A 57,671-nucleotide genomic window follows, 5' to 3' on the forward strand; every position below is an offset into this window, starting at 1 on the left:
TCGGTTAAACTCCATGTTCTTGTGATTACTTGTTCTCCTTCACAGCTTCCTGCTGCTACTGAATCACTAAAAGTAGCCTCTAAACTTGTATCACAATTATCTGATTCATCTGTTACATCTCCTGTTACTCCTACACTTGCATCATATGTACAATCCGCTGCTGCATATATTGTTGTGTTTGATGGAACTGTAAAGTCTGGTGCCGTGTTATCTTCTACCGTGATGGTTTGTACTTTACTTGTGGTATTTCCACAATCATCGGTTAAGCTCCATGTTCTTGTGATTACTTGTTCTCCTTCACAACTTCCTGCTGCTACTGAATCACTAAAAGTAGCCTCTAAACTTGTATCACAATTATCTGACTCATCGGTTACATCTCCTGTTACTCCTACACTGGCATCATATGTACAATCGGCTGCGGCATAAATCGTTGTATTTGCTGGAACTGTAAAGTCTGGTGCCGTGTTATCTTCTACCGTAATTGTTTGTGTAAATGTTCCACTTACTCTTCCACAAGCGTCAGTAAACGTCCAAGTATTTGTATATGTTCCATTTGTACTACAATCAACTGAAGGAACAAAACTCCCTGATGTTTTTACTGTTGCTAAATTACAATTTAACTCAGGTATTAGTTGCTGCGCTGCTTGTAGAGCTACTGAATCTTCACATGAAACAGTTCTATCTAGTGAATTTACTACTGTTGTCCAGCTAGCCTCACTTGGCTGATTAATATTTATAGTGTTTGGTTGTTCATCTCCAATACCACAACTATCTACTGAATTAGAACTTACTGTTGTCTGTGAATTCATATTTTCTTCACCAATATAATTTGCAGTCATTTGCATTTGAAACTTATCTGAACAAGTATTTTCTAGAAAGTAACATTGCCCTTTTACCACTACCTGATAATTTAGGGTATATGCTGAATCTCCCACATCTGTTATTCCATTTACAGCATTGAATGTTAATTTTCTCGTTCCACTATTATAAGTATAAGTTACACCAGAAGGTAAACCTGTTATAGGTTGTGTTAACTCTACTTCTTGTGGTATATCTACTTCTATACTTAAATTTCTTACATCATCATTTCCATTGTTCTCTACATCTACAGAAAAGTCAACTGTATCTCCTACATTTACAGAAGAACCTGTTGTTGGTGAACTTGTAAGAATTAATGGCGCTAAGTCTGGCTTCCATACATCTACCGATAATCCTATTAAAAATAAACCATAGGTTTCTTGATTAGATGTTAATCTAATTGTTGCTGATGTTTGATCATTATCAATAATTGAATTTCCTGAATTATTTAATGGAAATACATCCGCATCAAACCCTAATGTATTAGTACTTGCTGGATTTCTATTAGTAAAATCGGTTCCATCTTTTCCTATTCTACTATTAAAAAAGTTATTAGCACTACGTAAACTATACGATATATCTACCCAGTTATTACTAACATTTCTTATTTGTAATTTATCTCCTGATAAATCTCTATCCCCTTCTAATGCACCTATTACAATATCTGCATTTACATTACCCGATGGTACAGTTTGAAAACCACTAAATCCGATTTCAAACTCATTTACACTACTTGTTACATGTGCATAACCATCAAATAATGATATATTTTTCGCTGGCATTGTTGGACTTTCATATACAAATACTATTTGCCAACCTCCTGATGTACCTGTATTTCCTCCTCCATGAGATTCTAGTTCTCCTTCTTTTGCCCTAACATTTGCTATTTGGTATGTTCCGTATGGTGATGATAATCCTTTTACATCGTTTGTTATGTCTTTAAAACAGATATATGGATCATTTACAAAATGTCCTATTTCATCTCTTCCTCTGTAAAGAACCTGATCTGCTGTTATAGTTTGATATGTTGAACTTCCTGGAAGTTGTAATTTTACTTTATTATAATCCCAATCTGGTTCATCATCTGGATCATCTTCTTCTAAATCTGCTGCTGCCCAGTATAAATATGCTTTTTTAATACTTAAACAACTAATTGATGGTTCTGGATTTACAAAGTTTGCATTACTTGAATTGAATGTAGTATTATCATTATCAATATCTACAAATACATTGTTTGTAAAATCATGATTTCCATCATTTCCGTTATAGTTATTGCTTTCATGTCTAGATAAAACATTGTTAGCTATTAATGTTACGTTTCCATTTACTGCTTCTGAAAATCTAGGTTGAAAACTCTGCTTTACCTGAGCTTTCAATTCTTCTGAACCAAGTAAAAAGACCAGCCCAAAAAACAATAAAATTATGTGAGTAATTTTTTTCATAAGTAAACAGTTTTATAGCAAAAACTTATTAGTTATCGCTACTTGGGTTTGGTATATATGATTTTAAGGTAATTTTATCTAAGGCGGTTGCCCTTCTAAATGCGTTTGGATTTGATACTTCAGATATTTCTAATTGCGTACAACTCCACTTACCAAGATTTAAGTTATTTGGCTTGGTTATTTTTAAATAAAATGTTTTTATTTCATTTATATCTACTGTTATCTCATTACGAATTGGATTCATATTTTCATCATACAATGAGTAATCAAATTCTGTAATTACAGTATTCTTCTTTTTACAAAGAACATTGGTTAAGTTAACTTGATAACTAGCTTTAGTTAAGCCATTATTTTTTATTTGCAACTTATGTATATGTTCTTTTTCGTAATCTGCTTTTTGACTATATTCTTTTACAGATAACTCTACTAAATTTTGAGATATCCCTTGAAATATTGTTGTTATTAATAAGCATATTGTTAACGTAATTTTATAAACCATACATTCTTTTTTATGTTATAATATTGTACAACACACTAATTCTAACTATTTAGAAATAGGTATTAATTAGGGTAAAAAGAGGGTGTAAAAGGGTATACGTATTGCACGTAAACAACGTATTACTGTTTTTGAGTAATAGTAAAATAAATTCTTAAAATTATATAGGGAGGAAAAACTAATACTAATTGGGTAATAGTATTAATTTTGAGAGGTTAACGTTTTCGTAAGTTTTTAAAAACGATTATATCAAATATAGGATATCTTTTTGTTAAAAAAAACGATGTATGAAAAAAAAGGGGTTTTCCCCCTCTCCTTTTTTAAATAGAAAAATTCATTAAAGATTTTATATTTTTTGCTTCTTAATAGGTAATTTTGCATTATGATTCAAAACGATACTATTATTGCTATGGCTACGCCATCTGGGGTTGGAGCTATTGCCGTTATAAGACTTTCTGGTGAAAAATCTATTGAAATTGTAGATGCTTTTTTTCAATCTGTAAAAAAGAATAAATCTCTACTTTCTCAAAAATCTCATACTTTACATTTAGGTCATATTGTAAATAATGGAGTTATTCTTGACCAAGTTTTAGTATCTATTTTTAAGAATCCTAACTCTTACACTGGTGAAAATGTCGTTGAAATTTCATGTCATGGCTCTAGTTTTATTCAGCAAGAAATTATACAATTATTCCTAAAAAATGGTTGTAGAATGGCTGATAATGGTGAGTTTACCATGCGTGCCTTTTTAAACGGTAAAATGGATTTGAGTCAGGCTGAAGCTGTTGCTGATGTAATTGCTTCTAATTCGGCTGCTAGTCATCAAATGGCTATTCAGCAAATGCGTGGTGGAATTACGAATGAACTAAAAGATTTACGTGCCAAATTATTAGATTTTGCTGCTTTAATTGAATTAGAACTTGATTTTTCTGGTGAAGATGTAGAGTTTGCTGACAGAACCAAATTTAAAGAATTGGTTTCAAAAATCACCTTTGTTTTAAAGCGTCTTATTGATTCTTTTGCCTTTGGTAATGCTATGAAAAATGGAATTCCTGTTGCTATCATTGGTGAACCTAATGTAGGTAAATCTACCTTATTAAATTCTTTATTAAACGAAGAGAAAGCTATTGTTTCTGATATTGCAGGAACTACTCGTGATGCAATTGAAGATGAAATGATTATTAATGGTGTTGCTTTCCGTTTTATTGATACTGCTGGAATTAGAGAAACAGAAGATGTTGTTGAAAATATTGGTATTAAAAAAGCTTATGAAAAAGCCGAAAATGCTCAATTAATTATTTTCTTAATTGATTCTAATAAATACATACATTCAAGTGATTTATTCTTAGAAGAAATTGAAGCTATTAAAGAGCGTTTTCCAAACAAACGTTTGTTAGTTATTGCTAATAAAATTGATACTCTTTCATGTCATGATTCTGCTGTTTTAGCATCTGAAATTGAAAATGTGATTTTACTTTCTGCTAAACAAAAAACTGGTATTAATGAGCTCACTGCCGAACTAACTTCTTTAGTAAATACTGGTGCTTTAAGTAATAACGAAACTATTGTTACCAACTCTCGTCACTTTGAAGCGCTTACCTTAGCTTTAGAGAGTATTGAATCTGTTAAAAATGGTATCGAATTAGATATTTCTTCTGATTTATTTGCTATAGATATTCGTGAGTGTCTTCGTCATTTAGGTAACATTACCGGTGAATATGATGTTGATAAAGACATTCTTGGACATATTTTTGGTAATTTCTGTATCGGGAAATAAATGCTTTTTGCTAATTTTAGTGATTCTACAATATTATTTAATATTCGAACTAATTAATAAAGTTTAGGAAACCATTGTAATAAATACTAATTTTTGATAATTAAGATTTCATCTAACATCTTTAATCAGTTAATTTTATATGTCAATGTTTTAAGAATTGATAAAGGAATATCTCCATTTTTAATGATTTCTTTGTGAAACTTTTTGAAGTTAAAATTTTTATCTCTTTTAGCTTTTTCAAGAAATTCTAAAAATAAACTGGCTCCATACTTATATGTAATTACTTGAGCTGGCCAACGTTTCATTCTATTAATTTCTCGTATTCCAATATCATCTTGATCCTTGATGTGTTGTTTCCAAAATTCTAAAGCTTTTTGATCGGACCATCCATAATAATTAATGGCTATGTCTAAAGCTACTCTAACTGAACGAATTAAATCCCACTCCCATTTACCATATTCGTCATATATAGTTTCGTATACTCCTAATTCATTACCTAAATATTCTACATATGCTCCCCAACCTTCAGCAAAACCTGGATACCAAAACAGATTTTGAATTTCTGTTCTTTTAACAATATTATTAACCATAAACTGATAATGATGACCTGGAATTGCTTCATGAATATAAAACCAACCTAATTGTCTTTTATTAAATGATTCTTCAAAAAAATTGAAATAAAATGTACTATTGTTATAGTATGCTGGAACTTGCGATAGTGAAGTATTGGTGCCTCTTTCAATTCTTACGTCTGAAATGTCATTTATATAAGGAAACATTTTATCAACCTTTACAGCAACCTTCTTTTTAATATTAACAAAAGCAGTTTTTACATCATCTGGATTTTTAAAAAAGAACTCATCATTGCTTAAGTATGTCTTGAAATTTGATTTTGATAAACCCGATGCTTCTTGTAGCCTTTTCATATGTAACTTGACCTTTTCTATTTCGGCTAAACCAAACTTATATAACTCTTCTGTAGACACTTCTTTATCTACCCAACGCTTTAATAAATATGCATACCATTGCTTTCCATCTTGTACTGTAAAAATACTTTTAGAATCATCCAGTCTTGAGTTATAATTCCATTGTTTTTCAAGTTCAATTCTTTCTAAGTTTAATTCAGTTTCATAGCTAAGTATATTATAGTCGACTTTTTGATTATCGGTTAGTTTAGACTCATCTATTTCTTTTAATTTCTCTTTCAGTTTAGTGAAAAATAGTTTTTGAATCGCAATGCTGTCTTTACTCTTTATGCTATTTAATGTATTCACATAGTTAATTTGCAAGTTTGGAATTCTTAATAAGGGATATTGCTTTAAAAAATCGTTTTTAACCCTGTTAAATTGTTGACGTTGTGAAAAACCAATTGTTGATTCATTTATAAAACCTCCATCAGACACAGTAAACTTTTTAATTACTGAACCAGTTTTTTGATTTTTGGTATAGTATAGTTCATTCGTAGAAGACACAAATACACTGTTCCATTCCAAAAAGTCGGTAGAGAGGCTTCTTTTTACTAAAACCTGTGGAGTAGTAGTTTTTTCAAATTGTAAAAATGAGAAATTATTGTTTGTACATCCTGTAAAAGAAATTAGTACTATTAAGGATAAGAATATACTTTTTATAGAATTTAGTTTTTTATCCTTCTTTGAAATTATAAAAAGCTTTTCTTTTTGACTTATTAAAAATTTCATATTGATGATTTATTTGTTGTTATTAATTACATTTTTGAAATAACTCAAAGAAGCTGGTTCAAAAACATATTTCTGTTTCTTTTGATTAAAATACCCCATTGAAACAATACCAACCAATTTACCATGTGTATCTAAAACAGGTCCACCACTACACCCTCCATAATTACCTTTTGGTACATTTAAACTTAAACTACCTTCTTTAGTGTAATTAATAAATGTTCCTTTTACTCTAATTGGTTTTTCTTTATCATATGAATAGCCTAAAAAATAAAGCTTCTCTCCTTTTTTTATAGGTGAATCTCGAAGTGTATATACTGCTATATTTTTTGGTATTACACTGTTAACTCCAAAGATTAACCAATCTCCTTTAGGTGGCATTGTAATAGCTTCATCCGTATTTTCATTAATAAGCTTTCCGACTGTAATTTTATTTTTACTTTCTTTAGAATAGAGCGTCCAAGCTTTTAGTTCGTTACCAAAACTGATGTTTTTCATACGATTTGTTTTTGCAAAGAACAATACGTGTTTTGCAGTTATGGCATAGATTTTACTTTTGTAACGAAGTAAAAAACCACTTCCTGCATGAGCGTTATCAAACTTTGAATTTTTAAATTCAGCTTTACAGACTAGAACAGAATCTATTTGAGCAAAAACATTTGTAAATGTTATTAGTGTACAAACAAAAAATATTTTTTTTAAAGACTTCATAATATTAATATAAATAATTATTCAACTTTTAGATTTAAGTTATTCCATTTTATAGTTTCAATTTTTATCTTTCCTGAGGAATTTTTACTGTATTTAAGAAAAACATTTTCAATATCTGTAGAAAGAATGCCTTCTGACTGATAATATAATTCAGTACTGATTTCAAAAAAACTTCTTATTCGTCTAGACATTTTTAAATACAATTTTCCGTCTGTCTCTCTAATACGTAGTTTTCTTTTTTCAACTTTATATTTACCTTCAAGTTGCTTTCTTAATTCTTTAGGAATAGGTTTCTTCTTAGCCTCTATTGAATAAGCTTCTGTTGCCTTAATCCAAGGGTCAATGTTTGCTTTTTTGTCAGTAAAAGAATAATTAACTTTTAAATGTGGCAGCAATGTTTTATTAGAATCCTGTTTCCAACTAGTCGCCCACAATGTATGAGTAATCGATACTTTTAAACCAGAGTTTGGTAAAGTAATGTATTTAATGTCTCCAACGGTATTTACGCCTTCTGCTGTTGGTTCTCCTACAAGAATTGCCTTAGTATTTAGATTTAAAATTGATACCAATTCTAATAGAGCTCCTCTTGTTGCTTTACTTGTTAATACAAATAAATGACCTTCTTTATTAATCGCTTTGGAAACTCTTAATAAATCTGTTAATCGTTTTAATTTAAAGCCGTTTCCACCTCCCCCATATCTAACATCAATAATAATTTTATCAGTTTTATTGGAAGTTATATTTTCTTCTATTTTATCGATAAAATTAGAAAACGAATATTCTTCTTTATTATTTACAACTGCTTGTAGCTGTACAAATAGGGTTTTAGTATTTGGTATAAAATCCAACCAATAGTTCTTTCCTTTATAATTTTTATTAGTGTAACTAAAAAACTCATCGTTTGGTAATTTTCTATTTAATTTTACATATTCATTAATTGATTCACTTTTTATAAGTGTTGTTTTCCCTGATGCAAACTCTAGTTTTACTTCGTTGTCGTTAATTCCTAAACCTACTGTCTTAAGTATAGAGGGCATAAATCCATACACCTGAAAAAGGTGTTTTTTATAATATAGACTATCAGCATTTAGGAAAATTTTTAGCTTTTCAAACACTTTTTCAATAGGAGTATTATTGATTTTAATTACTTGTTTATCAATAATTTCCTTATAATTATTTGTAGCATCTAAAACATACAAACCATTTGAAAACCAATAAGTTTTAATAGGTAAAACTTGTAATTCAAGCCCTTTTTGAAATAGTGGCACATTACAACCTTCGTCATTTAGAGTGTTCATTAATTTTTGAATACTAAACATTGCTTCATAACCATTAAAATCTAAAGTCAATAGGTCGTTATGAACTGAATTGAAGTTTTTTTTGACTGCTTCATATTGATACATAGGTGCGATTTTCTCAACTCTTTGTTTTAAATATTTAAAGTCTTCTTGCCATAACTTTTTTTCAATTTGTAGGTTTATCTCTTGTGAATTTCCAGAGTAAGAAAATAGTAAGTAACAGGTAAATAGTAATATTTTTCTCATTAATCTACTTTTCGAGTTTAGATTTCATCCACTTTACAGTTTCTTTTCCTAAATCTGTACTGTAATTATTTATGGCGTGGCTTAAATAGTTACCACTACCAAGAGTTTCAACATTATGCTGCATCGAATTGAAGTTTACAAAGCCATGGTCTGCTTTATTAATCAAAATAAAATCCCCTTTACCCCCATTGCTATTTACTATTTCTGCTATTCTTTTGGCTCCTTTTGGACTTATAGCCTGAATATCAAATTCACCATGCATTGCTAAAACTTTGGTTTTTACTTTTGACCATGCTCTAGGAATATCTACATCAGATAAGTTTTGCCAAAAATCGAAATGACGACCTATGTATTGATTTTGTTTAAAATTAGTGATGTTTGCACTGAAAAAGTCTGCATAAGATTTGTTAGCCAATATTTCTTCACCTGATAGTTTATTGATTAAAAAGTCCTTGTTAAATTTTAAGTTAATTTTGTTATCTTCCTTGATCTGTTCATCAGATACTCCAAAATGCTTAGGTTGAATAGTATATAAATCTACCATATAATCATACCAATTTTGAGCAATACTTCCGTAGGTTACAATACCACGTGGTGATTTAAGTTCGTTTAAAAGTGGTGCGATGACACCTCCCATAGAATGCCCAAACATAAAGATGTTATTAGTATCAATAGATTTTTGTTTTAGCAAATCTTTATAACCTTCTTGAAACGCCTTTAATTCTTCATTAAAACTTATTTGCATACAATGTTTTTTACTTTTACTATCTCCAACTCCAGGCTTTTCAATACGGTAAATAGCAAACCCTGCTTCTAACCAATCATTCATTAATTTTTTCATAGGGTACTGGTCCGAAACTGTCTCTACAGAGCCACATGTGTAGCCTTGTAAAAAATATACAACTGGTGGATTTTTTATAATTTTTGGAGTAACCAAAATGGTTCTTAGCGCATTGTCTTGATATACAACCTCACTATATTTAACATTAGCATTTTTAAAGACTTCAATTGGTTTACCTAATAAAGATGTAGTCTTTTTCTTTCTTTTATTTTCTGAATAATAATCAGCTTCGATTTTATCACCCTCATAAAGCAATCTAGTAATTGCTAAAACATCTTGAACGGTTGTTACTGATACTCCATTTAACTTAGAAAGTACATCACCTTCCTTGACTCCTAAATTAAAGAAGGTTGAGTTCGGCATTACAGTATTAATTAGTACTCCAGAGTTGATTTTTAAATTTTCTTGTTTAACTATACTATCATTTAATGTTTGCATAGTGATACCTAGAAGACCTTTTCTTTTTAAGGTTTGTGCTTCTAAAATATTCTGTACCAATAACATTATAATTATTAGACTTATGTATCTTGTTTTCATTTTTTACTTTGGTTTTATTAAATATTAAAAAATGAGAAAATGAGAAGGAACTCAAACTATTAAATGAAGAAAACATCAACCTTCTCTATTTTAGTCACTTCCGATTTAATTTTGAATAACTATATTAATTTCTGGGTAATTTGTATGTTCCCGTTTCAACCTCTTTTATAATTTCGTTCAATCTGGATTGAAATTGTTCTGGTGCTATTTTTAGTACTTTTCTGATATCTTTTAACGCTGCTTTCTTATTATTCAAAAAATATTGGCTTATACCTCTATTCAACTCTAAAAACCATGTATTAGGGTTTAATTCAAGTAAGTTATTGCAGTACTCTAATGCATCCTGATATAAACCATTTTGAATTAAAAACCTACTAAAACCATTTGCCTCATATAAATTCGCGTTTATTTCCTTTGCTTCTGCAATGGTAGTTTTAGCTTCTTCAGTTTTATTTAGTTTTCTTAACAATCTTATCTTAGTTGACATATTCGTTAAATTCTTATCAGCCGCGAAACCACCATATCCACCATTTATGGAACGGTTTGCCCATTGTAAAGCTTCTTCTAAATTGGTATTGTGATTTAAACACCATAAAGCAGCATCATTCCATGCTTGCCAATGGTAAGTATTAATACCTCGTAGTTCATTTCTAAAGCTTTCTACAACAGTTTTATTTAAATCAACTTCAACTTTAAATGGAATTCGTTTTTCACCCCATTCTAATCCAATAACCAATGAGTTTTCAGTTCTGTTTAAGAATTCATAATCTAGCTGTTCTGACTTTGCGCAAGACTCAGGTTTTACAGTTACTTTTAAGCTTACATCCTTATCTTTATCTAAGTAATAACTACCCCATTGATTGTGATTATGAGCAAATAATAAAGTATATGTGTCATTATCAGGAATAATATGAACCCCATAAATGCCTGCTTTTAACGACTGCCCTTCAACTAACACATCAGTTGTGAATTCAATAGTTGTAGCCATATTGGCTCCAGCTCTCCAAGCTATAGGGTTTCCTCCTTGTGGTATAATATTAGGATTGTTCCAAACATCCCTATTACGTAATGCAGGACTTCCATAATCTAATGTAATCTCGGTTATTCCTAATTTTTGGGTTTCTTTAACTCTCGGACTCCCTTGCGGCATATTTAAGGTGTGAAATTGTGCCATTAAATTCTGCATTAAAAATGCTGCAAATAGTAAAGCTATGAACTTTTTCATTTCTTTTGTGTATTTAACTTTATTTATAATTAATTTTAAAATTGAGAAGAACTATTCAAGGCTTTCTATGTTAGATAGAATGAAATAGTAAATCTTGTACAAACCTAATTTTTAAAGCGTGTTGAGTCGTCCTAATACCTGTAAAAACAGAAATTAGTACTTACTTTTAAGAGTGATTTAACAAAAATTATCTACATCAGCAGAAAGGAAAGTTATAAGTAGTGAAGATTATCCGTACATAGTAGAAATATAATTCTTTCTGTAATTAGATGGTGTTTGACCAACAGTCTTTTTAAAAACAGAATTAAAAACAGACTTACTATTAAATCCAGATTCATATAAAATGGTTAGGATTGTCATTTCTTCGTCTCCATTTTTTAAAAGAGATTTTGCTTCTTCTATTCTATAGAAATTAATAAAGTCGTAAAAATTACCTTTATAAAATGTGTTTATTAAAATTGAAATGTTTCGCGCAGATTCTCCTAAAGCATCTGATAAATCACCGATCTTTAAATCGGATTTTTTATAGAGTTTTTCCTCTACCAACAAATCACAAAGCTTGTTATAGTTTTCCTTATTGATTTTAGAATTGACAGTTTCCTTTCGGAGTTTTACCATTAGGTTGTTATAGAAAAACTCTGGATGATTTAATAGTTGAAATAAAGTAATATTAGACAATCCCAACAATAGTAATATTCCTATAAATGTAAAGGTATAAGAAATTTTCGGTAAGCTTTCCATTAACGAACCGATAAGAAACATCAACCAAATCATAATAAAGAAAACTAAAGTTTGTTTTAGCCATTTGGAAATTTTTACAAACCTTAGGTTGTCGCTCTTATGCTTGTATATCACCCAAAAAGAAATAAACGTATAGGCAATAACTTGCACGAAATACAGTTTGTCAAAAGAATTTCTAAGCCATAAAATGCTTGAAGTTACTTCACTATCCCGTTTCAAAAGAAACAGAAGAACCAGTAATATATTCAATACCAAAAATATTGCAAAAGGTATAAAATGAATGACATGTTTTTTTATTGAGATACTTCCTTTAATAATACTTAAAGCAAAAAGATATAAAATGGGGGCATAAAAAAACAGAAATGAATTAAGAAAGATACCTGCTAGAAAAACAACTTTACTTTCTGGAAAAATTGTTCTTGTAATAATTAGATTACTCAGTAAGGTTATTCCTTTTCCTAACAAAAAGAATGAAAAAACATAAACCGAAATGTCTAACTTTTTTCTAAAATACCATATGATAATTGAAAAAAGTAAAAAATTAAATACCGTTATTCCTTGTAAAAACTCTATGTTTCTCTGTTTTTTTTGGTAAATATCGTGAATTCAAAGCTTAAAATAAAGTTAATTGTTCTTAATAAAATATTCATTAACCAAAACCTTATCCTCCATAGTTACATGTAAACGGATAAGAAATATGATATAAAAAAGAGATGTCATTTGGACTAATAATATTTGTGATTTTTTATTATTTGTTTTTTTCAAAGAACCTAACAAAAGAAAACAAAATCTTCCACCTATAGGAAGATATAAGATAATTGAATTTTATCTTTAAGTCTCATTTATTTAACTAATATTATTATTTTCTGTATTGGGAAATAGATTTACTTATTTAATTCAAGTACAAATTTTCTAAAAAATATTATATAATTTCTCTGAATTTTATGCCTATTAATTATTTAATAGTTTTATGAAAAACATTTTCATTTCAATACATTTGTTATTAAGAGAAATAAAAATACATATTATCATAATTTATGATAGAATTCTACAATAAAATATTAATGTTTTTATCAAAACCATATCCTTTCTATTATAAAGGAAAATCTTTAAAGGTTGTTTCTTTCTTGATATTTATTGTAACATTTCTTTTTCTCTATTTTTATGAGCCTTTTGTAACAACTTATGATCCTGTGTATAAAATGGATTATTTCTGGATCGTTATAATTCGCTCTTTCATCCCTGTAATTATAATTTCGCTTTTATCATTTTTAAAATTCGCTTTTCCAAGTGAAAATGGTTGGAATATCAAAAAAGAAATAGTTTTAATTGCTATATTTCTTCTTTTAGTAGGAATAATTCAATTTCTAATTCGAGATATTATTTATGATCTCTCTGACAATTGGTCATTGTATTTTTTTATTACTGATATAGAGCATACATTTTTAATAGGGTCATTATTAATCATTATCGTTATTTCTTTTAACTATAATAGATTAAACTCAAGGAATATTGGAACAGCTCATGAATTAAGTTATTCTTTAAACTCTAATAAAAACAACCAAACACAAACTGTTTTAGTAAGTCCTAAAGTAAAAAGTGAAGAATTTGTTTTAAATATAAATGATTTCTTATATGCTAAGGCCGTTGGAAATTATGTCGAATTACATTTAAAAGGTGAGGAAAAAAACTATATTTTAAAGCGTATGACTTTAAAAGAGCTTATAAATGCTTTAAAACAGTATCCTAACATTTTTAAAACACATCGATCATACATTGTAAATTTAAATTTCATTGAAAAGGTTTCTGGTAATGCACAAGGATACAAACTTCAATTATCTTCTTGTGAAGAAGAAGTTCCTGTAGCGAGAAATATTATCCCTTCTTTTAATAAGAAAGTAAAAAAGGAATAAATCTACTTTGTTTTTAGTCACAAACTCTTGTCAATCATAAATAATAATGCCTTTCATCACAAAAGCTTGATAACAATCACAAATTATATTTAACATCTTCATTTTCCAATAGTTTTGCTCAAAATTTAAAAATCAGAAGAAAAAACATAGGCTCATTAGAAATATGTTTTTATCAAAATACAAATTAAAACAAGCAAAATTATGATTTATAAGAAATTGATTTTAGCATCTGCACTACTTTTAATCTTAGTCTTAACCTCTTGCAATAATAATGATGATATCGGTGATATAAATAATAATTGTACTATAACAGGAGAAGGTGCAATTGTTACAAAAACTTTAGACTTACCCTATTTTAGTGGAATTAATTTATCTTTAACTGGAAATGTAAATATCACACAAGGAACTGCTCAAATAGTAGAAGTTGTTGGTCAGTCAAATATTATAACGGATCTATCAACATCTGTTATTAATAATTTTTGGACTATTGGTTTTGAAGGAAACTGCAGTTATAATTACAATGAATTAACTATAAATATTACTGTTCCAAAAATTGATAAGTTAGAATTAAGTGGCTCTGGGAATATAATAGTTAATAATTTTACTAATCAAAACAATTCACTTAATATCTCATTAAGCGGTAGTGGTCAATTAAATTTAAATGAATTTGAAGGAATAACTTCTATCGATTTTCAATCAAGTGGTGATATAAACGCTAACTTAAACAAAACTATTACAACTTTAAATGAATTAAAGATTCGTCTTAGTGGTAGTGGTAGCTTAAATATCACTGAAGCAGGTACATTAGTACAAATATTAACCCTTAACCTTATAGGTGATGGTAATTATAATGGGTTTAATATAAAAGCAAACACTTGTACTATTACTTCTTCAGGCTCTGGTTATGCAAAAGTAACTGTTAATGATACTTTAAATGCAACTTTAAGTGGCAGTGGAAATATAAGTTACAAGGGATATCCTATTATTAATCAAAACATTAGTGGTTATGGTCAAATAATTGATGCCAATTAAATTACTATAGAATTTTAATAAAATTGGCTAAAAATGGTATTCATTTTTAAAACTAATATACAAGAAACAGAGGAACAAAAAATTCTTAAAGTATTGTCATCCATTAATGAAATAACAAAAATAAATTTTGATTTTGAAGATTGTGATAATATTTTAAGAATTGAATCCGAATTTAATATCAGTAATGAACTGATTGGTATACTGAAGTCTTTAGGCTTTTATTGTAAAGAACTATTATAAATTCTAACTCTTCTCTCATCAAACTTAAATTTAATTTATAACGTATATAATATGAAAAAATATTTCCCTTTATTATATCTAATAATTATAGTTCTAACAGTTTCTTATAGTTATTACTCATTAATGCCTCATAAAGTCTCAGACGCTTCAACTCCTTTAACTAAATTTTCAACAGAACGTGCATTAAAACCTCTTAAAGAAATTTCTAAAGAAGCTCATTATCTAGGGTCTAAAGAACATATAAATGTAAGAGAATTCATTGTCTCTGAATTTGAACAATTAGGACTTCAAGTAGAAATTGAAACACAAGAAATTTTTTCCAAAAATTATAATGTAGGTGCAAAAACTAGTAACATTATTGCGAAAATAAAAGGTACAGATAGTACTAAAGCTTTAATGCTTAGCACACATTATGATTCTGATACAAGATCTGCCATTGGAACTAGCGATGCTGGAAGTGGGATTGTTACAATTATAGAAGGGATAAGAGCCTTTCTTACCACTGGAAAACAGCCTAAAAATGATATTATTATCTTGATTACGGATGGTGAAGAATTAGGTTTATTAGGAGCCACTGCTTATGCACAGACCCATAATATTGATGAGGAAGTGGGCATGATTTTAGTTTTTGAATCAAGAGGTTCTGGTGGACCGAGTTATATGCTTATAGAAACTAACGGAGGAAATAAAAATGTTATTAAAGAATTCCAGAAAGCGCATCCTAAGTATCCTGTTGCCAATTCATTGATGTATACCATTTCTAAAATGCTACCCAACTCTACTGATTTATCAGCTTTTAGAGAAGGAACAAATATTAATGGAATGAGTTTTGCTTTTATCGGGGATCATTTCGATTATCACACACCCCAAGATAATTTTGAGCGTATGGATCGAGAATCATTAGAACATCAAGGTACATACTTAATGCCTTTATTACATCATTTTGCTAATGCTGATTTAAATAACTTGAATTCTGAAGAAGATTATGTCTATTTTAACTTTCCTTTATTTGGTGTTATTTATTACCCTTTCTCTTGGGTTATTCCTATACTAACTCTAGTTCTTCTATTATTTATTGGGGTAATTGGTTATGGAATTAAAATGAAAAAAATAAGTACTAAAAAGAGTTTAAAAGGTTTTATCCCATTTTTAATTGTTTTGATTGGTTCTTCTATTCTTACAAAATTTGGTTGGGAACTACTTAAAATTATTCATCCACAATACAACGATATTAAACAAGGATTTACATATAATGGCTACACTTATATTGTTGCATTTGTAGCATTAACTCTAGCTATATGCTTTTTTGTTTACAATAAATACTTTGAAAAAAACATATCTGAAAATCTTGTAATTGCTCCTATATTCATATGGTTACTAATAAGTATTGGAACTGCATTTTATTTAAAAGGAGGTTCTTATTTCATTTTAGCAGTATATTCTGGTTTATTAAATTTTATTGTATTATTTTTCTTTAAAATTAAGGAGGAAAATAAATTATTATTAATTACTTTACTATCAATTCCTATTTTAATAATTTTTACTCCATCTATAAAAATGTTTCCTGTTGGTTTAGGTTTAGATATGCTAGTTGCTGGAATTGTTATTCTTGTTTTATTATTTGGAATATTAACTCCTATTCTTTCGAAACTCAAAATATTTAAACTAGATAGGGTATTCTTTATTATTGCTATTATTACTTTTATTACAGCATCATTTCAATCATCGTATACTTTAGATAGAAAGAAACCAAATAGTATTAACTATATTTTAAATACTAATACGAATAAAGCTTTTTGGGGGAGTTTTGACAATACCTTAGATGAATTCACCTCACAATTCTTCGCTAAGAATATCGAAAAAAATGATAAATTTTATTACAAATTTTATACTGAAACAGAAGTAAAACCAATAGTACAACCAAGTATTAAAATAAATAAGGATACCATTATTGATAATAAAAGATTTATTGATTTTTCAATAAAAAGCCATCGTAATGCTAATAAAATAGAATTATACGCTAAAAACAACTTCATTATCAAAAGCCTTAAAATAAATGGTTTCAACTTAGAAAAGCAAAAAGAGAAAGACTACGTTATAAATACTAAAAAGAGAAAGTGGATAGGTGAATATAATTTTGCTTATAAAGATTCTATTTTAAATATTCAACTTTCAGTTTTACCCAATGATAAACCAATTATAAACTTAAGTGAAATATCTTATGATTTACTCAAAAATCCTAATTTCAAAATAGAACCAAGAAAGAATTACATGATGACTAACTCTTATCCAAACGATGTGGTTGATGCAATTGTTTTGATTAAGAAAATTGAATTTTAAAATTATTACCTTTAAAAAAATTACATAAAAATCTAATTATGAGAGTGTGAACTTGTTTAAATAGTTCACGCTTTTTTTTAGTTTACTTTGTAATTAACCTATTTATAAATCTCATTTATGAATAATATAACAAATTCTATCTTGTTGTGGAGCGTTGCTCTATCAAGTATATTTAAAATAACTGCTCAAGAAATAAATACAAACAAAAGAAAATATTACACTCTACCTGAAAGTCCCACAAACCCATATTTCATTGAGTCTATTACTTTCTGTATTGGGAAATAGATGTAAGTTTTTAGTCTACTAAAAACAACTCTTTATATATGAGCTACTGCTCTTTATCTATTATTTCATAATGATAATGCTTTACAGTTTAAGTTTACTTTGTAATTAAACTCTTTATAAAACCTCATTTATGAAAAATAAAACTACCTCAATCTTATTGTTGGTTGTTACGCTATCAAGTATATTTAAAATAACTGCTCAAGAAATAAATGCAGATCAAAAGGAAGCAAACGAACTAGTACATCAAATAGTAACTGAACTTACTAAGCTCCCCACTACTCCTCCTGGTATTTCAGTAGCAATAAGTAAAGATAATAGTATTGTTTACTCCGAAGGTTTTGGTTATTCTGATTTAAAAACTAAGAAAAAAGTTACTCCAAAAACACAATTCAGAGCTGGTAGCTTGTCTAGGGCTATTACTACCACTGCTCTAGCAAAGCTAGTTGAGAAAAAAAGCATCAATTTTAATGACTTAGCTCAAAAATTTTTATCAAACTATCCCAAAAAAGAATACCAATTCACTGTAAAACAACTTGCAACGGGACTTTCTGGTATGGGGCATTATTCTAAAAATGATCAATTAGAAAATCGTTACTATACTAGTGTTAAAGATGCTGTGAGCGTCTTTTCTCATATTCCTCTTTTACATAAACCTGGAGATAAATATAAATATAGTATTCATGCATATACATTGCTCTCTTTGGTTATGGAAAAAGCTTCTAATAAAGATTTTCTAACCTTACTTGACAATGAAATTTTCAAGCCTCTAAAAATGACTTCTACGGGTATAGAAGCAACCAAAAAAATGACCAAACTATATAATTTTGATGCTAAAAAAGAGGGAGCTCATTTTTTAGAAATTGAAAAACCTAAAAACTACAGCTATAGTTTAGCAGGAGCTGCTTTGATTTCTACACCAACAGACTTACTAAAATTAGTAAACGCTTATAATAATGGCTATATAAAAAAAGATATTGTTGATACTTTTTATGAAGCTCAAAAATTAAATTCTGGTGAAACAATTCGAGAAGGAATTGGTTGGGATAATAATTGGGATATGGCTGATAGAAAAGTATTTGAACAAGATGGTGCTGGGGAAGGAACTCGTTGTATTGTTAGTAGTTTTCCTAATCAAAAAGTAAGCATTGCTTTAATGACCAATGCTTTACGCCTTTGGGCTATAGAAGAAACTGCTCATACTTTGGCTATTCCCTACTTAACCAAGCCAATGGTTTACAAACAACCTAAAGGAAAATTTAAACTAATTGTTGAAGAAGATGTTCGAGGAAAATGGGTAAAAAGAGATGGTTTTTTAGAACTAGATGGTAAAAATGATAAACTTACTATTAACTCTAAAGAAAAAAATGAAGAAATATATAAATTAATCTATCTAAAGAGAAAAAACATATATGCCTTAATACACCCTGACGGTGTTTTGTATACTGAAATTGACTTTCATAACAATACAATTTTAGGCAAAGTAATGTATTATAGAGGCCCTAATATTCATAAAACTTCTACTGAGCCTCCTTACTTAAGGTTTAAAAGTAACTTAAGCTAATAGAGAAATACAATCAATTAAAACTCAACATTAAAAACCAACTATACTAACTAAAAGAGTTAAGATTTTAACTAATAAAATTTTAAAACATGAAAAAATTAATAATTATTGCTCTATTCTTAATACCAGTTAGTCTATTTTCACAATTAAATAAAAAACAAAAAAAGTTACTTATGGTGGTAAGTAGCTATGGGAAAGATTTAGGAGCAACTAGACCTGGTTATGAATTTGACGAATTCTCACAGGCCTATCTAATCTTTAAAAACAACAATTTAACTATAGACTTAGCTAGCCCAAAAGGTGGAAAAGTTGAAGCTGACAAATTCAATAAAGAAAAACCGTATAACAAAGCTATTTTAGAAGATAAAACTGCTTTAAGTTTATTAGAAAATACTAAAACCACAGCTAGTATAAATCCTGAAAATTATGATGCTATTTATATTATTGGTGGCAAAGGCGCTATGTTCGATTTGCCCTTCGATCCTTCTCTTCAAGACATTGTATTAAACCTTTATAAAAGAGATAAAACTGTTATTTCTTCTGTTTGTCATGGTCCCGCATCTTTTGTAAATATTAAAAATAATGATGAATATATTATCAAGGGTGTTGAAATGACAGGGTTTTGTAACGTAGAAGAAGGTCTATTCGGTAAAAAATGGGTAAAAGAATTCCCTTTTAGTTTAGAAGATAAATTAATTTCAAGAGGAGCTATTTTTAAACAAACGGATTTTATGCTATCAGAAGTAGCTCTATCCGGAAAATTTATTACTGGTCAAAACCCTTTTTCAACAACAAAATCAGCTGAAGCTGTTGTAAAAGCATTAGGATTAACTCCTGTTAAAAGAACTTTATATAAAGATGAAAAAAGCGTGTATTTAATTCAGGATCTTTTAGATAAACGTAAAACTTTTAAATGGGCAGAGAATGAGTTAGCAAAAAATAAAGCTAGCTATGATATTCAAATCATTGCTGTTTATGGATATTATAAAATTTTAGCTGCTGAAAACAATAAAGAACAACTGGCAAAAGGAATAGAATTGGTAGAATTAACCTCTCCTCACTTTTTTAATGAGAATCTACAATTACTAGTTGCTCAGACTTATGTTAAATTAGATAACAAAATTAAAGCAAAGAACATTTTAAATAATTTAATAGCTAAAAACTTAGTAAAAAAACAAGCTGAGAAATTATTAAAAGACCTAAATTAATTATATAATTCATATGAAAAGTAACCTATTTGAATTATCAAAAAGGTTACTTTTTTATCATTTCTAAAATACACTTACAAGGGCAACTATTCTATACTCTTAGTAACAACTTTCCTTTTACCAAACCTGCCTGTAATTTTTCATGAGCTAATTTTGCTTCTTTTAAAGGCATAGTTTCATAAATAGGACTGATTTTATCTTCAGCTAACCATTGAAATAGCTCTTTCATAGCACTGTCGACCATATCATATCTATTAGTGAATGTAGCATAGATTTCAGAAAATGAAATTGAAGGTGCTTTTCCAAAATATTTTACACTTTCTTCCATTAAGTTAAAGTTTCCTAGTCCTGCTAAGAATCCAAAAATTACGATATGTCCTAATGGTGCTAATAATTCTAAATCGTCTTTAATAGTATCTCCAACTACCGGATTAAACACATAATCAATACTATTTTCTCCAATAGTACTTTTTACTTGCTCTTTCCAATTCTCATTTGAAGTATTAAATGCATAATTAGCTCCCATACTCAAAGCATTTTTTACTTTTTCGTCTCTACGTTCTAATGCAATAATAGTTAGATTTAACAATTTTGAAATTTGTACTAACGCTGTTCCAACTCCTCCTGATGCTGCATAAATCAAAACAGTTTTTCCTGCTTCTACTTTAGCTACATTCTTTAACATATGGTAAGCTGTAAAATAGTTTACTGGCAATACTGCAGCCTTTAACAAATCGGCATTATCATTTAGAACAATCAATTTATCTGCATCTACTAATGCATATTCTGCATATACTGAAGAACCTATAACTCCTAAAAAAGCGACTTTACTCCCTTTTTTTAAATCAGTATTATTAGCATCTTCAATTATACCTGTTCCTTCTACGCCCGGTATAAATGGTAACTCTGGCATCATTCCAGGAGGCATATTACCTTCTCTTATGATTGTGTCTATAAAATTTACTGGTGCTGCATGTACTTTTACTAATACTTGACCTTTCTGTGGTTTTGGGCAACTTACTTCTTTATATTCTAATACCTCTACTCCACCTGTTTTTGTAATTTGAACTGCTTTCATCTATATAAAAAATTATAATACAAAAGTAGTTTACGTATTGAAAAACACTCTAATACAAAAAAAGGTTATAATGGTACTTTTTACTGATTTACTCTAAATAATTTTGGTGTAGTTTGTGTGTGTTTTTTAAAAAATTTACCAAAATATGAAGGTTCATTAAATTGTAAAATAAAACTAATTTCTGCAACGTCCATATCTGTATACAATAACATATTCTTTGCTTCCAACAATATTCTATTAGTAATATGTTCTTTCGCTGTTTTACCTGTATACTTCTTTATTCTATCATTCAAATAATTGGCTGTTAGGTTTAATTTTTGTGCATAAAAACTAACTGATTTTTCTTGTATAAAATGATTTCTAACTAGTCTTTTAAATGAATTTACTAATTGAATTTCAGACGAAATAGTTTTTTCTATAGCTTGATGTTTTTGTTGAATTAATTTACTTTTCTCCAATAATGCTAACAGTAAATATTTACTCAATTCTTGATTTTCTTTTTCCTTCTTTATCATTTTAAACAACTCTTCAATTTCTTCTTTTTCATTGCTATCTAAATGATATATATTATTTTGAAAGCTATTAAAAAATGAATATTCATCTACTACATCTTTAATCTGTGGTAATAAGAATTCTGGCTTAAAAAAAAGTATAAAACCTTTCATTTCATTTCCTCTTACAAAACTGAAAATATGTTGTGATGATTGAAAAAATAAAACATCTTTTAAGTTTGAATGCACATCTTGGTTGATATGCATTTCTCCATCTTGCTGATTCTCTAAATAAATAATTGAGCAAAAATTCCTTCTGTGTGCTGAAACCATTTTGTGAACATCTGGATATGTATCTTGATGAGTTAAAATATCAAAATGTTCATGACAAGGAATACGTTTTAGGCCAATAAAATCATACAATTCTGCTATGTTATTTATTGTTCTTATCATTTTTTACTGACTTGAATATTCTTTATTACATTATTCTTTCCTTTATCAATTTTACATAATCATTTGTTCTTTCTAACTCTGGAAAATGTCCACAATCTTTGAATTCTATTATTTCACAATTATTAATATGACTTTTAATTGATGTTTTATCCGTTTTACGATGTGTAAAATCTGATGATCCCCAAACTAACGTTGTTGGTACTTCGTTTAATTTCAATAAAGTATTACTATCTTTTTTTAATCCTTGTACCAAAGATGAAAGGCAAAAACATCCTCCTTTATGTATGGATGTTTGGGCTATTTCTGTAAAATTTAGTTGATGTAAACTCTCTTTTGGCAATGCATATTTATACCAAATGCCAGCAAATTTCTTTGCATAAAAAGCATTAGTTAGTTGTCCTAAAAATGGTGTTTTAATTAAACTTGGAATAGACTTTTCTGTCCATTTTAATAATCCTTCTGTTGATGGTGTTTGGGATAAGAATATATGATTAAACTTATCGGGGTTTTTCATAGCTGCTTGTATTGCATAGTAACCATTTGAACATGAAAATAACAATGAAACTTTTTCTAGCTTCAGTATTTTCATCACTTGATTCAATAAATTGGCACCACTTTCAAATGAATAATCATACTTATTATTTGGAAATGAAAATCCCAACCCTGGATACTCAAAGCATATTACCCTATAATCTTTAGACAAACTTTTAATCAAATGAAACTGATGTTCTATAACATTTGGTCCATCTGGAACATTAATGATAACTGGAAGATTCCCTTTTGTATCAAGTACTCTAATCTTACCATAATCTGTATTTAAATAAAAAAAGTCTTCTCCAAATTTTGGAGGAGACTTCCATATATACCTTAAGTTATCTATAATATTTCCTGTCATGTTATTATAAGGGAATTATCTACTAAATTAAACTTTGTATTGAATGTCTAATCAACTTTAATTTTATTCACTGTAAATTCTAAATCTGAAATATCTCCTGATGCTTCATGAATTCTAGAGTTTGTATAATATAAATAACCATTTTCTAAACTAAATGTATCTGCCCATTTTACCTTATTTCCTGATAACAGGGTCGTTATTTTTTTAGTTTTTAGGTTATATGTTTGTATTAAATGTTGTTCTAAATCTCCGTAGTATAAATTCCCTTTGTTGATAAGCATTCCATCTGGTGCAGCTGTTTTAGCAACTAATTGAACTGCTTCTTCAATCTCTTTTTCTGAACCTTTTATTAATGTTTCTACTGAAATTCCATATAAGTTATATCCTGTTAAAGCATGATAATACAACATTCCTGATACTACGTCAAAAGCAATTCCATCTGAATGTACTGTATTGTTCCATTTCTTTCCATTAATTGTTAAATAGGCTTGCTCGCTTTTTGTAGAAAAATGTTCGTCTAATACTCTTTTTACTTCACCTGTTTTTAAGTTCAATATAACCAATCCTGCCTTTCCTGAATCGGTGCAATAAGCATAACCTCTTTGATTATCAATTCGAATATCATTGATATACGAATTCTTGTGAAATGCTTCTTTTGGTAATTTATAACTCTTTACTAGTTTATTAGTTTTTAAATCAAAAACAAAAATAATAGGCTGATCTATAACCCCTTGAAATAGTGGATTTCTTGTATCTACTACATATAATAAATCATTAGAGGCTACTACTGATTGTACTGCTACAAAAACAGAATCATTAACTGGTTGTCCTATATTCCATGCATTCCATTGTTTATTGGGATAAGCTGAAAAATTGTTCTGCTTTACTTCTGCTACTGAAAACTTAACATTTTTTCTCCAACGTGGAAAATTGACTAATACTCGACTATTGCTTACTGTTACTCCCGTAAGTTGTTGACCTTTGATCGTTGCCACTTGAGTTACTTTAGGCAATTGTTCTTTTTTTTCTTCTTTCAATGTTTCAACCTCTTTGGAAGTATTTTGATCTGATTTTCTTTTACAATTAACTAGTCCTACTACTGATACTAGTGTAATAAGTAAAATGTTTATTTTTATTTGTTTCATTTGTAAATAACTTAAATTTTAAAAAGGTATTTCTTCTCTATTCCTAAAAAACTTGCCTGTCGGATCACCTTTTTCAAATAATGCTGCCCAAATTATTGTGTCTGCTCCCTCTTCTGGAGTTTTAGTTGATCCAATTCCTCCCATATCTGTTTTTACCCAACCTGGACATACTGAATTAACCAATATATTATTTTCTTTTAACGCATTAGCCAATTGTAAAGTAAGTCCATTTAAGGCTAACTTGGATATACTATAACCTGGTGTTGAACCAATTTGAGAACTCAAAGCTCCAGAACCACTACTAACATTCACTATTGATGATGTATTAGTATTATTTTTTAGTAAAGGTAATAAGCTTTTTATGAGCTGCCAAGGTCCAAAAAAATTAGTTTCTATAGTTTGTCTAACTTCAGTTAAATTAGCCTCATCTACAGTTTGCCAAGTATCATAGTTAATTCCTGCATTATTTATTAAAATATCTAGTGAACCATAGGTCGAATAAATAAATTCATAACAAGTTTGTATACTTTTTATATTGTTAACATCTAATTGAAAAAATACAACATCTCCATACTTAGAAAGCTTATTTATTGCTTGTTTTCCTTTTTCTTCTGATCGACTTGTAGCTATAACAATATGTCCTTTTTGTAATAGTCCTTTGGCTATAGCAAAACCAATCCCCCTATTAGTTCCTGTTACTAATGCTATCTTAGGTTTCATATTTATCTTTTTTTAATTCTAATTTATTTGATGTTATAAATTTTCATTTCTGTTTCTTGATCAAACCAAGGTTGAATCTTTTCAAAAAAAGCAATCATGTGATTTGTTTGCATATGCTTTTCCTGTTTTTCTTTAGATTCCCAACGTTCAAAAAGAAAAACTTCTTCCTGATTTCTTGTACTTAAATATAGCTCATATTCTAAACATCCATCTTCTTTATTAACTTCATCTACTATTTCATAAAAAGCATTTATAAAATCTTCTTTATTTTCTTTTTTAGGCCTAGATTTTACTGTAAGTGCAATCATGTTTTTTATTTATTTGAAACCTTTTCAATATAATCTACAATATTAGTATAATGATACCTTTTAGCTAAATCTAAAGGGGTATCACCTTCATAAGTTTTTAAATTTAGCTTAGCTCCAGCGTCAATTAATATTTTAGCTGTTTCAAAATTTCCATGCCAAATAGCATCATGTAAAGGTGTATATCCGTTATTTAATCCTTGATCGTTAATATACTTTGGGGCATCCTTATGTTTAACCAACATTTTCATAATTTCAGTATTCCCCATATAACCTGCTTTATGGAATGAAATAGCATTCATTAAATAACCACGTTGCCCAATCTCTGCTCCTGCATCTAATAATACTTTTACGGTTTCTGGATAATTGTTTCGTGTTGCTACTAATAAAGGTGAATGTTTGTCGTTACCATTACCAATAATAAAAGATTCTGTATTGACAAGCTCTCCTAAATCTATTAATTTTTTAATAGTTTTAGCTTTTTCATCATCATTCAATTTATTATCTATTACTACTTGATATATTTTTTGATTTTCAATCTTTCTTTTTAGTTGTTTTTCATAAGCATCAAAAATATTAGTAAGTTTTGTATATCGTTGTTTTTCTTCTGCTGTTTGGTTTTTATCAAAACCTCCGATAATGTCTCTTGCTGTTCTTCCACCAAAAGGTGATTTCGCATAGATATTAATATCCTTAGCTTTTAATAACTCTTTAATATTTTCAGGTTTCGAGTACCAAGTTGCAACCATTAAAGGTGTGTGGCCTGCATGTGGTGTATGTAAATTTACAAAGGCTCCATTTTCTATTAAAATTTGAATCATTTTAGGATTATCTAATTGTGCAGCTATATGTAATGGAGCATTTCCCATTCGCTTATCTAATTCATTTACATCTTTTCCCTCTTTAATAAACTTTAATACTTTTTCTTCATTATTATCTATAATAGCTTGATGTAATTCTGGTAAGCCTGTTGTTGTTTTTAATGAATCTATTTGTGTATGTTTTTCTTCTTTAGCTTTATTACAATTATACATTAGCACTGTAAATATTGCTAGTATTATAGTTTTATATATTTTCATTGATTATGAATTTTAAACTTCTTGTACTATATATTCTTGAATTTTTATTTTTCCTTCTTCTTCTATTTTTACTTTCCAGTTTTCCTTTACATTTAATTGAATTTTTTCATTGGTATAGGTTTCTGCTTTAAGTTTTACAGCTAAATCAACATCAAAATGATTCTTATTTTCCTTTATATGTAATGACTCTATTATATGTTCATTATTGGGTTTAATACTTTTTTTAATATTGGTATACCATTGATTAAATCCTATATTTCCTACAAACTCTCCTTCGGGAAAATTAAACTTTGTATTTTCTGAAATGTATTGAGTAAAATAGTTTTCCTCTGCTAGTACATCAAAATTTCCAAACCATTGTTTAACAAATTTTTGAATTGTTTTTTCTGGGGTTTCAATTTGTAACTCTGTAAGTACATTTACCAATTTTTCTATTTGTTTATCTGCTCTTTCCTCTACTATTTCCTTTGTATTATAAACACCTGGAATATATACTAAACCATGCTCATAAATTGGTGGTAAGTAGTTCATTTGAGCTAAATAAGCTGTTTGCTCTAATGGTTTGCTAAACTCTTCTATTTTGAAGTGATTGTATCCAAGTGGTGTATATGATTCAGCTGGACCTCCTATAGTTATACTCTGTAAAAAGTTTTTCCCTTTGAGTTTATTTCCTTCTGCACCGTAAGCAAAATTGTAACTAAACACTTCATCGAACCATAATTTTAATATGGCTGGCATATTATACCAGTAAAATGGATATTGGAAAATAACAGTATCTGCTTCAATTAGTGCTTGTTGTTCTGCTTCTACATTAATTTTATAATCAGGATTTAATTCTAAGATATTTCTAACTTCCAAATTCTTAATATACTTAGGTAGTTTTTCTGAAATTCGTTTATTGGCCACCGAATTTTCTAAATTCGGATGTGCCACAATCATTAATATTCTCATTTTATTATTAGTTGTACATACAAGTTTATTTATTTTAAAAAAAAGTAGCTTTTATTAACTACTCTCATTAAGCATTTCATTTGCTTTATGAATATCTGATGTTAATTTAATCGCAAAATCTTTTCCTAATACCTTGCAATAAGTATCGAATAAATTTGATAATGCCTCATCTATTTTTGGTTTAAGATTAATTCCTTCCTCTGTTGGATATACAAATACGTTTCTCCCCTCTTGCTTACGTTCTACATAACGCATCATAATTAGTTTATCTACAAATCTTGTCATTGTAGAAGCTTTTACATTGATTCGTTTACTGAGTTCATTTTGACCTAAACCAGGTTCGTCTATCAACAATAACATTAAATGTGCATAAGAAGCTGATAATCCTGTTATTCTAAATGCTTCATCAGCCATTGTACTTATATACCTAGTTAAGGAATTTGCTGTAAAATAAAGACAACATTCTTGATATGAAGGTTTTGATTTACTCATTATTAAATTTTAACATTACAAAGATATAAAATTTTTAGTTGTACATACAAATATTGTTAATTCAAAAAAAAACAACTATTTCTAGTTGTCTTAAAGGGGAACTGAAAGATCAGCTAGTAGTTAAATTATTATAAGGGGAAAATAACTTGTAAGCATCTATTATAATACACAAATAGAGAACCAAATACTAGCTGTCTTTATTTTTTAATCAAATCCGCTTCCTGGATCGTCTGGACTTTGTGCTTGTGCTTTTTGTGGGTTAAATATCATATAGGTGCCTAAAGCTGTTAATGCTGCGTATTTTCCATATTTACCAAGCTTTTTTAAAGCTTCTTCTCTAGTTATTTTAGGATCTTGATTTTGTATATTTTGATTTTTCATCGATGACTATTTTTTAAGAATTATCTTCTTATTCTTTGTTCCTTCAGTAGTTTCCAACTTTATTAGATATACTCCTGTTTCTACCTTTGGTAAGTCTATCTCATTTTTATTCGTTCCTTCATATGTTCCTTTGAAAACTTCTGCTCCTAATAGATTATACATCGAGATATTAAAATTCTCTCCTAAAATACCTTCCACAATTAACGTTCTATTTATACTGTAAATTTTGATATCAGCAACTGTATTCTCAGGTACCTTTCCTTGTACTTGTGTGTGTAGATAGAATCTTCCTATTCCATTTTCGGTCTTAGACATTGTTATAGTATAATTTTCTTTGCTTAAATCAATGTACTTGTCTAATTCCTTGTCTTCTAAAATAACCTTCATTCCTTCAGATGCTGTTGCCTTTGCTGAAATAGTAACTTCTAATCCTTCTTTAGCCTTTACTCCTACTGGAATTATATTCACTTCTCTAGTATTAGGTATTGATTGGTAAGTAAAGTTCTTTTCTGATGAGCCATCTATAAGTTGTGTATAAATATCTAAACTTGCTCCATCAAAGTTTCCTACATCATACCCTATATCTAAACCATTGGTAGCTTCATTTCTATAACTTACAACTGTATTTACCTTTACTCCTTTTGTGCCTATTGACAACTCAACTACTGGCTGGCTCTCTCCTACTCCTTTGCTAAAGATTCCACCACTTGCTGGTTGAATTTTTCTTTGAGCTTCTTTAAATATGATTGAGTTTGCTCCTGCTGCTGTTTTTACAAAGAACCCTTGTCCAGGTGCTAATGAACTCTCTGCACTTACTAATGTATTGGCTATGTATTTATTTTGTGAATTATCCCATACATAAGCTCCTACATAAATTGGATCAAAATTAGCAAGGTTATCATTGATAAAGTTTACTCCGCTATTTTCATTAATTGGTAAAAAGGCTGTAAACGGATTTCCAACGGCATTCCATTCTGATATAGCTACCGGTTTACTAATATCTATAGTTTCTACAGTTCCTGTAAAGCTTATTTCTCCATCTGTTGCTCTTGAAATTGCATAACTTCTTCCTTTTTCAAATACAATACTATTTGATGCTAAATCATCTACTGTATAATACACCCATTTAGTTCCATCTGGTTTGCTATCATCATAATATCCTACTGCATAACGATTTGGAGTTACTGCAGTATTCACTCGAATATTATTGACTGAATTTTCTACAAATTCTTTAATACTTTGTCCAGAAACTGGTGCCGAAACAATACTCCATTTACCAGCTTTTAATCCTCCTCTTTTGTATGTAACTTCACCATTTGCTGATCCTTCTACTAATAAACTTGCACTATTAGAAGCTGTTGATCTCATTGTAAATGTTCCTGAATTATTAAAGTTTCCATCAACCTTTGCTGATCCATTTTCTGCAATTTCAAATGATGAAAATTCTGCAATTCTCAAGTCATTTATTTGTTCAGATGAAGTTAATCTTGGAGTGTTTGTTCTGTAAGGTATAATTACATTACTCGTAGTTTGTGGTTTTGTATTTCCAACCCAGTTACTTGTTTCATTCCAATTATCGTCATTTGTTCCTAACCAAACTGTAGCATTACAATTTTCACTAAAGTTTGTTGTTGCGTCTTTTTGCCAAGTTGCTAAATAAGTCGCAGCTGCATCATCTACTTCTATACAGGTTAAACTTGAATTATATAAGGCTACAAAATCTGTAATATTTGCATTGTTTCCATTTCTAACATCTAAAGACACTAATACATTTTGATGTACTGCTAACTCTTCTAATTGTGTACAAGCTGTTACATCTAAAACTGCTAATTTATTTTTACCTACTCTTAACTTTGTTAAGTTTGGATTATTAGAAACAATTAAATTTTCTATTGAATTTGATCGCAACTCTACTTCTTCCAAAGCTAAATAACCTGATAAATCCAATGACGTAAAATTATTTTCTGCTGCATCTAAGATTTTTAAACTTGTATTACTACTTAAATCTAATGAAGTTAAATTATTATAATCAACATTTAAGGATTCTAAAGCTGAAAAAGCCTCAATACCTGTTATATCTGAAATATTTTGACTGCTTATATTTAATGAAGTTACATCTTTAATTTTTGAAGTTGCTACTTGATTGTCATTAGCAATTCCGTTCCCCATGCTTAAAACATTTCCTACGGCAACAGTATTTCCATTCGCATCGTGAGTTTCTAAATAGTTTTCAAAATTAGCATCTGGTATATTAGTAAGATCACAATACAAGGCATAATTTGCTGTAGCATCTTTATGCCATATACCAGAATCTGGATTAATATCATCAACAGTAATACAAGTTAAATCGGCATTCCCTTGAGCATCAAACCATGTAAAGTTGGTATTGTTTCCATTGGCTACATTTAATGATGTTAATTGATTATTGACTATTCTTAATTGTAAAATACTTGGATATGTTGATAAATCTAATGATGTAAAACTGTTATCGTTAAGGTTTAATACTCTTAATAATGGATTATTTGAAATATCTATACTATTAATTCCTGTATTTGAAACATCTAATGTGTTTAATTGAGATAACGGAGCAATATTGACATCTCCTAAATTAGTATTATTGTCTAGATATGCTTTTTCTAAAATGGTATTTTTACTTAAATCTAAACTTGAAAGATTGTTGTTTGCTAAACTCAATGTAGTCAATTTAGTATTCTGAGTTAAATCGATACTTGTTAAATTCGGATTGTTACGAATTACAAAATACCATGCATTTCTAAAGTCTTCGATTCCCGTTAAATCCGAAGTTGTTTTATTTTGGAATACTATTCCTTCTGAAACTTCCACCAATGCTGTATAAACATAGTTGTCATTTGCTATTCCATTTCCATAACCATTGCTTTCTAAAAAAGCTTCAAAAACATCATCTGGAACATAGGTTAATCGACAATATTGAGCATAGCTCGCTGTTGCATCTTTTAACCAACCCGCCAAAACACTTGCTGAAGGATCATCAACTGAAATACACGTCAAATTTGGATTTCCTGTTACATCTACATTATCTAAATCTGAATTATTACCACTACGTAAATTTAACCTTGTTAATAATCCATTCTTACATGATAAATTATCTAGCGTATTCTGATTACTCAAATCTAAAGTTGTAAGTTGTGTATTATCACAAACTAATCTACTTAGGTTCGTGTTTTTACTTAAATCGATAGTAGCAATATCCGTATTCAAAAATGATAGATAGAATAAATCTGTCAAAGCTGTTACATCTATAGCTGTTAATGAGTTTTGACCACATTCTAAGTTTTCTAATAAGGTATTATTTTGAACATTTAATGAAGAAATATTTGTGTTTTCGCAATACAATGATGTTAAATTAGTCTGGTTACTTACATCTAAAGTTCCTAACTGATTATTTGTAACTGTTAAACTTGTTAAGTCATTATTACTTACATCTAAGCTAGTTAAATTGTTATCTCCTAGATTTAGAAATTTCAGCCCTGTATTGGTTGTTATGTTTAGACTAGTTAAACTATTGTTTGCTGCTTCTAATGATTCTAAGGCTGTTAACCCTGTAACATTTATACTTGTAACTCCTGTATTTTCTAGGGTTAGACTTTCTAATAATTTATTATTTGTTAAATCTAAGCTTGTATTCGTTAATGTATTGTTATCTATCCATAAACGAATTAAGCTAACAAAATCTTCAATCCCAGTAAAATCTTGGATTCCTTCATTTCTAGGTGTTAATAATTGAATTGTTTCAATTTTTGCTGTTGGCACTAAATTATCATCAATAACTCCATTTCCTAAACTATTAGAACTTCCTAAAGCCACTGAACCTCCATATTGGTTGTGTGTTTCTAAATACGTTTCAAAATTTGCATCTGGTATGCTAGTAAATCTACAATACTCTGCATAATTAGCGGTAGCATCTTTACTCCATCCCGATAAAAATGCGGCAGAAGGATCGTTTACTTCTATACATGTTAAATTTGGACAACCATCAACTTCAAATTCGGTAAAACTACTATTGTTGCCATTTCTTACATTTAGTTCTACTAATTCATTGTTGTTTCTTGCACTAAACTCCTCTAAATTTGTGTTTTTACTTATATCTATTGATGTAATATTTGTTTCATCTAAATTTATTTCTTTCAAATTTGTCAGATGACTTAGATCATAAGAAGTAAATGGATTTTTAGCCAAGTTTAATCTCTCTAAAGCTGTGTTTTTCTCAAGATTTAATGTTGTAAATTGATTTAATGAAGCTATAATTCTTGTTAAATTCACGTTAGCACTAACATCTATAGTACTTAAAGTAGTTTCATGAATTTGTAAATCTTCTAGTAAAATATTTTGACTTACATCTAATCCTGATAAGTTATTAGAAGAAATTATCAAATCCTTCAAACCTGTGTTTGTAGAAACATCAATGCTCGTAAGGCTATTACGAGGTACACTCAATCGTTCTAAGGCAGTTAAACCAGTAATATTAATACTAGTTATTCCCATATCTCCAGCATCAATTCTTGTTAACTTCGTATTACTTGTTACATCTAAACTAGTATTTATTACATTATTAAAAATGAATAATACTTCTAAATCGGTAAAGTCTTCTAGTCCTGTAAAATCAGTTATTCCTTGAAATTGTGCGAATAGGTTTACAACGTTTTTAATCTTTGCCGTAGTCACATAATTATCGTTAGCTATACCATTCCCCATACTTGTTGGGTCACCAACTGAAACAAAACCGTTATTAGCATCGTGAGTTTCTAAATAATTTTCAAAATTATCGTCAGGAACATAAGTCCAATTACAATCTTCTCCAAATGCTGTACTACTCTCTTTACTCCAACTACTTAAATAACTAGCTGATGCATCATCTACTTGAATACATAGTAAATTAGAATTTCCTGTAGCATATAATTCTATGCTATTACTATTATTTCCATTTTTAAGATTTAAAGTAGTAAGTACTCCATCTTTACATTCTATATAATCAATTTCTGGGCTATTGCTAAAATCTAAACTAGTTATGGAAGTATTATTAGCATAAACTTCTATCAACTTTGTATTATTAGTTAAATCTAAAACTGTTAACCCTGTATTATTTACTCCAATGTCTTCTAAATTTAAATTATTAGTTACATCTAATGTTGTAAGCGTTGGAGTATCATCAATAAATAAATCGGTTAAACTTGTTAATCCGCTAACATTAATGGATGTAAACTTATTTTTACTACAATTAAGTGTTCTTAAAAGTGTATTATTTGAAACATCTATAGTCGTTAATAAATTATCGTCACAATATAGACTAGTTAAATTTGCATTGTTAGCTAAATTAAGTGTTGTTAACGAACTTTCTCTTACTCTTAAATCGACAAGAGCGGTATTAGTACTTACGTCAATAGCGGTAAGATTGTTATAATCTAAATACAAATACTTCACCCCTGTATTTGTACTTAAATTAATAGTAGTAAAATTATTACTTCGTAATCCAACTTTTTCTAATTTAACTAAACCAGAAATATTAATAGAACTAAGTCCCATATCAGAACAAGCAATCTCTGTAAGGTTTGTATTACCTGTTAAATCTAAACTTCCAGAAGTTACAGTATTATTAAAAGCACGTAACTCTTCCAATGCTTTAAATTCTTCAATTCCTGTAAAATCTGTAATTCCTTGATTAGAAATATTTAAATAAGTAATATCTTTAATTTGTTCAACTCCAACAAAATTATCGTTTGCAATACCATTCCCCATACTTGTCGGGTCTCCTACTGGTACCACTCCTCCTGTACTGTTATGTGTTTCTAAATATGCTTCAAAGTTATCGTCCGGCACGTTAACTTGTGTGCAAGATGTTTTATACACTGTATGCGCATCTTTATCGGTTAAATTAGTATTAGCATAAGTAGGATCGTCTACAGAGACACAAGTAAGGTTTGGGTTATTTCTTATATCAAAATCACCTGAGTCTAATATTGTATTATTTCCATTTCTAAAGTTTAAATACGTTAGCTGATTATTATAACATGACAAATCTACTAAAGCTGTGTTTTTAGATACATCTAAACTAGTAATCTGATTATACTCTGCATAGAGTTCTATTAGCTTAACATTATTACTAACATCTAAACTTGTTAATGAGTTTTCATACACTTGTAATTCTAATAATTCAGTATTTTTAGATACATCAATACTGGTTAATTGTGTATTTACACAATCCAAATCTTGTAACAACAAATTTTTGGTTACATCCAAACTTCCTAAGGAATTGTTATAACAAGATAAATTCAGTAAACCAGTATTTTTTGTAACATCTAAACCATTTAATTGATTACTACTACAACCTAAAGTTTCTAATTGTATATTTTGAGAAACATCTAAACTAGTAAGTTGATTTTTACTACAACTCAATTTAGTTAAGGCTATATTATTGGTTATATCTAAGCTGGTTAAATTGTTTTTTCCAACATTTAAATCATTTAAAGCTAAGTTCTGTGATAGATTTATACTTGATAATGAATTATTAAAACAGCTTAATACTTCTAATGCGGTAAAAGCTTCTATTCCTGTTGCGTCTGTAATTGTTAGGTTAGAAATATCTAAACTTACTACATTAGCTACTTTTGAAGTAGTTACATAATTATCGTTTGCAATTCCATTTCCCATACTTGTAGCTGCTCCTAAAGCGACTACATTTCCATTTGCATCGTGGGTTTCTAAATAGTTTTCAAAATTATCATCGGGGACTAAAGTTTCTTGGGCTAAGACTAAATTACTAAGGAATAAAAATAAAATAGTTAGTTGTTTTATTCTCATGAAGTGGGTTTTGAAAGGGTTTGTGTAAGTAGTTTGTTTTATGGTAATCAAATATACACTTACTCTTTCATTTCAGGTTGATTTTAGTGGTGGCAAAAAGTGGCAAAACAACATTAAAAACTGATTAACAGCGCTTTAACAAAAACACTATTTTAAAGTATTAAAATAAGTTTTGAATGAATTTTTCAAGCTCTTCTCCTGAGTTAAGCTTTAATTTTTTGCGAATTCTATACCTTGCAGATTTTACAGAATCTAATGATGCATTCCTGACAATCATGATTTCTTTGATAGATAAATTCAAACGTAATAATGAACATATCTCTCTTTCAGTTTTTGTTAAAGTAGGATACAGTTCTCTTAATTTTAAATCAAAACCTTTATTTACTTCCGATATTTTTGTTTGAACTTCTGAAAGTTTATTTTCTGTTTGTAATTGAGCTTGTAATTCTGAAGTTAACGTGTTTATTTTTTGTTTAATTTCTTTAACTTCTCCCGATAATACATCTTCTTTTAATCGACTTAAAAGTTCTTGTTTAAACTCTAAACGCATTGTATTATCAGCTATCAAACCTTTTATTTCTTCTTCGTTTATTTTTATTTTTTTGTTAAGCTCCTCTTTTTGTTCTTTCTCTTTTTCTACTTCATTTTTTAGGATAACCGTTTTATTTCTATAATTTTTATTCAATAAAAACCCTATAAATATCGAACTCAATACAATTATGAGTAAAATAATGGTATATAAATTATTTTTTGCCTTTTCTGACTCCGCTAATAATTCTATTTCCTGTTTTTCTTGTTTAAACTGATAATTAAGCTCTAATGCTTGAATCTTTTTAATATTTTCTATATTAAACAATGAATCTGAATATCTATTAAATTTTTTATAATCTTCATAAGCATTTTTATAATTTGACAATTTAGCTGATAGAAAACTTTTTCTAAGGTATCCTTTGGCTATTAAGTCTTTAAACTTCTCTCTTTTGGCTATTTGTATTGACGAATCTATATAAGCTAATGATTTTTCGTATTCTTTTGTTTTTTTATAAATATTTGAAGCATTTCTATAAGCGGTACACAATGAATATATTTTGTTGTTTTTCTTGGTAAAAGCTATATTTTCATTTACTAATGCTATGGCTCTATCGTACTCTTTTCTACTGTGGTATAGTATCGCCATGTTATTATATACTCTTTGTATATTTTTTACACTTCCAACTTTACTAAATAGTTCTTTTGCTTTTTGATAGCAAATTAAGGCTGAATCTAATCTTTTCGATTGACGATACGATACTCCCATCATATTATAACTAGCTGCCATACCATGATAATCATTTACCACTTCTTTTCCTTTGATCGATTTTTTATAAAAAGATATTGCTTTATCATGTTCTTTTTGATGCCTGAACACCATTCCCATGTTATGGTATACATCTGAAACTTTCTTAAAATCTTGTTGTTCTTGATATATTTTTTTGGCCTTGAGGTAATATTCTATGGCTTCTGGGTGATTGGCTTCTCTCCTTTTTACTATCCCTTTGAGTACATATGCTTTTCCTAATTGTTGCTTACTGATACTATCTTCTTTGTTACCTATTAATTCTATAGCTTCCTCTACTCTTTTCTCTGAAAAATTTAAATCGTTTTCATACTGATTTTCTGCTAGAAGTAACAACAATTTAATTTTCTCTTGATCGTTAATAGCATTTCTTACTTTTTCATGTAATTGAACTGCATTTAATACTTCCTCTTGTGAAAAACTTTTGGTAATTATTAAGGCGAAAAAAACGGTAACTAAATATCTCATAATCGAAACAAATTTAATTAGAATTTTGTTAGATATTTTTATTGTTTTAGGTTAAAAAAAATTAATGTTATCCAATTTCTATTTTATTAAAATCTTTGAAGCATTTCACATAGCTTACTACTCTCTTTAAATGATAAAAATATTTTTTGGAATATTCATTCCAACTTATATATATTTGCAATATGAATAAAAAGGAAAATATTTTGAATGCAGCTCTTGAACTTCTTGTTACAAAAGGAGTTCATAATACTCCAATGTCAGAAGTAGCTAAAAAAGCGGGAACTGGTATGGGAACCATTTACAATTATTTTCCTAACAAAGAAGCTTTGATTAATGAAATCTATATAGGCATTAAAGAGCAAGAGGAAACCTTATTTTTAAAAGTAAATACTGATGCTACTATAAAAAAACAGTTTGTAGATTACTTAAAAGTTATCATCAATTTTTTTATTCATAATCCATCTTATTTTAACTTTCTTCAACAACTAGAAGCCTCTCCTATAATTACGAAAGAGAATAAAGTGAAAGGACAAAAATCTGTAGAAATTGTAGCTATTCTCTTAGAAAAAGGAAAACTTAATAGAATAATTAAAAACATTAGTACACAAGAGATACTTGTTTTTATAGGTGGTGGTATTTCATCTTACTTAAAACAAAATCTAAATAATTCAGAAAAAGCAACAACATCCTTAAAAAATCACATACAAATGATTTGGGATGGAATTAAAGAATAAAATTTTTTACAATTAATATGGAATGAACATTCACTCCATGAAACAATAAACCATGATAGACTTAAAATTTAAACGAAATATTAATAAACCAATTCAAGAAGTTTGGAGATTTATTATTGATGATTTTTACGATGCTCATTTATGGGCAGCTGGAACTCCAAAATGCAGAAAGGCTAAGCCTAACGAAGACTTTGATAGAGTTTGCGAAACTGAAAGCGGTAGACTTATGGATACTATTATAAAAATAGATGATGTAAATTATGAATTACAATTTTCTGTAAAAGGTTTGCCCTTTTTTGTTCGTTCTGTAGTTAGTACATGGAAGTTAAAAAAACTAAGTGATACTAAAACTGAGATTATACTCGGTCCTCGTATTGAAGTAAAACCTTTAATTGGAACTATTGCACAGATTCCAATGAAAATGGCTTTAAAGAAAATATATCCAGGTATATTAAATGATTTAGTAATTTATGCTGAAACGGGACAACCCTCTCCGAGAAAACAAAAAGAAATAAATAGCCTGAAAAATACAAAACAATCTTTATAAAGATATTTCTTCATAGTTTATTTGAATTAGTTCATTAAAAAGTTGTTCAATAAATTACTTTAAAACTTTTATTTCTTTTAATTAATTCAAAGTAAAATCACATTATAAATAAACGACTGATTTTCAATAAATAGAATAAAGATATTAACAAATCTTTATTCTATTATTTTTTCATACATTTGCAAACCGATTAGTCAGTCGGTTTTTATAAACACATGATTATATGGATAAAAGAGAACAAATATTAGAAGTCGCTACAAGATTATTTTCTGAGCGTGGATTTGAAAAAACTTCGGTTTCCGCGATATGTGAAGCTGCTAAGGTGTCTAACGGACTTGTTTTTCATCATTTCAAAAACAAAAATGAGTTGTTGAGAGAAATATTTAAAAAAACAACAAACATTATTGTTGAAATAAACGATAGTGTTCAAAAGGAAATTTCTCCTAAGGAAAGATTAATTGAACTCATTGATGGTGCTTTTAAACAAATGGTTGAAGATAAACTCTTCTTTCAATTGTATTTGAATGTAATGTTACAGCCTACTACAAAAGCTATATTGAATGATTTGATAAAGGAAAAATATACATTCCTGTTAGATAATGCTCATAAAATACTTAGTGAATATTCTGAGCATGCTACCATAGTAGACAGCTTCATGTTTGTTTCCGATTTAGACGGGATAGCTATTAATTATATATACTCTTTTGATGACTATCCTCTAGACTTGGTAAAACAAAAATTTATAAGAAGGTACACCTATGATTTAGGTGATATCCATCAAAAAATTTAATAATATAAAGTCGAATAATAATCCTATATAATTTAATAACATTCATTTTCGGCTTTTGTACCTATAACAGGTACTTGAAAAATGATTAAAATGTCAAGAAATAAAATATTAAGAGAAAATCCACAAGAGTCATTTATTTGTGCTTCATGCGGAAAAGGAGTTACTCCACTTGAAATAGGTGGTAAACATAGAAATCATTGCCCACATTGTTTGAGCAGCTTACATATAGACATTACACCTGGTGACCGACGCTCAAGTTGTAGAGGTATAATGAAACCAATTAGTATTTACGTGCAAAAAAATAAAGAATGGTCTATTATACACAAATGTAACAAATGCAATACCATACGAATGAATAGAATTGCAGCAGACGACAATGAATTAATGCTACTAACAATGTCAGCAGCACCATTGATGTCTTTGCCTTTCCCTTCTAGTTCAATTATTTCTACCATGCATAAGCTAAGTTTAGAGAAAGGAGGAGAAAATGTACACTAAGAATAAAATCGGTCGAGTAATTGAAAAACATTACAATAACTATAAAGTACAAGTAGATAGTATTGTTAAAAATGCTAAACTAAAAGGAAAATTATTTAAAGAAGCTAATAATATTTTTCCTTGTGTTGGTGACTGGGTTGAAGTTTCTGAACATGACGAAATACTTGTTATAGAAAACATTCTTAAAAGGAAAACTCAAATAAGTAGAAAACTACCAGGCAATGCTACAAAAGAACAAGTAATTGCTTCTAATGTAGATTATGTTGTGGTTGTGTTAGGACTAGATGGTGGAAGAAACTATTCTGATCGTCTTTTAGAGCGTTTAATGACTGTAGCTTGGAACAGTGGAGCTACTCCCCTTGTTGTACTGAACAAAGCTGATTTAAATAATCAGGCAGAATTTGTAAAGTTGCAAGCGGAAACTATTGCACCTAGTGTTGATATCATTATAAGCAGTATAAAAGATAATACTGGTATCGATACTATTCTAGAATATTTAACTAAAGAAAAAGTAGGCGTTTTTATTGGCCCATCAGGTGTTGGTAAATCTACTCTTACTAATATTCTTTTGAAAAAAGAAGTTCAAAGAACAAGAACTACTAAATTAAAAGATAAAAGAGGACGCCATACAACCTCAGCTTCTTACATGTTTGAATTAGAAAGTGGTGGTTTTATTATTGATTCTCCTGGCGTAAGAGAAGTTCAAGCATGGGCTGAAGAGGAAGATCTTGATGACGTTTTTTCTGAAATATCTAGCATTGCTAATAACTGTAGATACCGTGATTGTAAACATGAAGGTGAGCCTGGTTGTGCTGTTCAAATGGAATTAGAAAGAGGCTATATAACACCTCAACGATATGACAGTTTTTTACATTTAAGAAAAGAACTTGCATATTTAGATAGACGCAAATCTGAAAAGAATAGTTTTACAGAAAAACAACACGGTAAAAAGTTTAGTAAAATGGTTAAACAAGAAATGAATAAGAAAAAATCACTTCATAATTATATCAATAATTAAATAACCTTATTCTTTTATAAAATAAAAAGACAGCTAAAATTAGCTGTCTTTTTTTGTGTAAACTAAACCCCTAATTTTAGTTTACTAAAACCCATCCCCTGGATCCTCTGGGCTTTGTGCTTGTGCTTTTTGTGGATTTAAAAGCATATAAGTTCCTAAAGCAGTTAGAGCTGTATATTTACCATACTTTCCTAACTTTTGTAATGCTTCTTTTCTAGTGATTACTTCTTTTTGTGATTTTATATTGTTTTTCATGATTTCTACTTTTTAATAATAATCTTCTTACTCTTCTTACCTAATTCTGAAGTTATTCTTACTATGTAAACTCCTGTTTCTAAATCTGGAAGACTTACTGTGTTTCTTCCTTTTCCTTCAACTATTTTACTTAGTACTGCAGCTCCATGAATAGCATATAAAGTCATATTAAAAGTACCTTTAGAAATTCCTTCTATAATTAAGGTATTATCTGATGTATTGTAAATCTTAACATTATTAATGTTTGTATTTACTTTGGCTTTCTGCTGAGTGTGTAAATAAAAACGACCTACTCCGTTTACTTTCTCTGTAATTGTTACCGTATAAAATTCATTCAATTCAGAACTTAACTTTGTAAAAGTATTCTCTTCTTTATCTTCAATAAATACTTCTACTCCTTCTGGTAAATTATTATAGTTTACAGTAAACGTTACCTCTGCTCCTGCTGTAGCACTTAAACCTATCGGAAGAACTGTTCTGTCAACACTCTCTACTGGTAAAGATTGAATTGTAAAGTCTTCTCCTTTAGCATTTTCAACAAATCTTGTAAATACATCAAATGAAGCTCTTGCATAGTTTCCTAAATCATAACCTGGATCTAAACCTTCAGTTGCATTTTCGAAGTATTTAATATTCGTATCAATTGTTACACCTTTTGATGTTGCTAGCAATTGAATACTTGGAACTACCACTCCGCCTTTACTAAAGTTTCCACCTGTTAATGGTTGTACTTTTCTTTGTGATTGATTAAAAGTAACATTTGATACGCCTCCTGCTGCTTTTACAAAGAATCCTTGTCCAGGTGCTAATGAGCTTTCTCCTGTTATTAATGATTTTCCTACATACTTAGCTTGCGCGTTATCCCAAACGTATACACCAACATTTGAAGGATTAAATTTACTTACGTTACTATTAATAAAGTTAGTTCCTGCATTTTCATTGATTGGTAAAAACGCTGTATATGGGTTTCCTATAGCATTCCATTCTGAAGCTACAATTGATTTTGCTACATCTGTAGTTTCTATTGTTCCTGTAAAAGTTACACTACCATTCGTTGCTCTAGACACTGCATAACTTCTACCCTTTTCAAAGGTTAAAGTATTCGTTGTTAAATCATCAGTTGTATAATATACCCATTTAGAACCAGCTGGTTTGCTATCATCATAATACGAAATAGCATATCTATTTGGTGTTACACTTGTATTAACTCTAATATCATTTGCTGCATTCTCTGCAAACTCTTTAATACTTTGTCCTGCTACTGGTGCAGAAATGATACTCCAAACATTAGCTTTTAATCCTCCTCTTTCGTAGGTAACTTGTCCATTAGAAGTTCCTTTTACTATTAACGTACTACTTTTTGTTTCTGTAGAAGTCATTGTAAAGTTTCCGCTATTATCTAAATTACCGTCAACCATTACACTTCCACTTTCATTAATATCGAATGAAGCAAGTGACTCAACAGTTAAGTCGTTTAACTGCACTGTAGTTCCTACCTCAGGCGTAGTTGTCACATTTGGTATAATTGCATCTCCAGTAATAGTTGGAACCGTATTATCGCTCCAGTTAGTAGCAATTGTCCATATTGAACTTGAATTACCATTCCAAACTGATTTATTAGCACCTGCAATTACTGTTAAGCTTTGTGCAGCAGAAGCAGACTTAACAAGAGTAGTTCCTTGCTGACTTGCAGTAATTGTTGTTGTACCAACTCCTACAATAGTTACTGTATTTCCACTTACTGTTGCAACACTACTATTTGAACTAGCATATACTATATCTAATCCCTTATCTGAAGTTGCTGTTAAATTAAAATTGGCATCTCCATAAGTTTTTGTTGGAATTGCATTGAAAGTAATTACCTGATCTTGTTTTGGAGTTACTCCATTTGTTACATCATTAACAAAGTTACTTGTTCTTCCAGTTAAGGCAAATTGGTTTAACGTACCATTATTTCCTACTGAAGATTTATCTGTTACTTGCGTTATAGTTGTATTATTTCCAAAACCATTTCCTTGATTCATATCATAATACAGAACTAATCCAGTTTCATTTCCTTCTAATTCATTTGACTTGTAATCGTTAATTTCTGTTGTAGTTCTAGCTACATTCCAAAAACGAACCTCATCTAATGTACCTTGTAATGGATATGGATCAGCTCCTGCTGTATTATTAGCACCAATCATTAATGGATTGTTGTTAGGAACTAAATTACCTGCTGTATCAGTTTGAGAAGCTACCTCAACTCCATCTACATAAATTGTTGCTTTAGTTCCGTTAAAAGTAACAGCTAAATGATACCATTTTTTTGCTGCTAATGTAGAAGTCCAATTAAAATCGGTATGTCCTGTTCCGAATCCAGCATGGTAAAATCTTAATATTTTTGATCCTTCAGTTAATAACATTAACCCATAAGATTCATTATATCTTGATTTTGCAAATAAACATTGCCAATCCCATCCGTTATTATAACGTGTAATCTCATCAAAGTTTACCCAAGTTTCAAATGTAAATGCCGATGTAAAGTCTAAACTTGAATCATCTGCTACTTCAATATAATCATAAGTTCCATTAGCAGGTCCTTCAAAGTTTAATGCTGTAGCATTCTTCTTTTCAATAATTTCTAAATCAGCTCCAACATAAGTAATTGTGTAATTATTTCCTGCTGTAACTGTTCCTTGATTAATAGCATAGTTTCCTACTGTTTCTCCTGCTACTCTTTCTAATGCTCCAGTATACGAATCACCTACTAGTATTGATCCTAATGTCTCTTTAAATGTCAATGCTGGGTCAACATCTCCAATTACCTTCACTAAAGCATCTGCTGTAATAGTTACTGGACGCTTTGTAATAGTAAAATCATTACTTACAAAGTTTAAGGTATAGTTATTATCTAAAGCTAATGTACCTTGGTTTATAGTATAAGTTCCAGCATTATTACCTGCAACTCTTGCTAAATCTCCAGTAAATGAATCACTTCCTGCTAAGCTTCCACTAGTAATTTGGTAAGTTAATGTAGGATCTAACGCTCCATACTCTTTAGATTTAGCATCTGCTGTTACCTCAATAACTCTTTTAGTAATTTCAAAAGTAGGAGAACCAAAAAGTGTCATATTATAATTAGGACCTGCTGAAAGTGTTCCTAAACTAATATTATAAATTCCTACATTTTCACCTGCCTCCCTTGTTAAACTACCAGAAAGAGAATCACCATTTGCTAAAATTGAACCAGGGAATAAACTGTAAGTAATATTTGAATCTACTTCACCATATTCTTTTTCTTGATTAGCAGTAAGAATCATAATATCCTTTTTAGTAATGGTCAAATCATTACTTACATACGTAACTGCATAATTAGAGTTTAAAGCTAACGTTCCTTGATTTATTGCATAAGTTCCAAAATTATCTCCTGAAACTCTTTCTAAATTTCCTGTAAAAGCATCGCTTCCTGCTAAGCTTCCACTAGTAATTTGATATGTCAATGCTGGATCAGCATCTCCATAAACTTTAGATTTAGCATCTGCTGTTACTTCAATAGCTCTTTTTCCTATGGTCAAATCTTTTGAAACAAATGATATTGTATAATTTCCATTAATACCTAAAGTACCTTGGTTAATGGTATATGTTCCTAAACTTTCTCCCGGTGCTCTTTCTAAAATTCCTATAAAGGCATCGCTTCCTGCTAAACTTCCATTAGTTACTGTATAAGTAAATACTGGGTCAGCATCTCCATAAGCTTTTGTTTTAACATCTGCTGTTACTTCAATAGCTCTCTTTCCTATTGTTAAGTTATCTCCTACAAAAGTTACTGCATAATTGTTTCCTGGAGTTAAAGTTCCTTTATTAATAGCATAACTACCTAGAGCTTCTCCTGCTACTCTTTCTAATGTTCCTGTAAAAGCATCACTAAATTGTAAAGCTCCATTAGTAACTTGATAAGTTAAAGCTGGATCTGTATCACCATAAGCTTTAGACTTCGCATCTGCTGTTACTTCTATTGCTCTTTGATTAATCTGAAGACGTACTGATCCTGCATGAGTATAAGTAATTGAGTACGAAGATTGACCTCCATTAGTTGATGTAAAAGTAGATGATAAACCTCTTATTTGATAACTTCCTACATTTTCTCCGCTATCTCTAAATGTTCCAAATACTTCAATAGCATCATCAAAAGCTAATGAACCTTGTGTAATAGCAAAAGGAAAATTTAATTTAGCTGGATCTGAATCTCCATATGTTTTCTGTACTGCTGCTGTTGGCACAATACGTATAAAACGATAATCTATATAAAAATTAGCTCCAACAAACGTAACATCGTAATTACTATTTAATGCTAAAGTTCCTTGAGTAATTCCATAATTTCCTTGGGCTTCTCCAGTAGCTCTTGTTAAACTTCCTGTAAAAGCATCACTTCCTACTAAACTTCCATTAGTTACTGTATAAGTAAATGCTGGATCTGCATCTCCATAAACTTTTGTTTTAGCATCTGCTGTAATTTCAATTGCTTTCTTACCTACTGTTAATGTTTGTTGCACATTAGCAGCATTATAATTTGTATTACCTGCTTGATTTGCTGTAATTGTTGTAGAACCAGCTCCTACAATAGTTACTGTATTTCCAGAAATAGTTGCTACCGAAGTATCTGAACTCGAATATGTAACTCCTAATCCTGAATCTGAACTTGCTGTTAAATTAAAACTAGTATCACCATAAGTTACGTTACTTAAAGCTCCAAAGGTTATTACCTGATCTGCTTTGTTAATGGTAAGAATTTCCGTAGTATTTCCTTGGTAATTTACATCATTTACAGTAGCTAATACTGTATACGTACCAGCATTTGTTGGTGCTCCACTTCCTCCATCATAAGTAACATCAACCGATAATCCATTTGGCATTGTAGTTGGTGAAACTGGCTTAGCTGTACCATCATAAGTTTGAGTTAAATTATTAACAATAACCGTAGCAGCTCCTTTGTGAATTTCAAAACTATTAGGAACAAATGACAAATTATAGTTTGTATTTAATGCTAGAGTTCCTTGGTTTATAGCATATGTTCCAGCATTTTCACCTGCTACTCTACTTAACGTTCCTGTAAATGTATCTCCATTAACTAAAGCTCCTGAAGTAACTCTATAAGTAAACGTAGGATCAGTAGTTCCAAATGATTTTGCTTGACCAGCATCTACGGTTACTTCAATATCCTTTTTATTAATTGTTAAATCTTTAGAAACAAATGAAAGTGTATAATTGTTACCTAATGCTAAACTCCCTTGAGTTACAGCATAATTACCAACATTCTCTCCTGTATTTCTACTTAATATTCCAGTAAAAGCATCACTTCCTACTAAACTTCCATTTGTTATTTGGTAAGTTAATGTTGGGTCGGAATCTCCATATACTTTTGACTTTACATCAGCTGTTACTTCAATTGATTTTTTAGTAATTGTAAGTCCAGGTGAACCATAACTTCTAAAATTAAATTGATAGTTACGTAAATCTGTACTATGAGAAGAAGTTACTTCAAATTCAAAATCACCAGTAAAATTAGTTATAAAACCTCCATATTCATATGTACCTATATTCTCTCCAGATTTTCTTCTCACATTCTTTAAGACTAATGCATCATCATATGCCATCGCAGTTCCATCAACTATATTTAATACCGGGATAGGGTTTCCTTCTCCGTAAACCTTATTTGTATTTTCTAATGAAAAATTAACATTTCTTGGTGCAATTCTAAGTCTAGAATCTACAAAAGTTAAATCATAATTTGCATTTAATGCTAATGTACCTTGAGTAATTGCATAAAATGGATTTGATGGCAAACTATTAAATACAGTTTCTCCTGCCTCTCTAGTTAAACTTCCTGTAAAAACATCACTTCCTACTAAACTTCCGTTTGTTATTCTATAAGTCAATGCTGGGTCTGAATCTCCATATACCTTTGACTTTACATCAGCTGTTACTTCAATCGCTCTTTTACCAATAGTTAAATTATCAGCTACAAAGCTTACATCATAATTAGCGTTTAAAGCTAAAGTTCCTTTATCTATTGCATAAGTTCCAACATTCTCTCCAATAACTCTAGATAAACTTCCAGTAAAAGCATCGCTTCCTACTAAATTTCCATTCGTAATTTGATAAGTAAACGTTGGATCAGCATCTCCATATACTTTTGACTTTGCCTCTGCTGTTACTTCAATTGCTTTTTTAGAAATTGTTAATCGAGCTACTCCTAAATTGGTAAAGTTTATAAAATAGTTATCTGCAATAAATAAACCTGGTAAATTTGTAATAACATAAGATCCTACTGGAGATGTTTCACTTACTAAAGTTGAACCAGCTTCATAAGCTCCTAAGTTTACATTTTGTGTAATAACACTTTCATCATCCCCATTTACAAAGTTTGAATATTGCATGGTAAATGTAGGATTAGCATCACCGAATACTTTTGTTTTATTTTCTACTACAGCATTTAAAGCTCTTTTAGTAACTGTAACAGTTCCATTATTGGTTACAATATTATAATTATTATCGGTACCTCCAGATACGTTAACTACATACGGTCCTCCTGCTGGAGTTGTTTCGTCTATTGTTACTGCTGGAATAGCATTTGGTTGAGTATCTACAACTGTAGCATTCTCTCCATTAACAAAACCTGTATACTGAATTGGTAGAGTTCCTAGAGCATCTCCATATACTTTATTTGAAACTGAGGTTGCTGTTAAATCTACTTTATTAATAGTAAAGTTTGCACTATTAAATGTTATGGCATAGTTGCTTCCTAAACTTAAAGTTCCTTGATTTATCGTATAAGCTCCCGAATTTTGACCAGTCACTCTACTTAAAGCTCCAGTAAAAGCTAATGGATTCGGATAATTTATTACATCAGCTCCAGTTGGTAGATTACTTCTATCTACTGTATAAGTTAAAGCTGGATCAACTACTGAACCACCATCATAACTTTTAGATTTTACTTCTGCTGTTACAGTTATAGGAGCAGCAGTTACCGTTAAATTACCAGTTGCATTTGCTCTATATTCATAGTTTGGCGATAAAATATCAATAATTGGAGGTGTTCCCCATGTCATTACCCCTGTATGAGTTCCTACATTTAAAGGCTGTCCTGGATTTGCAGCATTTACAATTACTAAATCTGATATATCAGAAAAAGACGTACTTAATCTTAATACATTAGTTGCTAAATCTCCATTTACCAATCCTTCTACTTGAAAAGGATAATTTTCTGTAGAATTATCTGCTGGTAAATCTAAGATACCATATGTTGCAGTAGCATCTTTAGGAGAAACTACTAACATCTTTTTATTAATTACTAAATTTTGTTGTACATCTGTAGCTGGATCATAAATTGCATTTCCTGCTTGTGATGCTGTAATAGTTACTGTACCTGCTCCTATAATAGTTACCGTATTTCCTGAAATTGTAGCTATTGAAGTATCTGAACTTACATAACTAACAGGTAATCCAGAATTTGAAGTAGCCGATAAGTTAAAAGTTGCATCACCATATGTTTTTGCTGCTAAAGCTCCAAATGTTATGTTTTGTGGTAAAGTTCCCGTTACCGTTACTGTTACATCTTTCGTTGTAGCTAAATACCCAGTATCTTCCACTGTTGAAGAACGTAAAGTTACCGTTCCTGGTGTGTTCCCAGCTGTAAATACATTTCCTATAATGGTAGAACCTGTTCCTCCGTTATCAACAATACTGTAAGTAACAGAAGTACTAAATACATTATTTGCGGCTACAATAGTTTTTGTTTCTCCAACATCTAATGAAAAATCAAATAAGTTATGTGCTACAGGAACTTTAGGATTCAACGCTGCATTGTAAAATAATGTAGAAAAATATGCTATAGATTCTCCATAATTAGCATCATCTGCTTGTGTTACTTTTACAATAATGGATCCTGCTACATTATTTACATTTAATAAATTTCCAGTCACAGAATATCCTAAATCTGGTCCAATAATTTCAAAAGTATAAGCTCCTGTTGAAGCAGAACTTAAACCAGTAGTCATATCTAAAGTTGTTATTCCTGAATTTACCTGATATCCAATAAAACCAGAGATTGCAGCTGGTTGATTGTTAATGGTTAAAGTCATTGTTTTAACTGCACTTTGATGTGTTGCAGTTGCAGCTTGTGATGCTTTTACAATTACGATTCCTGCTTTATTTCCTATAGTAACTGTAGCATTATTGGTACCACTTAAAGTAGTTCCTGTTCCTCCATCATTAATAATTTCATAAGTAATTGTTCCTGTTGAATTTGAGGTTGCACTCAAATTAAAGTTTGCATCACCAACTTGTGCTTGTACATTATCAAATGTAATAGTTGGATTAACCAGTGCTGCATTATTAGTTATTGAAAACTGATGTCCAGTTTGCTGATAACTCTTGAAAAAATATGGTGAACCATGATCTCTGTAGGCATAAATCGCAAAATAATAAGTTGCATTGGCTGTTAAACCAGTTATTTCAAGATTTGGTGTAGTTGATGTTCCAACATATACAACTTGCTCTCCTCCTGAATAATTTGCATTTGAAGCTGGTAAATTACTTCTAAAACCATATGATGAAAAACTATTGGTTGTATTCATTTTTACAATATAACCAGTTGGTATTCCATTACCATTATCTGCAGCTGGTGCACCTGTAAAAGAAGCTAAAGTAAAAGCTGTTCCTGTAAGATTATTAACAACCGCATTAGAAGCTAGTTTTGTTGAAACTCCTGCTGTAAACTTTGATGTGCTATCGTTTGTACTTGAAAAATAATATTGACCATTACATTCTTTATAAGAATATATTCTAAAGAAGTATTCAGTATTTGGTAATAAGTTATGTCCTGTAAATGCCTGCCCATTTGGAAAAGCTCCAGCTAAAATTACTTGCTCTCCAGAACCCGAATAGGTTACATTTGCTGTAGGTAACGTATTTTGTACACCTGTAATATCTGTAAATGAATTTTCAATATTCATTTTTACTATTTGACCTTCTGCATCAGCAGGAACATTTGATATAATTGGAGAAACTCTATTCTCCCAATTTAAATCTTCTCTAAAACTCGCTAATTGTGCATTTCCTGTTGGTGTACCACATGTAGTAATTGTTACTGAAGTACTTCCAGTAGTTTCGAAGTAATTTGTTCCTCCACAATTATTATAAGCATACACTTTTACATAATAAGTTCCATTTGCAGCAAGTCCAGTTATATTAAGATTTGGAGTAACAGAGTTACCTACATACATAACTTGTTCTCCTCCTGCAGCTGAGTTATATACTGTACTTGAGCTACCAGGCACTGCATTTGGTGTAGTAAATGAATTCGAATCACTTAATTTAACAATATATTCTATACTACCATTTGCTGCTGAAGAACCGGTAAAAGAACTTAATGTCATAGTGCTAGTTCCTGTAGCATTAGCAGTAACATTATTAGCTGCTGAAGGAGCTACACATACATAATTAGTTGTAACTACAGTAGATCCTGTAGTTTCAAAGTTATATTTTCCTCCACATAAATCATAGGTATATACTTTTACATAATAATCTTTATTAACTTGTAATCCAGTAACAACCTGATTAATAGCATCTGTACTTCCAGCACCACTTCCAATAGCTCCTGTATACACAACTTGCTCACCAGTTTTCCCTGAATAATCTAAAGAAGCAACTGGTATTGTTGTTCCACTTACTGGAGCCGTAAAACTATTAGCATCACTAAACTTTACTAAATATCCCATAGAAGTATCAGCTCCTGCTGGCCTTCCCAACGTATTTATTGTTGCTGAAGTAGGTGAAGTTGCCGAAACTGAATTTACAGAACTTGTTCCTGGAGCTGTGCCTGGGCAAGTAGTTACTGGTATTGATGCAATTGAGTTATTATAATTAATATAACCATTACAATTACTATAGGTATAGACCTTATAATAATAGGCTGTATTTCGTTGCAAATTTGTCATCGTCAACGCTGCTTGTAACGCACCATTATCTGTACCTACATAGGCTATATGTTCTCCAGAACCACTATATGAATTGTTAGCAGCTTTTACAGGTAAAGCTTGATTTTGAACATAAGCATCCGTAAAATCTGTAAAAGAATTAGTAGCAGAAAACTTTACGATATAATACATATCGTCAATATTATTAGTTCCTAAATTGTTTAAAGCTACATCTGTATCATTTACTTGTATAGAAGTTGGAGCTATTGTATTAAACTCATAACAGTAATAATATGAATTTAAAGAATTTGCTTTTATATTAAAGTTATAGTTAAAGCTAGCTGCACCTGTAATAACTTCAATAGCATAGTAATTATTACTTACTCCACCACTTACATTTGTACTATAAGGTATGCGTACGCTATAATCATAAATACCAGATGTTTGCATTAAAGTTCTTAGGGTACCAATGTTTACTGGAGTAACACCCCAATTTCCGCCACGGTATTCCCAAATTCTAAAATCAAAATTAGGGTTACTATTTACCCATAATCTATCCAGATATAAAATCATATCTGATGATTGATTTGCTTTTCTAGAAAGAATCCAAAAATCGGAATTCGTATTAGTTACTGTCCCCTGATAATTGGCAGACATATGAATACGACTTTGAGAAGATGCTAACACATTACCGATGGTGTTGTTGCTTTCTACCTCGGTAAAGGTTTGTGAAAATGCTTGTGTTATCATCAAACACAAAAACATCACATACAAGAGAGTAGTTTTTTTCATGAGAGGTTCTTAAAATTAGTTTTTAGTTTGTTATTATTAAACCTTTAAGGTGTCCTATACTTGCTGTACAGTTAAATTTTTAAACACCCTATTTATTTTTTACCAAAACTATTCTTACTCTATAAAAAACACTAAAAGCACACCTATACAAAACCCCATACAAAAAACAACAACAAACTAACTGACAGCGAGTTAAATATTTAAAATCCATACAACACTCAAGAGATATTTTCCATAAAAAAAGGAGCATATGCTCCTTTTTAACTTAAATATTCTATTAAAGATATTTCTTTTGGTGCTGATATCTTTTTTCGAAGTCGATACCTACTTACAAAAACACTATCTAGTGAAATACCTAGCACTTTTGCTATTTGGTTATTATCTAAACCTAATTTTTCTAAGGATACAAGTCGTTCTTCTGAATTAGTTAATTTAATTCCTTTATCTTGTATTTTTCTAAAGAATAATGGATACGCTTTGTTGAATTTTTCCCTAAAATTATACCAATCTTCTTTAGTTAATATTCTTTCTGCAACGGATACATGAAGTTTTTTGTTTATGTTGCTTTCTTCTTTTTCTTGAATACTGTTTTTTATTTGTTGTTCTTGCTCTTCTATTTTTTGAAGTAGTGCGTTTGTAAATGCTTTTAATTCACTTTCTTTTTTTTCAAAATTAGCTACTACCAGTTGGTTCTTCTCCTTATAGTATCTTTTCAACCATATACTAATTAAAATTCCCAATAGAACAGTAATAATAAATAATAGAAAATACAATTGCTTTTTAGCCTCTTCTTTATCTTTTATTAATTCCAAACTTCTTTTTTCTGCCACAAATTTTAAACTATCAATAGCTTTTTGCTTTTTAAACATAAAAACCGTTTCAAGTTTTGTCAATTTTTTTGCTTCTTCTACATCATTACGTTTTTCTAGCAGTTTATGATATTTTACATATGTATTATAACTCTCTTCGTAATTTCCCAATGCTTTATAGCTTCTACTCAAAGCTAGATATCTAAATGGTAATACAGCATCACTTTTAAGTTCCATACATAAAGCTATCGCTTTATTTAAATACAAAACACCTTTTTGAGGATCACCAGTTTCAGCATAATGTATACCTAAAGCGTACAACCCTGACTCTAATCCTATTTTATTTTTGTTTTTTTTATGAAGTTCTATTGCTTTTTTTAAATATGGTAAATTCCCCTTGTAATCATTAAAACGTCTTAAAATAGCCGAATAATTAGAGTACATAGCTGCTTTTTGATAATCTGTTCCTATAGCGTTTACTAAATGAATAGATTTATTATAATATTTCATAGCAATAATAGTATCTTTTTTTACACCATATGCCGATCCTAATGAGCTATATATCTCTAATAACTGATCCGTTTGATTATATTTCTTAGCAACCTCCTCTGCTATTTTAAGTTGCCTTATTCCATCATCCATAGAGTTTATAACAGAAATCCAAGCTTTAGCTTTTTGATGATACGATATTGCTAACAAAGTATCTAAACCTTCTTCAAGTTTTATATTGATACTTTTTTGAGCTAAAATTGCGGCTTCATCAAAATTATGTTCTCTACGTTCATAATAACTAAGAAAATGATAGGCATCCGCCTTTCTTTTATTAAAATAGTTATTCTTTTGTTCACGTAACCCAACAATACTATCTATATAGCTTACAACTTGATATAAATATTCCTTGGCTATATAAGGTTTACGATTCGAATGTTCTTTAGCCAAAGTATATAGTTTCTCAATCTTCAAACTATCTTGAGTATATATATAATCCATTTTTTGTTGCCCTTGTACCAAAGAAAACACCATAAGGGTAACTAGAGTATAAAACTTCATAAATCCATTTGATTATAAATAATTAGCATAATACCTATTGTGTATTTAAAACAATATTTTGCATAGTTTTTCAAATAAAAACCTATACAAAATTCTATACAAAACAGAAACAAAGGATACTTCAATTTAACTTTACATCTCTACGTAAAAATGGTACAGTACATAACCTTTTAAATTAAAATATAACCTATTACAATATGATGGTCTTAAAAATTTCTTTTGAGTAAATTCAAATAATCCTTGGCTCCTTTCAGTTTTGTTTCATTACTTGTACAGCTATAATGAAGGTATCCCTATTTTATATCATGTTTTTTTTTAGATTTGTGTACCAATAATTTTTGTCAATGCCCGACCAACAAAAATCTGTTTGTGAAGAAAAGAATTTCGATTCTTTATTTAATACCTACTACGAAACTGCCACAAAGTATATTTATTACAAATGTGGTAATTTACAGCAGGCAGAAGACATTGTACAAGATGCTTTTGTAAAAATTTGGAAAAAATGTGCAGAAGTAATTTATGAAACAGCAAGAGCTTTTTTATACACTATTTGCAATAATGCTTTACGCAATGAGTTTGCTCATAAAAAAGTAGTTTTACGTCATGAAGCAATTCCTAAAAGCGATAAAGATCATGAAAGTCCCGATTTTATTTTAGAAACTGAAGAGTTTAGAAATAAACTGGAAAACGCTATTTCAAACTTATCAGATAAGGAAAGAGAAGTTTTTTTATTAAGTAGAATTGAAAAGAAAACCTATAAAGAAATTGCTGAGATTACGAATATTACAGTGAAAGCTGTTGAAAGAAGAATGAGCAATGCTTTTATCAATTTAAGAAAAACTTTAGGAAAAGATTTAAAATTTTAATAGGGTAATTAAAGATATAACGGTACAATAGATAAGAGCACTAAATAAAAGACATGAAAAAATACGAAACAGATAAATCTTTTTTAGCACGTTGGGCTGCAAATGAATTGAGTAAAGATGAACTTACTGAATTCATGCAAACTGACGCATACAAAGATTTTAATCGTATTAATGAATTTGCTCAACAGTTTAAAGGACCTAAAATTGACAAAGAAGCTGCTTTGTTAAGTACAAAAGCTAAAATGAAAAGAGGAAAAGTAAAAACACTCAATAAAAGCTTTTGGTTTTATGTAGCAGCCTCTATTGCTATTCTTATTTCTGGTTACTTTTTAATAAACTCTACTAAAAACTATGTTACAGGTATTGGAGAGCAATTAGCCATTGTTTTACCCGATGGTAGTGAAGTACAATTAAATGCAAACTCAAGCTTAGAACACAAGCGCTTTTTTTGGACCAACAACCGCCAATTAAAATTAGAAGGAGAAGCATACTTTGAAGTAGAAAAAGGGAGCGATTTTAAAGTAATTACTAATTATGGTAATGTAACTGTATTAGGAACTAAATTCAATGTAAAATCTAGAACTCATATTTTTGAATTGAACTGTTATGAAGGTAAAGTTAGGTTTGATCAAAAAGACAGCGAAAACCAAAAGATTTTAACTGCTAACGATAAAATTATTATTGAAAAAGAAGTAATTTCTGAACTAAAAACTCAATTTAATAAACCAAATTGGATGGAAGGAATTAGTTTATTTAAAGACCGTCCTTTACAAGATGTTTTAAATGAATTGAGTAGTATGTATAAAATTTCTTTTAAAACTGATAAAATTGATACAACACAACGTTTTTCAGGAAGTTTTACTCATAACAATTTAGAAAATGCGTTAAAAACTACTCTTACTCCAATGGGGATAGTTTACACATTATCAGAAGATAAAACAATTGTATCTTTACAATAATTAATTTTTTTCCCTTAAAATGATTAAAAAATCAATACTAACTACAGTATTTTTATTTCTCGTTAATTATACTTTTTCTCAAGAAAAGTTTGATGTCTCTTACAAACAAACTTCTCTTCAACAAGTTATTGTCGATTTAGAAGCTAAAACAACTTTCATTTTTTCATACTCTAAAGAAGTAATTCATAAAAAGGAAATTACGCTTACTAGAGAAAAAGTAAGTATTAAAAATATTCTTCCTGAGTTAACACAACAAACAGGTTTACTTTTTGAAGTTCTTAGCAATAAGCAAATCATTATTAGTAAACCTAGAAGAATATGTGGTTATATTATTGATGCTAACACTAACGAAACTTTAGCGTATACCAATGTAATTATAAATAGTAAACTATATACTACCACTGATGAAAGTGGTTTTTTTAGTTTTGAAAATCCTCCAAAAAATTCGGAAAAAATTTCGCTTACTTTATTAGGTTACCAAGACAAAGAAGTTACTTTAAGTACTAATGATAGTTGTATAACAATACACCTTCACCCACAATCTTCTCAACTTGATGAAGTTGTCGTTTTAGGATATATTACTTCTGGTATTGATAGAAATAAAGACGGTTCTATTTCTGTAGACTCAAAAAAACTGGGAATTCTTCCAGGGTTAGTGAGTCCTGATATTTCACAAAGTATTCAATTAATTCCTGGTATCTCTACTTTAGATGAATCTGCTACAGGAATACAAATTAGAGGAGGTTCTCCTGATCAAAATCTAATTTTATATGATAATATAAAGTTATACAATACAGGGTATTTCTATGGAATGTTTTCACTTTTTAATCCTTTTGCTACTGAAAAAGCAACCATTTTTAGATCGGGAACAAGTGCCAGTTATGGTGATAGAATATCTGGAATAATAGATATTTCAAGCGGTACTGATATTCCTAAAAAAACTGAAGGTGGTTTTGAAATTGATGGTTTATCTGTTAACGGATATGTAAAAACTGCTCTTTCCAATAAGTTAGCTGTATATGCTTTTGCTAGAAGATCTTATAACGACATTGTAAAAACTCCAACTTATAATAGTTATGAGGATAAAATCTTTACCAATTTTGGTGTTGTAAAAGATATAAATGGTACTCCTTTAGTGCTGGAAACTGATGATGATTACAGCCCTGAAACCAGTACAAATGATTTTTCTTTTGCCGATTTCAATTCTAAAATAATTTATAAGCCCAATGAAAAAAACACCATTTCCTTAAGTGGTTTATATACTAGAAATCGTTTGGACTTTAATTTTACCGGTGGTGATGAAAAGCTCATAGATTCGCTTAAAACTCAAAATAAAGGCTTAAGTTTTAATTGGACACATATTTCTAATGAAAAACAAAAAGAAAAGCTTACAGCTTACTATTCTGAATACAATTCATTGTACCAAAATAACGAAATCAAAGATGAAACTGGTAACGGTATTTTAGACTTAGCCGAGATTAATATTCGTAAAAATGATATCATCGATTTTGGTTTAAACTTCACTTCTACAACTCAAATAAAAGATTTTCAGCAACTAACTTTAGGTTATCAACTCTCTTATACTGATCTAAATGTATTGATAAGCAAGGAAAATCCTGTAGAAAATAAATTAGAACAATCAATACAAGACGATACCAACTTAAAAAATGCTTTATTTGGAGAATATACTTTTAGTTTTAAAAATAAAGGATTTGTAAATGGTGGACTTAGATTTGTGCACTACAGTTCTTTAAATAAATTCTTGGTCGAACCTCGTATCAATTTAGAATATCCTATAACTAGTAGTTTACGATTTAAAACCGCTCTTGAAAAAAGAAATCAGCCTATTTCTCAATTGGTTGAGTTTAACCATACCGAACTTCGTTTAGAAAATGAATTATGGCGATTATCTGACGGGGAGCAGTTTCCTTTATTAAGTAGTAATCAAATATCGGGTGGATTATTATATCATCATAAGAATTTAAACATCGATGTTGATACTTATTATAAAGAACTAGATGGTTTAACTACGTTTACTAGTGGGTTTAGTAATCCGTTAGAAAACCTTGAAAAAGGTGAAAGTATTATTAAAGGTTTAGATGTTCTTTTAAAATATAAGTGGGATCATTATAAAATATGGGCTGGTTATACTTTTAATGATATTACTTTTAAGTTTCCTAACTTAAAAGATACTTCTGATAATTTCCCAGGAAATAACGATATAACACATCATTTTAGAATTTCTAATACCCTACAGCTTAAAAACTGGCAGTTTTCTCTTGGATGGCAGTTTAGGTCAGGAAAACCTATTACACCTG

At 29.6% G+C, this 57,671-nt stretch carries 36 protein-coding genes and 1 pseudogene (1 of these 37 running past the window's edge); 14 read left to right on the forward strand and 23 right to left on the reverse strand.

What is annotated here, in order from left to right:
- Together MHN29_RS09145 and MHN29_RS09150 are read right to left on the reverse strand one after the other, a co-directional pair.
- Positions 1-2,300 (reverse strand): annotated as a pseudogene (locus tag MHN29_RS09145) (DUF11 domain-containing protein); the annotation flags it as partial.
- 28 nt (positions 2,301-2,328) lie between these two features.
- On the reverse strand, positions 2,329-2,799 hold the full coding sequence (locus MHN29_RS09150; protein WP_235274905.1) for a hypothetical protein: 471 nt from the start codon (positions 2,797-2,799) through the stop codon (positions 2,329-2,331).
- 379 nt (positions 2,800-3,178) lie between these two features.
- Here MHN29_RS09150 and mnmE point away from each other — a divergent pair, with 379 nt between their 5' ends.
- Positions 3,179-4,573 (forward strand): tRNA uridine-5-carboxymethylaminomethyl(34) synthesis GTPase MnmE, encoded by a 1,395-nt coding sequence (gene mnmE / locus MHN29_RS09155; RefSeq protein WP_235274904.1) that lies wholly within the window; start codon positions 3,179-3,181, stop codon positions 4,571-4,573.
- A gap of 125 nt (positions 4,574-4,698) precedes the next feature.
- On the opposite strand, the gene MHN29_RS09160 is transcribed toward mnmE, so the two are convergent.
- The 6 genes from MHN29_RS09160 to MHN29_RS09185 form a co-directional block, all read right to left on the reverse strand.
- Positions 4,699-6,270: a DUF885 domain-containing protein gene (locus MHN29_RS09160; protein ID WP_235274903.1), complete on the reverse strand. Its 1,572-nt coding sequence runs from the start codon at positions 6,268-6,270 to the stop codon at positions 4,699-4,701.
- Positions 6,271-6,279: 9 nt separating this feature from the next.
- Complete coding sequence (locus MHN29_RS09165; protein ID WP_235274902.1) at positions 6,280-6,978, reverse strand: serine protease; 699 nt, start codon at positions 6,976-6,978, stop codon at positions 6,280-6,282.
- A 17-nt stretch (positions 6,979-6,995) separates the two neighbouring features.
- Positions 6,996-8,522 carry a hypothetical protein gene (locus tag MHN29_RS09170; RefSeq protein WP_235274901.1) on the reverse strand — a complete coding sequence of 509 codons (1,527 nt, stop codon included), beginning with the start codon at positions 8,520-8,522 and terminating at the stop codon, positions 6,996-6,998.
- A gap of 4 nt (positions 8,523-8,526) precedes the next feature.
- Positions 8,527-9,900 (reverse strand): serine aminopeptidase domain-containing protein, encoded by a 1,374-nt coding sequence (locus MHN29_RS09175; RefSeq protein ID WP_235274900.1) that lies wholly within the window; start codon positions 9,898-9,900, stop codon positions 8,527-8,529.
- A gap of 124 nt (positions 9,901-10,024) precedes the next feature.
- A complete protein-coding gene (locus tag MHN29_RS09180) occupies positions 10,025-11,125 on the reverse strand; it encodes a DUF2911 domain-containing protein (RefSeq protein WP_235274899.1) in 1,101 nt (366 codons plus the stop codon).
- A gap of 228 nt (positions 11,126-11,353) precedes the next feature.
- Positions 11,354-11,899 carry an AraC family transcriptional regulator gene (locus MHN29_RS09185; RefSeq protein ID WP_235274898.1) on the reverse strand — a complete coding sequence of 182 codons (546 nt, stop codon included), beginning with the start codon at positions 11,897-11,899 and terminating at the stop codon, positions 11,354-11,356.
- A gap of 1,031 nt (positions 11,900-12,930) precedes the next feature.
- On the opposite strand from MHN29_RS09185, the gene MHN29_RS09190 reads away from it, so the two are divergent.
- From MHN29_RS09190 to MHN29_RS09210, 5 genes are all read left to right on the forward strand, one after another.
- Positions 12,931-13,779, forward strand: coding sequence for a LytTR family DNA-binding domain-containing protein (locus tag MHN29_RS09190; RefSeq protein WP_235274897.1), 849 nt, complete (start codon positions 12,931-12,933; stop codon positions 13,777-13,779).
- Positions 13,780-13,980: 201 nt separating this feature from the next.
- On the forward strand, positions 13,981-14,811 hold the full coding sequence (locus MHN29_RS09195) for a head GIN domain-containing protein (RefSeq protein WP_235274896.1): 831 nt from the start codon (positions 13,981-13,983) through the stop codon (positions 14,809-14,811).
- Positions 14,812-15,102: 291 nt separating this feature from the next.
- Positions 15,103-17,391 carry a M28 family peptidase gene (locus MHN29_RS09200; protein WP_235274895.1) on the forward strand — a complete coding sequence of 763 codons (2,289 nt, stop codon included), beginning with the start codon at positions 15,103-15,105 and terminating at the stop codon, positions 17,389-17,391.
- Positions 17,392-17,806: 415 nt separating this feature from the next.
- Positions 17,807-19,237 (forward strand): serine hydrolase, encoded by a 1,431-nt coding sequence (locus MHN29_RS09205; protein WP_235274894.1) that lies wholly within the window; start codon positions 17,807-17,809, stop codon positions 19,235-19,237.
- A gap of 89 nt (positions 19,238-19,326) precedes the next feature.
- Positions 19,327-20,445 (forward strand): type 1 glutamine amidotransferase domain-containing protein, encoded by a 1,119-nt coding sequence (locus MHN29_RS09210; RefSeq protein WP_235274893.1) that lies wholly within the window; start codon positions 19,327-19,329, stop codon positions 20,443-20,445.
- A gap of 91 nt (positions 20,446-20,536) precedes the next feature.
- On the opposite strand, the gene MHN29_RS09215 is transcribed toward MHN29_RS09210, so the two are convergent.
- From MHN29_RS09215 to MHN29_RS09270, 12 genes are all read right to left on the reverse strand, one after another.
- Positions 20,537-21,523, reverse strand: coding sequence for a zinc-binding alcohol dehydrogenase family protein (locus MHN29_RS09215; RefSeq protein ID WP_235274892.1), 987 nt, complete (start codon positions 21,521-21,523; stop codon positions 20,537-20,539).
- Positions 21,524-21,603: 80 nt separating this feature from the next.
- Complete coding sequence (locus tag MHN29_RS09220) at positions 21,604-22,467, reverse strand: AraC family transcriptional regulator (RefSeq protein ID WP_235274891.1); 864 nt, start codon at positions 22,465-22,467, stop codon at positions 21,604-21,606.
- Positions 22,468-22,492: 25 nt separating this feature from the next.
- Positions 22,493-23,362, reverse strand: coding sequence for an alpha/beta fold hydrolase (locus MHN29_RS09225; protein WP_235274890.1), 870 nt, complete (start codon positions 23,360-23,362; stop codon positions 22,493-22,495).
- Positions 23,363-23,409: 47 nt separating this feature from the next.
- On the reverse strand, positions 23,410-24,507 hold the full coding sequence (locus MHN29_RS09230) for an L-dopachrome tautomerase-related protein (RefSeq protein WP_235274889.1): 1,098 nt from the start codon (positions 24,505-24,507) through the stop codon (positions 23,410-23,412).
- 18 nt (positions 24,508-24,525) lie between these two features.
- Positions 24,526-25,227 carry an SDR family oxidoreductase gene (locus tag MHN29_RS09235; protein WP_235274888.1) on the reverse strand — a complete coding sequence of 234 codons (702 nt, stop codon included), beginning with the start codon at positions 25,225-25,227 and terminating at the stop codon, positions 24,526-24,528.
- Between the two features lie 23 nt (positions 25,228-25,250).
- Positions 25,251-25,535, reverse strand: coding sequence for a putative quinol monooxygenase (locus tag MHN29_RS09240; protein ID WP_235274887.1), 285 nt, complete (start codon positions 25,533-25,535; stop codon positions 25,251-25,253).
- A 5-nt stretch (positions 25,536-25,540) separates the two neighbouring features.
- Complete coding sequence (locus MHN29_RS09245; RefSeq protein WP_235274886.1) at positions 25,541-26,611, reverse strand: ankyrin repeat domain-containing protein; 1,071 nt, start codon at positions 26,609-26,611, stop codon at positions 25,541-25,543.
- A gap of 12 nt (positions 26,612-26,623) precedes the next feature.
- Complete coding sequence (locus tag MHN29_RS09250; RefSeq protein ID WP_235274885.1) at positions 26,624-27,562, reverse strand: NAD(P)H-dependent oxidoreductase; 939 nt, start codon at positions 27,560-27,562, stop codon at positions 26,624-26,626.
- A 54-nt stretch (positions 27,563-27,616) separates the two neighbouring features.
- A complete protein-coding gene (locus tag MHN29_RS09255) occupies positions 27,617-28,054 on the reverse strand; it encodes a MarR family winged helix-turn-helix transcriptional regulator (RefSeq protein ID WP_235274884.1) in 438 nt (145 codons plus the stop codon).
- A 204-nt stretch (positions 28,055-28,258) separates the two neighbouring features.
- Positions 28,259-28,435, reverse strand: a complete 177-nt coding sequence (locus MHN29_RS09260; RefSeq protein ID WP_235274883.1) for a hypothetical protein — start codon at positions 28,433-28,435, stop codon at positions 28,259-28,261.
- A gap of 6 nt (positions 28,436-28,441) precedes the next feature.
- Positions 28,442-35,272, reverse strand: coding sequence for a T9SS type A sorting domain-containing protein (locus MHN29_RS09265; protein WP_235274882.1), 6,831 nt, complete (start codon positions 35,270-35,272; stop codon positions 28,442-28,444).
- Between the two features lie 160 nt (positions 35,273-35,432).
- The gene (locus MHN29_RS09270; protein WP_235274881.1) at positions 35,433-37,076 is read right to left on the reverse strand and encodes a tetratricopeptide repeat protein; all 1,644 of its coding nucleotides are present in this window, start codon (positions 37,074-37,076) and stop codon (positions 35,433-35,435) included.
- 182 nt (positions 37,077-37,258) lie between these two features.
- Between MHN29_RS09270 and MHN29_RS18280 the strand changes: the two genes are divergently transcribed.
- The 5 genes from MHN29_RS18280 (at position 37,259) to rsgA (ending at position 40,663) form a co-directional block, all read left to right on the forward strand.
- The gene (locus MHN29_RS18280) at positions 37,259-37,810 is read left to right on the forward strand and encodes a TetR/AcrR family transcriptional regulator (RefSeq protein ID WP_255689374.1); all 552 of its coding nucleotides are present in this window, start codon (positions 37,259-37,261) and stop codon (positions 37,808-37,810) included.
- Between the two features lie 52 nt (positions 37,811-37,862).
- Positions 37,863-38,357, forward strand: a complete 495-nt coding sequence (locus tag MHN29_RS09280) for a hypothetical protein (protein ID WP_235274880.1) — start codon at positions 37,863-37,865, stop codon at positions 38,355-38,357.
- A gap of 223 nt (positions 38,358-38,580) precedes the next feature.
- A complete protein-coding gene (locus MHN29_RS09285) occupies positions 38,581-39,147 on the forward strand; it encodes a TetR/AcrR family transcriptional regulator (RefSeq protein ID WP_235274879.1) in 567 nt (188 codons plus the stop codon).
- A 90-nt stretch (positions 39,148-39,237) separates the two neighbouring features.
- Positions 39,238-39,645 (forward strand): RNHCP domain-containing protein, encoded by a 408-nt coding sequence (locus MHN29_RS09290; RefSeq protein ID WP_235274878.1) that lies wholly within the window; start codon positions 39,238-39,240, stop codon positions 39,643-39,645.
- The gene (gene rsgA, locus MHN29_RS09295; RefSeq protein WP_235274877.1) at positions 39,635-40,663 is read left to right on the forward strand and encodes a ribosome small subunit-dependent GTPase A; all 1,029 of its coding nucleotides are present in this window, start codon (positions 39,635-39,637) and stop codon (positions 40,661-40,663) included. The genes MHN29_RS09290 and rsgA overlap by 11 nt, the downstream gene beginning before the upstream one ends.
- Before the next feature lie 84 nt (positions 40,664-40,747).
- On the opposite strand, the gene MHN29_RS09300 is transcribed toward rsgA, so the two are convergent.
- The 3 genes from MHN29_RS09300 to MHN29_RS09310 form a co-directional block, all read right to left on the reverse strand.
- On the reverse strand, positions 40,748-40,918 hold the full coding sequence (locus MHN29_RS09300; protein ID WP_235274876.1) for a hypothetical protein: 171 nt from the start codon (positions 40,916-40,918) through the stop codon (positions 40,748-40,750).
- A 5-nt stretch (positions 40,919-40,923) separates the two neighbouring features.
- Positions 40,924-51,669 (reverse strand): MBG domain-containing protein, encoded by a 10,746-nt coding sequence (locus MHN29_RS09305; RefSeq protein ID WP_235274875.1) that lies wholly within the window; start codon positions 51,667-51,669, stop codon positions 40,924-40,926.
- 260 nt (positions 51,670-51,929) lie between these two features.
- A complete protein-coding gene (locus MHN29_RS09310) occupies positions 51,930-53,528 on the reverse strand; it encodes a hypothetical protein (RefSeq protein ID WP_235274874.1) in 1,599 nt (532 codons plus the stop codon).
- 344 nt (positions 53,529-53,872) lie between these two features.
- Between MHN29_RS09310 and MHN29_RS09315 the strand changes: the two genes are divergently transcribed.
- The 3 genes in view from MHN29_RS09315 to MHN29_RS09325 are tightly spaced (at most 53 nt apart) and all read left to right on the forward strand, a layout consistent with a single transcriptional unit that may run on beyond the window.
- On the forward strand, positions 53,873-54,394 hold the full coding sequence (locus MHN29_RS09315; RefSeq protein ID WP_235274873.1) for an RNA polymerase sigma factor: 522 nt from the start codon (positions 53,873-53,875) through the stop codon (positions 54,392-54,394).
- Between the two features lie 53 nt (positions 54,395-54,447).
- Complete coding sequence (locus MHN29_RS09320) at positions 54,448-55,353, forward strand: FecR family protein (protein WP_235274872.1); 906 nt, start codon at positions 54,448-54,450, stop codon at positions 55,351-55,353.
- Positions 55,354-55,372: 19 nt separating this feature from the next.
- A protein-coding gene (locus MHN29_RS09325; protein WP_235274871.1) for a TonB-dependent receptor crosses the window boundary here: on the forward strand, positions 55,373-57,671 show its 5' portion. 371 nt of this gene lie beyond the right edge of the window; 2,299 of the gene's 2,670 nt are visible here — the first part of the coding sequence; its start codon is at positions 55,373-55,375; the stop codon falls past the right edge of the window.

Source organism: Tenacibaculum sp. Cn5-46, assembly GCF_022347705.1.
GTDB lineage: Bacteria > Bacteroidota > Bacteroidia > Flavobacteriales > Flavobacteriaceae > Polaribacter > Polaribacter aiptasiae.

Bases quoted from the DNA above. Each gene is read 5' to 3' on its own strand.
- MHN29_RS09265 (WP_235274882.1), bottom strand. From the start codon at position 35,272: ATGAGAATAAAACAACTAACTATTTTATTTTTATTCCTTAGTAATTTA.
- MHN29_RS09150 (WP_235274905.1), bottom strand. From the start codon at position 2,799: ATGGTTTATAAAATTACGTTAACAATATGCTTATTAATAACAACAATA.
- MHN29_RS09270 (WP_235274881.1), bottom strand. From the start codon at position 37,076: ATGAGATATTTAGTTACCGTTTTTTTCGCCTTAATAATTACCAAAAGT.
- MHN29_RS09255 (WP_235274884.1), bottom strand. From the start codon at position 28,054: ATGAGTAAATCAAAACCTTCATATCAAGAATGTTGTCTTTATTTTACA.
- MHN29_RS18280 (WP_255689374.1), top strand. From the start codon at position 37,259: ATGAATAAAAAGGAAAATATTTTGAATGCAGCTCTTGAACTTCTTGTT.
- MHN29_RS09165 (WP_235274902.1), bottom strand. From the start codon at position 6,978: ATGAAGTCTTTAAAAAAAATATTTTTTGTTTGTACACTAATAACATTT.
- rsgA (WP_235274877.1), top strand. From the start codon at position 39,635: ATGTACACTAAGAATAAAATCGGTCGAGTAATTGAAAAACATTACAAT.
- MHN29_RS09215 (WP_235274892.1), bottom strand. From the start codon at position 21,523: ATGAAAGCAGTTCAAATTACAAAAACAGGTGGAGTAGAGGTATTAGAA.
- MHN29_RS09290 (WP_235274878.1), top strand. From the start codon at position 39,238: ATGTCAAGAAATAAAATATTAAGAGAAAATCCACAAGAGTCATTTATT.
- MHN29_RS09180 (WP_235274899.1), bottom strand. From the start codon at position 11,125: ATGAAAAAGTTCATAGCTTTACTATTTGCAGCATTTTTAATGCAGAAT.
- MHN29_RS09230 (WP_235274889.1), bottom strand. From the start codon at position 24,507: ATGAAACAAATAAAAATAAACATTTTACTTATTACACTAGTATCAGTA.
- MHN29_RS09225 (WP_235274890.1), bottom strand. From the start codon at position 23,362: ATGACAGGAAATATTATAGATAACTTAAGGTATATATGGAAGTCTCCT.
- MHN29_RS09285 (WP_235274879.1), top strand. From the start codon at position 38,581: ATGGATAAAAGAGAACAAATATTAGAAGTCGCTACAAGATTATTTTCT.
- MHN29_RS09175 (WP_235274900.1), bottom strand. From the start codon at position 9,900: ATGAAAACAAGATACATAAGTCTAATAATTATAATGTTATTGGTACAG.
- MHN29_RS09185 (WP_235274898.1), bottom strand. From the start codon at position 11,899: ATGATTTGGTTGATGTTTCTTATCGGTTCGTTAATGGAAAGCTTACCG.
- MHN29_RS09240 (WP_235274887.1), bottom strand. From the start codon at position 25,535: ATGATTGCACTTACAGTAAAATCTAGGCCTAAAAAAGAAAATAAAGAA.
- MHN29_RS09315 (WP_235274873.1), top strand. From the start codon at position 53,873: ATGCCCGACCAACAAAAATCTGTTTGTGAAGAAAAGAATTTCGATTCT.
- MHN29_RS09205 (WP_235274894.1), top strand. From the start codon at position 17,807: ATGAAAAATAAAACTACCTCAATCTTATTGTTGGTTGTTACGCTATCA.
- MHN29_RS09170 (WP_235274901.1), bottom strand. From the start codon at position 8,522: ATGAGAAAAATATTACTATTTACCTGTTACTTACTATTTTCTTACTCT.
- MHN29_RS09195 (WP_235274896.1), top strand. From the start codon at position 13,981: ATGATTTATAAGAAATTGATTTTAGCATCTGCACTACTTTTAATCTTA.
- MHN29_RS09190 (WP_235274897.1), top strand. From the start codon at position 12,931: ATGTTTTTATCAAAACCATATCCTTTCTATTATAAAGGAAAATCTTTA.
- mnmE (WP_235274904.1), top strand. From the start codon at position 3,179: ATGATTCAAAACGATACTATTATTGCTATGGCTACGCCATCTGGGGTT.
- MHN29_RS09200 (WP_235274895.1), top strand. From the start codon at position 15,103: ATGAAAAAATATTTCCCTTTATTATATCTAATAATTATAGTTCTAACA.
- MHN29_RS09245 (WP_235274886.1), bottom strand. From the start codon at position 26,611: ATGAAAATATATAAAACTATAATACTAGCAATATTTACAGTGCTAATG.
- MHN29_RS09210 (WP_235274893.1), top strand. From the start codon at position 19,327: ATGAAAAAATTAATAATTATTGCTCTATTCTTAATACCAGTTAGTCTA.
- MHN29_RS09305 (WP_235274875.1), bottom strand. From the start codon at position 51,669: ATGAAAAAAACTACTCTCTTGTATGTGATGTTTTTGTGTTTGATGATA.
- MHN29_RS09280 (WP_235274880.1), top strand. From the start codon at position 37,863: ATGATAGACTTAAAATTTAAACGAAATATTAATAAACCAATTCAAGAA.
- MHN29_RS09260 (WP_235274883.1), bottom strand. From the start codon at position 28,435: ATGAAAAATCAAAATATACAAAATCAAGATCCTAAAATAACTAGAGAA.
- MHN29_RS09300 (WP_235274876.1), bottom strand. From the start codon at position 40,918: ATGAAAAACAATATAAAATCACAAAAAGAAGTAATCACTAGAAAAGAA.
- MHN29_RS09220 (WP_235274891.1), bottom strand. From the start codon at position 22,467: ATGATAAGAACAATAAATAACATAGCAGAATTGTATGATTTTATTGGC.
- MHN29_RS09310 (WP_235274874.1), bottom strand. From the start codon at position 53,528: ATGAAGTTTTATACTCTAGTTACCCTTATGGTGTTTTCTTTGGTACAA.
- MHN29_RS09250 (WP_235274885.1), bottom strand. From the start codon at position 27,562: ATGAGAATATTAATGATTGTGGCACATCCGAATTTAGAAAATTCGGTG.
- MHN29_RS09160 (WP_235274903.1), bottom strand. From the start codon at position 6,270: ATGAAATTTTTAATAAGTCAAAAAGAAAAGCTTTTTATAATTTCAAAG.
- MHN29_RS09235 (WP_235274888.1), bottom strand. From the start codon at position 25,227: ATGAAACCTAAGATAGCATTAGTAACAGGAACTAATAGGGGGATTGGT.
- MHN29_RS09320 (WP_235274872.1), top strand. From the start codon at position 54,448: ATGAAAAAATACGAAACAGATAAATCTTTTTTAGCACGTTGGGCTGCA.